The following is a 57,671-nucleotide window of genomic DNA, read 5'->3' as shown; positions in this document are numbered from 1 at the left end:
ATGCAAAAACCGCATAATTTATCATGTCTTGATAATTGGCATCAACCCCTTCGCTTACTTGAGTATTTCCTTCGTTATTTTCAATGGATTTAACGCGCAACAGTTTTTGCAAAATCAAATCGGTTAAACTGCTCACGCGCATATCGCGCCACGCTTCGCCGTAATCGTGGTTTTTGTCCTCCATGAGTTTTTTGGTAATGGTTGCTTGTTTGGTGTATAGTTTTGTAGCTTCTTCAGTCGTCATGTCGGGTTGTTCAACCACGCCTTTTTCCAACTGAATTAATGCCATAATACAGTAATTTATAATACCTATAAATTCGCTTACCTCGCCCTCATCAACCTTTCTTATAGCGTTTTGCTGCAAGCTTCTTATGCGCTGAGCTTTTATAAAAATCTGGTCGGTTAACGATGGTAAACGCAGTATTCTCCAAGCACTTCCGTAATCGCCCATTTTTTTAACAAATAAACTTTTACAGGTATCTATTACCGCATCGTATTGTTTTGAGGTATCTTGCATCAATAAAATGAATTTTGCGTAAATTTCGCTTAAATTGTTTAAAGTTCAAAAGTTTAGTGTTTAAAGTTTTGGAGTTTATATTTCTACTTTCAAGTTTAAAGTTTTAGGTTTGGAATTTGATATTTTAAATATTGGGATTTTTAAGATTATGACTATAAATTGCAAAGGCCAACTCATCGATTTATCATCGCCAAAAGTGATGGGTATTTTAAATATTACACCCGATTCTTTTTACGATGGCGGTAGTTATAAAAATGAAAAAGATATTTTAAATCGAGTTGAAAAAATGCTGAATGAAGGTGCCACATTTATTGATGTTGGCGCATACAGCTCGCGACCAAATGCAGATCATGTTAGCGAGACCAATGAGTTAAAACGCATATTGCCCATTGTTAACTTGATTTTAAAGGAATTCCCAAAAGCACTACTTTCTATCGATACCTTTAGAAGCACCGTTGCAAAACCCTGTATTGAAGCTGGTGCTTGTTTGGTTAACGATATATCGGCAGGGAAATTAGACGATAATATGCTGCCAACCATTGCCCATTTAAAAGTGCCATATATTATGATGCATACTCGCGGAACACCACAAAATATGCAGCAGTACACCCATTACGATAATTTGATAAAAGACATATTATTTTATTTTTCTGAACGTATTGCAGCAGCAAAACAATTGGGAATTATTGATATGATTATTGACCCTGGTTTTGGTTTTGCAAAAACTTTAGAGCAAAATTTTGAAGTTTTAAACCAATTGGAATTATTTAAAATATTAGATAAACCATTACTTGCGGGAATTTCAAGAAAATCGATGATTTACAAAACTTTAGAAACCTCAGCAAAAGATGCTTTGAACGGCACCACGGTTTTAAATACGGTGGCGCTGCAAAAAGGCGCATCAATTTTACGTGTGCACGATGTTAAAGAAGCTGTGGAGTGTGTTAAATTAGTTGAGAAGTTAGAAGTTAGAAGTTAGAAGTTATGAAACCTATTTTTTTATTAATTACAGTTCTTTTTGTTTTTTCCTGCGGAAAAGAAAAAGTGGTTTTATTGCCAGAAATTAGTCATTCAGAAATTACAGAAATTTTCGATGTTTCGCCGGCTTACCTATTTTACGATGAAACACAAAAAGACAGTGTTGAACTTAACAGAAAAAACCTGATAAGCACCACTAATTGGTTGGTAAATGTTGATAAACGCTTAACGCTGAAACAGGCCATTCCGCTTATTAAATTCATTCAAGAGAAAAAACAAAATTCCAGCCATAAAAACGAAAAGGCTAAAAACTATTTTACCTGTAACGATACGAGTAGAAAAAATTTAGGCTTTATAGAATTTACAAATGTGGTTTATTATCTGGGATCTTCTAATGATTATTTTAAAACACAATCAAAATCAACCCCTAAAGCGCCTTCAATTGGAATAAATATCGATCTTAATAACAACATTACCATCATAAACCCAGATTCTGATCATTTTATAATTCAAACAAATAAAGAAAATGTAATCAATCATTTAAAAAAGATGACTCTCGATGCAAAAACGGTGTATTTAAATTTCAATAAGGCACTGAGTTTTCAAGATTATATTTCGTTTAAATCATTAGTTTTATCTATTAACAAAGATTCAATTTACATTTCAAACAACGAATTTATTTATTAACGCTTTTTTATTAAATTTACCAAAACCCACTGCCTTTGGAAATTTTTAAAGACCTTTTAAAATTTACGGTTGTCGATCTTATCGATGTGTTTCTAGTAGCCATTCTACTCTACTATATTTACAAACTTGTAAAAGGTACGGTTGCCATAAACATACTTATTGGCATTATCATTATTTATTTGGTTTGGCGATTAACCGATTTTCTTGAAATGCAACTTTTAACCAGTATTTTTGGCGGTTTTATTAAAGTGGGTATTATTGCGTTAATTGTGGTGTTTCAACCCGAAATAAGGAAGTTTCTGCTTATGGTGGGCTCTACAAATTTTAGCAGGCGGCGCAAGTTTTTAAAACAGTTTAAATTTATAAAAACCGAGAACGAAAACACAACCAATGTAGATGCCATAGTTTCGGCCTGTGTTAAAATGGGCGCAACGAAAACGGGTGCCCTAATTGTTTTTGAACGGAACAACAATCTTGATTTTTTACTGTCTTCTGGCGATCAAATGAACATTAAAGTTACGCAACCCATTATTGAAAGTATATTTTTTAAAAACAGCCCATTGCACGATGGTGCGATTATAGTAAGTAACAATATTGTTAAAGCAACGCGTGTTATTCTTCCTGTAAACAACGAAAAAAACATTCCAAAACGTTTTGGTTTACGGCATAGGGCCGCTATTGGTATTACCGAAAAAACCGATGCACTCGCCTTGGTGGTTAGCGAGGAAACCGGACATGTTTCTTATTTTAAAGACGGGGAATTTGTGGTTTTTGAGAACACCAACGAGCTAAACGACATAATTAAAAAAGATTTGGCCTAAATGAACTGTAAAAATTGTAATACCGCATTATATAAAAACAGCAGCTACTGCTACATGTGTGGCGGCAAAGTGATACGCAACAGGCTCACGCTTAAAAATCTTTTTGAAAGTTTTAGCGAACAGTTTTTTAATTACGACAACAAATTCCTTCAAACCTTTATCAATCTTTTTAAAAAACCTGAAGATGTTATTGAAAGCTACATTAATGTCACCCGAAAAAAATATGTAAACGTAATTAGCTATTTTGCAATTGCGATAACCATTACAGGGCTCTACATTTTTATTTTAAAGAAATATTTTCCTGATAGTATTGATTACTCCATACTATCTCCAGAAGGACAAGAAGAATTTCAAGAACGAAATGTAAACTTCGTCCAAGAGAACATGTCGCTTTTTATGATGCTTTACGTTCCGCTTTATGCGCTAATAGCACGCATTTCGTTTGTTGGATTTAATAAATTTAATTATACCGAGCTGCTTGTGGTTTTTTTGTATCTGCAAGCCCAAATGTCTATTGTTACGGCTATAGCTAGCATCTTGTTTTCTTTGTTTAATGTTCACCAAGGCGTTTTGAGTTTGGTTTTTACGCCCCTAATGGTTTTATACACCGCTATATGCCTAAAACGTTTATATAGCTTAAACACCAAACAAATTATTTTAAGGACACTTTTGTTTGTGGCAGTCTTGCTGGTGGTTTTTGTAATAATTTCGGTAGTTATGGGAATATACATGTTTTTAAATGGCGATTTTCAGCAAATTATAGATACCCAAAAAGCCGCTAAAGGTAGTTAAGCCACTTCCTCTTTTAAAAACTGTACTTCGTAAAGGTTTCTGTTATACCCGTTTTCTTTTTTGAGTAGTCCGCAGCACATAATTTTTACTGTAATTTTGCATATTTATAATTAAAAGTTATAGCCTATCCTGAAAGTCAATTCAGCTGTGGTGTCCCAATTGTCACTTGGAATATTCAGAGATTTTCCAATTCCAAAACCAGATTCAAAACTCAAATGATTATTCCATACTTTTCTATAACCAATTTTAGGTATAAAATCTATACTCTCAACTATCGATACACTATCATCGCTTGAAATAACAAACCAATCTGGGTAATACCTTGACTTTATTCCTAAAAAGAACCCTGAATTATGAGCAATGCTCTTCCCTTTACGAATGCGTCTTTCTAAACTATAATACCATCGAGATTCAACAACTAAATTTGGAATTAAGGCAAATACCATTTCATCATTAGTAAATACCCCTTTCCTTAAACCTAAATCCAACCCAAATTCTCCTCGTAACGATATTGATGAAGTAATTTTGGTTTCATAATGTCCCCAAAATCCAAAAAGCCCTGTTTGTAAGCCAATTATTTTGTCCTCTATCGTTGGTAAATCATTATCCGTTTGAGCTTGCAAACTAAACAACGAAAGGGTTGCTATTAAAAAGAAAAGAATACTTTTTATACTTATAAATCTTTTGATCATTATTTCTTAAGTTTTTTTAATATTTTCTTTAAGCTTTTAACTATCATACCGTTAACATCTTTGACAAAATAAAAATTATCGTCTTCATCTTCTGTCATTTTTACTTTTGCTATAACTCTCCTTGAGTAAATAGTTTCTAAACTATTCAAATCGTAAATTTGCAATATAGTCTCGGTTATGTTCATATTATTAATATCTGCATTTTCAATTGCAAATGACAACATTTCATTCTTAACAACTCGCCCTCTTATGTTTATAAAATAGTGGTGTTTTACCGTATTTTTTAAGCGGTTTAGCATTAAGGTGTCTGGGTTTATAGGAACATAAGGCAATGCAATATTTTTTATACCTCTTGGAGTTAGCAAAGAATCTTTTAAATGCTTTGACAATTCTTTTCTTACTAATTTGGTTAATTTATCTTTTAAGGTAAATGGCACGTCCAAATCATTTAACACCCAAGTACCATGACCAAAATCTACACCATAAGGAGTGGAATCTATATCATGTACATAAGACGCAGATAAAACGCAAGAGCATAGCATAGACGAACAAATTACCAATATACTATATCGCCTAATTATTCTTCTTAATTTATAAACTACAGACATGTGTTTCATCTCCAATTATATCCTCTAGATCATCAATATCATCAATAATATTATCTGCATTGGATGATGTTTTATTAATAGACTGTTTTGATTTTAAGTAATTTCTATTAGGTTTATAAATCTCTTATATTCTATTAAAAATTATCTCTTCATTTTCCTCTGTAACTGGAGGTCTCAATGATAAAAATCCTTTTTCATAATATGGCTCAAGAAGCTTAAATAAAACCTCATTAGATGCACTAGCATTTTTATTAAACAACTCAGTAAGTTGCTGTTTACTGGTAAAACTAAGACGATTTTCAACTAATAAAACTTCTTCATTTTCATTAAGTGAATTCAATGACGAAGATATATTGTCATCTTTATGACAGGAGACAAGAATAATTACAGTAAGTAAGTTTAAAATTTTTCATAAAAGATAGTTTAAAGTTGTATTCTTAAAAAGACACTAAATATATTTAAACAAATCTAAGGTTATATTTACAAAACTAAATGAGGGAAAGCCACAAGCTAATTACGGTTTTTCCTTAAAACACTCTGTATCAAAGCAATAAATAAGTGTTTTTTTAATAAAAATAACTAATTCAAAGCTATCAATACACTTCCTCTTTTAAAAACTGCACTTCGTACAAATTTCTATAATACCCGTTTTCTTTTTTAAGCAACTGGTGGTGGGTGCCTTGTTCAACAATTTCACCGGCATCCATCACTAAAATTTTATCGGCTTTTTTTATGGTTGCCAATCGGTGTGCAATAACAATGGAGGTACGCCCTTTGGTAATTTTATCGGTGGCGTTTTGAATGAGTTGTTCTGAATAGGAATCGACCGACGAAGTTGCTTCATCCAACACCAAAATACTCGGGTTGGTAACATAAGCACGTAAAAACGAAATAAGTTGGCGCTGGCCCGAAGATAGCATCACACCGCGTTCCTTTACGTTATAATGATAGCCGTTTGGTAGGCTCATAATAAAATCGTGAATACCAATATCTTTTGCGGCTTGTTGCACATTGGCCTCGGTAATTTCTGGGTTATTTAACGTTATGTTGTTTAAAATAGTATCGGCAAATAAAAACACATCTTGTAAAACAACGGCTATTTGGGTGCGTAAAGAATTTAAAGTTACTTCTTTAATATCTATACCATCAACAGCAATAACACCATTTTTTATTTCGTAAAAACGATTCAGTAAATTTATAATGGTAGATTTTCCAGCGCCAGTGGCCCCAACAATGGCTATGGTTTCGCCAGCTTTCACATTAAATGAAATGCCTTTCAAAACGGCTTCGTCTTCAACATAACTAAAATGCACATTTTTAAATTCAATATCGCCTTTAAAATGCTCAGCAATATGGGTTCCGGTATCGTCAATCTGCGAGGTGGTATCTATTACCTTAAACACTCTATTGGCAGCTACCATTCCCATTTGCAGGGTATTAAATTTATCGGCCATTTGCCTAAGCGGCCTAAACAACATGGGAATAAACATAATAAAAGCTATTAATGTACCTTTGGTTACGCTGCCTTCCAGCACCACGTTTAAGCCACCGTACCAAGCCACCAAACCAATGGTAATCGAGCCCGATAAATCTGCTAACGGAAAAAAGATAGAGTTGTACCAAACGGTTTTTAACCAGCCTTTTTTATGGCGTTGGTTTATGGCTTTAAATCTTTTATACTCTGTGGTTTCACGGGTAAATAATTGCAAGATTTTCATGCCTGTTAAACGCTCTTGCACAAAGGAATTTAAATTAGAGACTTCGTTCCTCACTTCCTCAAAGGCTTTTTTCATGTATTTCTGAAAAACACGAGTTGCATACAACAGCAAAGGCAGCATAACAAATACGATTAAACTCAGCTTTAAATTGGTGTAAACCATAAATCCGAAAACGACAAGCATGGTAAGCAGGTCTCTAAAAATCATAAACAAGCCTTGGCCAAAAATATCGGCAATACGCTCCATATCGGTTACGGTTCTTGTAATAAGCAGGCCAACAGAAGAATTATCGTAATACTTCATTTTAAAGCGCAACAGATGATTGAAGAGTTTAACACGAACGTCCATAACCAGGTTTTGCCCTAACCAAGCCGCATAATAAATAAAGGTTAATTGAAATAGGGTTTGAAAAATTAAAACCACCAACATAACGGTTATGTAAAACAGGAATTCATCTGGGTTTGAGCCGGCAATACTATCGTCTATTGCAAACTGGGTGATCTTGGGTGTTGCGGCTCCAAAAACCGCCAATAATATAACCAATAACAACAGTCCAAAAAACACTGTTTTATAGGGTTTTATATATTGAAAAAGACGCGCAAACAATTTAACGTCGAAAATATGTTCTTTGTTTTTAGCCATTTACAATTTTATATGGTCTGGATATTCAATTTTAGTTAAATACAAGCCCTGTGCGGGTACCGAAAATCCGGCTTCACTCCTATTTTTAGATGCTATAATTTGCTGTAAATCTTCAACTGTTGTTTTTCCTAAACCAATGTTTACCATAGTTCCTACAATGGCACGCACCATATTGCGCAAAAACCTATCGGCTTGAACCGTAAATTGGAGTTCGGAATTTACTAAAACCCATTCAGCCTTCATTATTTTACAATAATACGTTTTTACATCGGTATTGCTTTTAGAGAAGCATTGAAAATCTTTATAATTACATAAAATTTTTGAAGCTTCATTCATTTTTTCAACATCTAAAATCTGCCTTACATAAAAGGTCTGGTTGAAGGTAAATACATTTTTTTTTGTACTTATTCTGTACAAATAAGTTCTGCTCAATGCATTAAAACGCGCATGGGCATCTGCCTTAACTTTAAAGATATTATGTACCGCAATATCTTTTGGTAAAAACGAATTGAGTTTAAATATTACATTATCCACATCCAAATCTTTATTAAAATCAAAATGCGCAAACATTTGCGAGGCATGCACTCCGGTATCGGTTCGCCCTGCGCCCATTACAGAAATAGGTATTCGCAACAATGTAGATAAAGCGCTTTCTAAAACCTCTTGAACCGTAAGGGCTTTAGGCTGAATTTGCCAACCGTGGTAGGCACTACCATTATAAGAAAATTCTATAAAATATCGCAATTTGTGTTTATACTTTGGTATGCTGGCAAAGATAGACAGATTTGTTACTTTATTTAAAACAGTTGTCTTAATTAAATACTAAAAGATTATTTAGTGCTACTTTGCCTGCTAAACCCACAAGTTTAACTTAATAACAGCTAAAAACTATACTTGTCTTAAAATTGATGTATTGGTGCTTCAATTAGATTAACAATACCTGTTTTATATTTTTCGTGCTCATATTCTAAGGTTTCTAAAATAATAATTTACTTTTGCAGCATTAATACACTATTATGAGTCAAGAAGTTTCAAAGCGTTATGCGCAACGTGGTGTTTCGGCATCAAAAGAAGATGTTCACAATGCCATTAAAAACATTGATAAAGGATTATTTCCAAAGGCATTCTGCAAAATTGTTCCAGATTATTTAACAAATGATAAAAACTATTGTTTGATTATGCATGCCGATGGCGCGGGAACAAAATCGTCTTTGGCCTACATGTATTGGAAAGAAACAGGCGATATTTCGGTTTGGAAAGGCATTGCCCAAGATGCATTGATAATGAACATAGACGATTTATTATGTGTTGGAGCTACAGACCATATCATGCTGTCATCAACCATTGGGCGTAACAAAAACCTAATTCCCGGTGAGGTTATTTCGGCCATTATAAACGGCACCGAAGAACTACTTGAAGATTTAAAATCGTTTGGTGTTACCATACATTCCACGGGTGGCGAAACTGCCGATGTGGGCGACTTGGTACGCACCATTATTGTGGACTCTACCGTTACCGCAAGAATGAAACGCAGCAATGTAATTGACAATGCCAATATTAAAGCGGGCGATGTTATTGTAGGCTTAGAAAGCTTTGGGCAAGCCACTTACGAGAAAGCCTATAACGGCGGCATGGGAAGCAACGGGCTAACATCGGCAAGACACGATGTGTTTAGCAAATATTTGGCTAAAAAATACCCTGAAAGTTTTGATGCCTCGGTACCAGAAGAGCTAGTGTATTCTGGCGGTGTTAAATTAACCGATGTTGTAGATAATTCGCCCATTGACGCTGGAAAATTAGTATTATCACCAACACGCACATACGCACCAATAATAAAAGAAATACTATCGCATTACAATGCCGAAACCATTCACGGCATGGTACATTGCTCTGGTGGTGCACAAACAAAAATACTCCATTTTGTAGATGAGTTCCATATTGTAAAAGATAATATGTTTGCCATCCCGCCACTGTTTAAATTAATACAAGAGCAAAGCAAAACCGATTGGAAAGAAATGTACCAAGTATTTAATTGCGGGCACAGAATGGAACTTTACATAAGTCCAGAAATTGCAGATCATATTATATCCATATCAAAATCCTTTAATGTCGATGCCAAAATAATTGGACGGGTTGAAGCATCAAAAACTAAAAAACTTACAATAAAATCTGAGTTTGGGGAGTTTAATTATTGATTTTAATCCTTTTTATTACATTGGAATGGTTTTTGATAAAAAATCGTAATTCAATTATATCCAACCTAATCATGAAAAAATCGCTTTTAGCTTTAGTTTGTTTATGTGTGCAATTTGCATTTTCACAACCAGATTCGTTATTTATTAAGCCTGATGCTCCACAAAAAGAACCTAATTACATAAGACCGGAGTGGACCCAAAAAAACAAAGCAACCTTCGATTTAAACGAAGTTGCTTTTGTTAACTGGAATGCTGGTGGTAGCAATTCTATATCTGGCTTGGTCGGTATTAGATCCGAAGCAAACTACAAAGACAAATATTTTTTCTGGAACAACAATATCTCCTCACGCTACGGCATAAATAAGCAACAAGGTAAGGAAGTTAGAAAAACAGACGATTTATTCGAAATTAATTCTAACATTGGCTACAAGCCAAACGAAAAATCCAATTGGTTCTATTCTGCACGACTAAATTTTAAAACACAGCTTGCCAACGGTTATAAGTACCCCAACACAGACGCCCCTATCTCTAGGCTAATGGCCCCCGGATACCTGTTTTTTGGTGGCGGTATGGAGTACGGCAAAGATATAGAAGAGCTGTCTTTTTACTTCTCGCCAATAACCTTAAAAGCTACTTTTGTTTTAGACGAAGCCCTCGCAAACGCAGGTGCTTTTGGTGTAACCCCTGCGGTTTTAGACGAAAACGGAAATGTAATTATAGAAGGAGAACGCTCAAGAAAAGAAGTTGGTATTTTACTAACAAACAGCTACAAAATGCAAGTAGCCGAAAACATAACCATGGTGCACCAAGTAAATTTATATACCGATTATATAAACAACTTTGGCAATGTTGATATGGATTGGAAAGTAGATTTCGATTTTAAAGTAAATAGTTTCATGAGAGCTACTTTTGGTTCGCATTTGAAATACGACGACGACATTAAAACTTCGGTACCCTCTGAAATTGAAGGCGAGTTCGATGAAGCGGGCGCCAAAATACAATGGAAACAGTTTTTAGGCATTGGATTTGCCGTAGATTTTTAAAAACCAAAATACAAAATCTATTTTAAAAACTTGTTAACTTTTTAATGTTGATAAATTATCAACAACCTGAAAACCAGATACTTAACCTGTTTTACTTGTAAACTTCCTGATTTTTATCATGCTCTAAGTTGAAAATTTTTAGTTAATTTATGGTCTGAAAAAAATAATCTGTACTGAACTAAAAACTTAAATCAACTTATGAAAGCAAACCTCACCAAAAAACCACCAAAAACCTATACACAAGACGATGCTTTTAATGCTGCATTAAAATACTTCAAAAACGATGATTTGGCAGCACGCGTATGGCTTAACAAATATGCCCTAAAAGATTCCGAAGGCAATATCTACGAGTTAACACCAAACGACATGCATCGCAGAATAGCAAAAGAAATTGCTAGGGTAGAAACCAAATACGCCAATCCGCTGAATGAAGACGAGATCTTCAACCTTATTAAAGATTTTAAATACATCGTGCCACAGGGCAGCCCCATGGCAGGCATAGGCAACCCCTATCAAATCGCCTCGCTTTCAAACTGCTTTGTAATAGGAAACTCTGGCGACTCAGATTCTTATGGCGGCATCATGAAAATAGACCAAGAGCAAGTACAGCTCATGAAACGTCGTGGTGGTGTTGGCCACGATTTATCGCACATTCGCCCTAAAGGCTCTGGTGTAAAAAATTCCGCTTTAACATCAACAGGTATAGTGCCATTCATGGAGCGTTATTCAAACTCTACAAGAGAAGTAGCACAAGATGGCAGACGTGGAGCACTTATGCTATCGGTTTCTATTAACCACCCAGATTCTGAAGATTTTATTGATGCAAAACTAGAACAAGGTAAGGTTACCGGTGCAAACGTATCGGTTAGAATTGACGATGAGTTTATGAAAGCCGTAAAAAACGGAACTCAGTACACCCAAAAATACCCAATATTTTCCAACAACCCCAAAGTATCAAAAACCATTGATGCCAATGCCATTTGGAAAAAAATAGTACACAATGCATGGAAATCTGCCGAACCCGGTATTTTATTTTGGGATACCATAATCAATGAGTCGGTACCGGATTGTTACGCCGATTTAGGCTATAAAACCGTATCAACAAACCCTTGTGGCGAAATTCCATTATGCCCTTATGATTCGTGCAGATTATTGGCCATCAACCTGTTCTCGTACGTAGATAACCCATTTACAGAAAAGGCTTCGTTTAATTTTGAATTGTTTAAAAAACACGTCGCTTTCTCACAGCGTATAATGGACGACATTATAGATTTAGAGCTTGAAAAAATCGATAACATTTTAAAGAAAATTGATGACGACCCAGAATTAGATGAAGTAAAAGCCACCGAGCGCAACCTATGGATTAACATAAAGAAAAAAGCCCAAGAAGGCAGAAGAACCGGTGTTGGCATAACCGCAGAAGGCGATATGCTAGCCGCTTTAGGGATTAAATACGGCAGCAAAAAAGGCAACGCGTTTTCTTTAGAAGTACATAAAACCATTGCTATCGAGGCTTACCGAGCATCGGTACACTTAGCCAAAGAACGTGGTGCATTTTCAATTTTTGATGCCAATCGCGAAAAAGACAATCCGTTTATCCAACGCCTAAAAGAAGCCGACAGCAAATTATATTATGAAATGCTGGAATATGGCAGACGAAATATTGCGTTATTAACCATTGCGCCAACAGGCACCACGAGTTTAATGACACAAACCACCTCGGGTATCGAGCCCGTTTTTATGCCCGTTTACAAACGCAGAAGAAAAGTAAACCCGAACGATAAAGATGTACGTGTAGATTTTGTTGATGAGGTTGGCGATTCCTGGGAAGAATACGTGGTATTCCACCATCGTTTTAAGCAATGGATGGAAGTGAACAATATAGATACATCTAAAAACTTTTCACAAAGTGAAATAGATGAACTTGTTAAAAAATCACCTTACTATAAAGCCACATCAAACGATGTGGATTGGTTGAGCAAAGTGAGCATGCAAGGCGCCATACAAAAATGGGTGGACCACTCCATTAGCGTAACCATTAATTTACCAAACGATGTAAGCGAAGATTTGGTAGGCGATTTATACCTAAAAGCCTGGGAAGCAGGCTGTAAAGGCGTTACCGTTTACAGAGACGGATCGCGCTCAGGTGTTTTAATTTCTAACGAAGAAAAGAAAGAAGAAACCGACGATAAGCTAACCGCTTTCCCAACAAAACGCCCTCAAATTTTAGAGGCCGATGTGGTTCGTTTTCAAAATAACAAAGAAAAATGGATTGCTTTTATTGGTTTGATAGACGATAAACCTTACGAAGTATTTACCGGTCTTGTTGATGACGAAGATGGCATATTAATACCGCGTTGGGTTAACCAAGGTTTGATTATTAAAAACAGAAATGAAGATGGCACGTCGCGTTACGATTTTCAGTACAAAAACAAAAGAGGCTATAAAACTACTATTGAAGGCTTATCGCATAAATTCAACCCAGAGTTTTGGAACTATGCGAAACTGATTTCCAGCACACTGCGCCACGGTATGCCCATCGATAAAATTGTCGACTTAATTAATAGTTTACAATTAGACAGCGAATCCATTAACACCTGGAAAAACGGTGTGGTTCGTGCGTTAAAGCGCTATGTTGAAGATGGTACACAGGCCAAAGGGCAAAAGTGCGATAACTGTAAATCGCAAAACTTAATTTACCAAGAAGGCTGCTTAACCTGTAAAGATTGCGGCTCTTCTAAATGTGGATAGCCGTTACATTTTAACTATAAAAAGGTTTTCTAAAAGTATAAAAAAACCATTTTTTTGTCATATTGGTTGCAGTCGAAATGCTAAAGCATAATGTTTTCGACTGCGCTCAATGTGACATTTGGGATTACTTTTTAGATAACCTTTTTTATTATAAAGCGCCTAAACTTAAATATTTATAATCTTCAAGCTCTGTTATATTATTAATAAGTTTTGTATGGCCGCCTTTAATGAGATAAATATCATCTGAAACATCAATAATATGCCGATACATATGGTCTGTGATTATAATCGTTTTATGTTGTTTTTCATCAGAAATTAACGCTTTTACTTTATCAATATGCAAAGGTGCCAAATGTGAAAAAGGTTCGTCTAATAAAACAATTTTTCTATCACTTTTAAGAATGACATAGGTTTCAATTACCCGACGTTCTCCACCCGATAATTTGTTGAAATTCGTGTTTTTGAAAATTGAAAACGATTCGAAATTTGTAATAAATTTTTCCCAAGACACTTTGAAAAGTTTAAAGGCGGTTTTAACTTTTATTCTATTGGGAATAAAATGATGCTGAGGCAAATAAGCAACTGTTTTTGTTCGGTAAAGCGGTTTTAAAATAGGCTTGTTATTTATTCTTATAAGCTTGTATTTTGGTTTTAAGTTCCCGAAAATGATGTTTAGCAAACAACTTTTTCCGCATCCGTTGCTTCCTAAAATCCCAGTGGTTTTCCCAGTTTCAGCTTTTAAATAAATACCATTTAGAATACGCTTTTCTTTAAAATAAAGTTCAACATTATCTATTTCCAAAATCATAAAAACTCTTTAAAAATTAAAAGAAACGGGATACTAAAAAACAAGTCAATAAGGTATAAAAAAGCAAAGAGTTTTAATGTAGAAATGCCTAAATTTTTATAAAAGACAAGCATTCTTTTTGAAGTTGTTTCTTTAATAAGATACCATAAAAAGAACACTAAAATTAACTTTATAATCAAAACTAAAAGTATGTCGCTTTTGCACCACCAAAGTAGTAGTGGATTTAGTATAAACGATAGTAACATGAAGCGTTTATAAAAAACAAATATGGAAAATAATTGCTGCATAAGTACTTAAATAACGCACATAGCAAAAAAATATTCTAATAATTAAGTTATATGAACCGTTGGATAATACTAAAAATTCATAAATTATCGTATTTTTGGCATCAATAAAATAGGCAGATGTTAGAGAAATTACAAATAGTAAAACAACGTTTTGATGAGGTTAGCGATTTAATTATCCAACCCGATATTATTACCGACCAAAAGCGTTATGTCGAGCTAAATAGAGAGTACAAAGACTTGCGGATTCTTATGGATAAGCGCGAGCAGTATATAGAATTTACCAATAATTTAGCTGAAGCTGAAGAGATTATTTCTGATGGAAGCGATGCAGAAATGGTCGAAATGGCCAAAATGCAATACGACGAAGCCAAGGAAGGTATCGCGAGGTTAGAAGAAGAAATTAAAGTCCTTTTAATACCCAAAGACCCCGAAGACGCTAAAAATGCGGTAGTAGAATTACGCGCAGGAACGGGTGGTGACGAAGCCAGTATTTTTGCGGGCGATTTGTTTAGAATGTACAACAAATATTGCGAAAGTAAAGGTTGGCGAGTTGATACCGTAGATTTTAGCGAAGGCACCAACGGTGGTTTTAAGGAAATCCAGTTTGAGGTTTCTGGCGATGATGTTTACGGCACGTTAAAGTTTGAAGCCGGCGTACACCGTGTACAACGTGTACCACAAACCGAAACCCAAGGGCGCGTGCATACCAGTGCCGCTACCGTAATGGTGTTTCCTGAGGCCGAGGAGTTTGATGTGGAGATTGATCCAAAAGATGTGCGCATCGATTTTTTCTGTTCGTCCGGTCCAGGTGGGCAATCGGTAAACACAACCTATTCTGCGGTACGTTTAACGCACGAACCTACAGGATTGGTGGCCCAATGCCAAGACCAAAAATCGCAGCATAAAAACAAGGAGAAAGCATTTAAAGTGTTGCGTTCGCGTTTATACGAAATGGAGTTGGCAAAAAAGAATGCTGAAGATGCAGAGAAGCGAGGAAGCATGGTGTCTTCGGGCGATAGATCGGCCAAAATCAGAACCTATAATTATTCACAGGGGCGTGTTACCGACCACAGAATTGGTTTAACACTTTACGATTTAAGCAATATTATGAATGGCGATATTCAAAAAATAATAGACGAACTCATGTTAGCCGAAAATACAGAAAAATTGAAGGCTAATGATGATGTGATTTAGAATCGTAACAATCCCGAGAGTTATCGGACACAAATTTTTAGTTTGTCATTCCTGCGTAGGCAAGAATCTAAAAAATGAAAAAATATTTAATTTTTATAATTTTAATTTCATCTTTTGGTTTTAAAACTCAACATAATCAAGAGGAGTTAGGTTTCAGACAAGAACTAAAAAAAACATTCATTGAAGGTCCAAGTCGTGAAGACTGTTTAGAAGAAATATCGAAGCTAGAAGACAGATATTTAAAGCATGTTAAAAATTTAAAAGGTATACTTGGAATGAAGATGTGTTTATAGCTTCTGTTGAAATATCTGATGTTAAAAAACTTAAAATATCTCTTATTCCTTCTGGAAAAGGGTGTGATTTCAGGATAGGTTTAATTAAGTTTACCGTTTCAAAAGAATTTTCATATCACGAAAATAAAACCGAAATTATTGATGATTTTATTTGGGTATCGAAATTACTTCGCAATAAAAAGGAGTTCAGAACGGTAGAGAAAATTCTAAATGAAAAAAAAGACGCACTTATTGGAAGTTATCAAGATGATAAATTTATTTCTCTGTTTCCAGAAATTGATGAAGATGGAATAGAAAAAGATAACGAATATTTACAAACTTTTATGGCTTACTTCGAAAAGGAATTGAATACAAGTAAGTATACAATATTATACTTTTTTAAATGACAACAAATCAACTCGTTCAGCAAATCAAAAAAAAGCAATCCTTTCTTTGTATTGGATTGGATGTCGATTTAAATAAAATCCCGCCGCATCTTTTAAAAGAAGACGATCCCATATTTGCATTTAATAAAGCCATTATCGATGCAACACATCATTTATGTGTAGCTTATAAACCCAACACCGCTTTTTATGAAGCATACGGTTTAAAAGGCTGGAAATCTTTAGAGAAGACCATTCGTTATTTAAACGAAAAACACCCCGAAATTTTTACCATTGCCGATGCCAAACGCGGCGATATCGGAAACACAAGCACCATGTACGCCAAAGCTTTTTTAGAGGATTTAGCCTTCGATTCTGTTACGGTTGCGCCTTATATGGGTAAAGATTCTGTGGAACCCTTTTTAGCTTTTAAGGACAAACATACCATTCTTTTAGCTTTAACCTCAAATCAAGGGGCGTTCGATTTTCAAACCAAATCAATTGATGGAAAGGAGTTGTACAAACAGGTTTTAGAAACCTCGAAAACTTGGGAGAATTCTCAGAATTTAATGTATGTTGTTGGTGCTACAAAAGCAGAATTTCTAGCAGATATTAGGCAGATTATTCCAGATAGTTTTTTGCTGGTTCCAGGTGTTGGTGCACAAGGCGGTAGTCTTAAAGAAGTTTGTAAATACGGTATGAACACTCAAGTAGGATTACTTATTAACTCTTCTCGTGGAATTATTTACGCTTCTAAAGAAACCGATTTTGCACAAGCTGCCGCACTAAAAGCAGAGGCACTTAAAAAAGAAATGGAAACAGAGATAAAACGTTATTTATCTATCGATTAATTTTTTAACACTGCATGTATTTCAACCCCTCGTAAACCACAACACTCACGGCATTTGCTAAATTTAAGCTTCTAACATGGGTACTATACAATGGTATTTTATACAGTTTATCTGGATGCGTTTCGGTTAGCCATTTGGGTAAACCAACCGATTCTTTTCCAAATATTAAGAACATATTATCTTTAAAAGGAATATCCCAATGGTTTTTAGTGCCATGGCTGGACAAGAACGCAAAATTTTCATCTTTATTTATTTCGAAAAATTGCGCGATATTATCATAATAGGTGACCGACAAATGTTGCCAATAATCTAAACCAGCACGTTTTAACCTGGCATCGTCAATTTTAAAGCCAAAGGGTCTAACCAAGTGTAATTTTGAGCCCGATGCCAAGGCCAATCTACCAATATTACCCGTGTTATTTGGTATTTCGGGCTCTATTAAAACGATATTTAAAGCCATTAGTTTAAAATTGTTTCAACAAATTTATCAATACTATCAATGCCTTCTTTGGTAACATGCTTTACAAAAGCACTGCCAATAATAGCTCCTTTGGCGTATTGCGTAGCTTGTGTAAACGTATCGTTGTTACTTATTCCAAAACCTATAATTTGAGGGTTTTTCAAATTCATTTCAGCAATACGTTTAAAATACTGTGTTTGTTCTTCACCAAAACCAGCTTGTGCGCCTGTGGTACTGGCACTGCTTACCATATAAATAAATCCGTTTGAAACCGAATCTATATATCTTATACGCTCTTCGGTGGTTTGTGGTGTTATTAAAAATACATTAATCAACCCGTATTTCTTGAAAACAGCTTGATACTTTTCATGGTAAACATCAACAGGTAAATCTGGAATTATTAAACCATCAATTCCGGTTTCTTGGCACTTTTTACAAAACGCTTCCACACCGTATTGAAGCATAGGGTTAAAATACCCCATAATGATTAAAGGGATACTCACCGTTTTTCGAATGTCTTTTAATTGATTAAAAAGCAGCTCACTGGTCATACCGTCTTTTAAAGCCTGTGTAGAGCTGGCTTGAATAGTGGGGCCATCGGCCAACGGGTCGCTAAAAGGCAAGCCTATTTCTATCATGTCAACGCCGTTTTTCTCCAAATTCTGGATAATGGGAACCGTGTCGTTGGTGTTTGGATATCCTGCTGTAAAGTATATGGATAATAACTTTTTATCTTCTTGTAGCTTCTTTTTAATGCGATTCATTTTTATTTTTATTTTGGGCGTTACCGCAAGGGTCGGGCTTTCACTACTCGCTCCCTCCTGCGTCGGGGAGCTCAAACATGCCGTTCAATCCCTAACGCATGAGTAACATTAATAATTTGTTTTGTCATCTTGAACTTGATTCAAGATATTATTATATTTTTCTCTATTCATTTTTTCCTTGATGAAAAAACGAACCAAAAAAATCATATCAATCTGAGGAAATTCCTGTGGAACATTCGCTTTAAAAACGCCATGCTTGAAGCTGCGCTTCGCAGTTGCGTTTTTCGCTCATTATTTCTGCATATTGATGATTCCGACCATGTCGGAAAAAAGGACTTTCCTTTTTGTTAATTTTCTTCTAATTCTAAATTTATAGTTTTCTTAATTCTTAATTCTTAATTCATTAGTTCTGGTTTTGCGTTAGGGATTGCAATGAAAATCCCACAGCGAGGTACGAGCGAGGAATTGCAATGAAAAGCCCGACCCTTGCGGTAACGCCAATAATTTATATGTTAAAATACTCAATATAATTCTCTAAATCTTTATCGCCGCGACCCGATAAACTCACCACTACAATATCGTCTGGTTTAAAGGTTTTATGCTCGAAAATAGCCAAAGCGTGCGAACTTTCAATAGCTGGGATAATGCCTTCTAGTTTGCATAAATCCAGACCAGCCGTCATGGCATCATCGTCTGTAATAGCTATAAATTCGGCACGTCCAGTTTGGCATAAATGGGCATGCATGGGACCAACTCCAGGATAATCTAATCCTGCCGAAATGGAATAAGGCTCGGTTATTTGTCCGTCGTTAGTCTGCATCAGTAAGGTTTTACAACCGTGAATAATGCCTTCTTTGCCTAAAACCGATGTGGCTGCACTTTCGCCAGAATCGACACCTAAACCTGCGGCCTCCACAGCGATAATATTCACGTCTTTTTCGTGTAAATAGTGGTAAAAGGTACCAGCAGCGTTACTGCCACCGCCAATACAGGCCACAACATAATCTGGGTTTTCTCGACCTTCGTGTGCGTTTAATTGCCATTTAATTTCTTCTGAGATTACCGCTTGAAAGCGCGTTACCATATCTGGATAAGGGTGCGGACCAATGGCTGAGCCAATAATGTAATGCGTGTTTACAGGGTTGTTTATCCAATCGCGAATGGCTTCGTTAGTGGCGTCTTTTAAGGTGCGACTTCCAGACATGGCAGGCACTACTTTTGCGCCTAACATTTTCATTCTAGCCACGTTTGGCGCTTGTCGTGCAATATCGATTTCACCCATATAAACAATGCATTCAAGACCCATTAAGGCACAGACCGTAGCCGTTGCCACACCGTGTTGTCCAGCGCCGGTTTCGGCAATAATTCGGGTTTTACCCAAACGTTTTGCCATAAGGATTTGACCAATGGTGTTATTTATTTTGTGCGCCCCTGTATGGTTTAAATCTTCACGTTTTAAATAAATCTTGGTGTTGTATTTTTCTGAAAGACGTTTTGCAAAATAGAGCGGTGAAGGCCTGCCCACATAGTCTTTTAGAAGTTTATCGAACTCTGCCTTAAAATCTGGTTCGGCCATGATTTTTAGATAGTTTTGGCGTAATTCTTCTACGTTTGGGTACAGCATTTCTGGTATGTATGCACCTCCAAATTCGCCGTAATAGCCTTTTTCGTTTACGTTATAATTCATTTTTTTTATTTTTTATTTATGTTCATTTTGCCTTGATGCAAAAAGAACCAAAAAATCATATCAATCTGAGGGAATTCCTGCGGAACATTCGCTCTCGGAAATTCGTGCTTAAAGCTTCGCTTTGCATCTTCATTCCTTTGCTCACTATTCCTTCAGATTGATGATTCCGACGGTGTCGAAACTTGGGTATTGATTTTTTTGTTAAATTTATTTTTTATTTATGAGTTCTTTTACTTTTCTAAAATCTAAACTTGTTTGTTGTTTTTAAATGCGCTTAATTTCTCAATATCTTTTAATCCTGGTTCTATTTCAAATTTACTGTTTATATCGATAGCGTAACAATATTTTGAGGCTTTGCTTTGCCGAAAGGTCTTTAGATTTTCAATTTCTTCCAATCCTATACCACCGCTTAAAAAATAGGGTTTTGTGGATGGGTAATTGTTTAAAACATTCCAATTGAAGGTGTAACCGTTGCCTCCTGGTAATTTTCCTTTGGTATCGAATAAAAAGTAATCGCAAACGTCTTCAAAAGGTTTTAAAACATCAAAATTGAATTCGTCTTTAATTGAGAATACTTTGATGATTTCCAAATTTTCGTCATGGTGAGACTTTTTATGTAAGTCGTGTACATCTGGTTTTTGCGATGAGATGACGTCGTTGCTTTGCTCCTTGTAATGGCGTTTCAAGCTGTTACAATATTCTGGTGATTCATTGCCATGTAATTGAATGGCTTGTAACTGGTGCGTCTTTATTTTTTTTAAAACAATATCTAATTCTGCATCAACAAAAACACCTGTTTTTTTTATGGATTTTGGTATTTCTGGAATCTGATTTTTATCGAAATGCCTTGCCGATTTTTCGTAAAAAATAAAACCGAGATAATCGGGTTGCAATGCCGCAACTTGTTTAATATTATCTTGGTATTTCATGCCACAAATTTTAAGCCGGACCCTAGCCCTCTCCAAAGAAGCGGGAATTGATTGCGTTATATGTTGTTTCTTTTTATTCATCAGAGTAAAAGTTTACCACCTTTGGAGGAGTTAGAGGAGGCTTTTAATAAATTCTGTTGCGCTCGCTCCAGGGTTATCTGTTTTCATAAAATTTTCACCGATTAAAAAACCTTGATAGCCGTAGGGCTTTAATTCTTTTATAGCTTCAATACTGCTAATCCCGCTCTCTGATACTTTTACAAAATCGTCTGGAATAAGTTTGCTTAAGCTTTTGCTTGTTTCTAGACTCACCTCAAACGTTTTTAAATTTCTGTTGTTTACGCCCAACAGATCTAAACTTGGCATGATGGATTTTTGTAATTCTGCTTCGTTATGCACTTCTAAAAGCACATCGAGTTTTAAGCTTTTTGCTAATTCTGAAAATTGTTTTATTTCAGCCCTAGTTAAAATGGCAGCGATTAAAAGAATGGCATCTGCACCAAACGCTTTGGCTTCAAGTATTTGATACTCGTCGATAATAAATTCTTTTCGCAGCAATGGTAAGTTGCAATGTTCGCGAGCGGTAATCAAATCGTCTAAGGTGCCTCCAAAATAGATTTCATCGGTTAAAACAGACATCCCACACACGCCGGCAAGCTCGTAACCTATAGCAACATCTTTAACACTAGCCGTATTGTTAATTACTGATTTTGAAGGTGATTTTCTTTTAAATTCTGCAATAATACCGGTATTACTAGACCTTAATTTTTTTGATAATGAAATGGTTTTATGATTAAAAAAAGGTGTGTTTTCAAATACCTCGATAGGGATTAATTGTTTTTTTAAATCCACTTCTTTGCGCTTATCGATTACTATTTTATCTAATATATTCATGGGTTTTAGTATTTAATTTTTAGTCATCAACAATCTAAAATGACTGTTTTTTGACAACCAAAACGTTTAACGGCTTAACGCTATGAGTTTATCTAAACTGTTTTTTGCTTTTCCAGAAAGCAGCGATTCTTTTGCCAGCTCGAACCCTTCTTTATGACTTATTTGTTTTGTGGTGGCGATCGCTAAACCGGCATTGGCAAAAACAACATTGTTTTGTGCTTCAGTGCCTTTGCCGCTAATTATGTTTATAAATATTTTTGCAGCATCATCAATGGTGTTTCCTCCAAATATAGCGTCTTCTTGTATGGTTGCTACACCTAACTCTTCCGGTGCAAATAAGGTTTCCGATTGGTTAGAGATCACTTTGGTTTTTCCGGTGAGCGATATTTCATCATAGCCATCTAGAGCGTGTACAATGCTGTAGTTTTTATCTGTTTGCTGGTATAAATAGCCATATAAACGTTGTAACTCCAAATTAAAAACACCGACTACTTGGTTTTTAGGAAACGACGGATTTACCATAGGGCCCAACATATTAAAAAATGTTTTTACCCCTAATTCACGACGTATTGGCGCTACGTTTTTCATGGCTGGATGAAATAAAGGCGCATGCAAAACGCAAATACCTGCTTTATCGATAGTCTGTTTTAAGAAATCTTCGTCGCTAGAGAATTTAATGCCCAAATGTTCCATAACGTTTGATGAGCCGCAAGCAGAAGACACACCATAATTGCCGTGTTTTGCTACTTTAATACCTGCTCCCGCAGCTACAAAAGAAGATAGTGTTGAGATGTTAAAGGTGTCTTTGCCATCGCCACCTGTACCGCATAAATCGATGGTGTTAAAATCGTTTAAATTTATTGGAATACATAATTCTAAAAGGGCCGCTCTAAAACCTTGAAGCTCTTCAAGTGTGATACTTCGCATCATGAAAACAGTAAGAAATGAAGCGATTTGGCTTTGGTTATACAAACCGTTAGATATGTTTACCAAAACTTGTTTAGCTTCTTCGCTAGAGATGTTTTCGTGGTTTATTAATCTATTTAGTAGTTGTTTCATAAATAAAACTATATTTTCATTGCCTCGAAGGAGGGAATCTTAATATTTTTAGATTCAATTTGTAATAGATTCCCATCTTAATGGGAATAAAAATTAATTGTCTATCCAGTTTTTAAGCATTTGTTTTCCGTTTGGCGTCAATACCGATTCTGGATGGTATTGCACGCCTTTTACATCGAATATTCTGTGTCTTAACGACATGATTTGTCCGTTTTCATCAAAAGAAGTGGCTTCTAAACTATCTGGTAAGTTGGGGTGGACCACCCATGAGTGGTAACGGCCAACTTCTATATTTTTCTCTAAACCATCGAATAGAGATTCATCATCTACAGTAATGGTTGTTTTTGTGGAAACACCGTGATATACATCGTCTAAATTAATAAGCGCACCTCCAAATACTTCGGCAATGGCTTGTTGCCCTAAACACACGCCCAAGATGCTTTTAGTTGGGGCGTATTTTTCTATAATCGGTTTTAGTAAACCAGCCTCGTCTGGAATGCCTGGACCTGGTGATAGCAGTATTTTGTGAAAAGGTTCAACCTCTTCTAGGGTTAATTTGTCGTTTCTAATTACGGTAACATCACAATTTAAATCTTCTAAGTAATGAACAAGATTGTATGTAAAACTATCGTAATTATCTATTACTAATACTCTCATAAAGTTTTATTTTTTGTTTCCGCGAATGCGGAAATCTTTTTAAATCATTCTTTTATTTCAAAAACAGCTTCAACTTTCTAACTCTATATGTCTTCAGCCAATTTAATAGCATGCGTTAGCGCGCCTAGTTTATTATATACTTCTTGTAATTCGTTTTCTGGATTCGATTTAGAGACTACTCCCGCACCGGCCTGCCAATGCAGATGGTGGTTTTTACTTAAAAAGGTTCGAATCATTATGGCGTGATTAAAATTGCCGTTAAAATCCATGAAACCAATAGCACCGCCATAAAAACCTCGACTTGTTTTTTCGTATTGCTCAATAAGTTGCATGGCACGATGTTTTGGCGCTCCGCTTAACGTACCTGCAGGAAAGGTATCTGCAACAACCTGCATGGTTGAGGTGTCTTTATGTTTTTGCCCTGTAACCTTACTTACCAAATGGATCACGTGCGAAAAAAACTGAACTTCGCGGTAAGTGTCTACGGTGACTTGACTTCCGTTCCGGCTTAAGTCGTTTCTTGCTAAATCTACTAGCATAACGTGTTCGGCATTTTCTTTATCGTCTTTGGCCAATTGCTTGGCTAATTCGGCATCTTTTAAATCGTTTCCTGTGCGTTTAAAGGTGCCCGCAATGGGATGTATTTCGGCTTTGCCGTCACTTACAATAAGTTGGGCTTCGGGCGAGCTACCAAATATTTTAAAGTTGCCGTAATCGAAATAAAACAGATAAGGCGAGGGGTTTATGCTGCGTAAAGCACGATATACATTAAACTCGTCGCCTTTAAAGGCTTGAGTGAAGCTTTTTGAAAGAACCAATTGAAACACATCACCTCGGGCACAATGTTTTTTGGCTAATTCCACATGGTTTTTATATTCGGTATCTGTTAAATTGGATGTTATTTCTCCGTTGGACGCAAAATTATAAGACGCAAAATTTTTGGCTTTTATTAAATGAAGAATAGCATCAATATTACTTTCACTATTAAAACAATGTGCAAAAATATAAGCTTCGTTTTTAAAGTGATTTATAGCAATAATATTTTGATAAACTGCGTAATAAACATCTGGAATGTTTAATGACTTTACTTTTTTTGAAATTTCTACATCTTCAAAATACCTAACCGCATCATAAGCGATGTAACCAAAAATCCCATTATTTATAAACTTGAAATTTTTATCTGAATCTGCTTTAAATCGTTTTGTGAATTGATGGATTTCTTCGGATACATTTGTCGTTTCATCGATATTTTTTGAAACCGAGCTACCATCGGGGAATGTTTGCGAAATCGTCTCATTTTCTACCTTAATAGAGGCTATAGGGTTAAAGCAGATATACGAGAAACTGTTGTCGTTGGCATGATAATCGCTACTTTCCAACAAAATACTGTTGGGATATTTATCCCTTATTTTTAGATAAATACTTACAGGCGTAATGGTGTCTGCAAGAATTTTTTTGTAGTGTGTGGTGAGTTGATACATATTTTTAATTAAAAAAAGGCTTGTCGTGAATGACAAGCCTTTTTTTTTGATATTTTTAAATTTTAAATATACTAAGGGTTTACTTCACGAACGTAAGTTTGTAAGGCTCCACCACCAAGTATGATTTAAAATTGAGTTCATTATTTTTTGTTTTTACTTTGCCAAATATAGAAATGAAAATAATATTACACAAAACTTTAGTCTGTTTTTTAATTAAATGTTTGTTAAACTAGAATATTTTAAACTAACTATTATTTAATTTTATACTTATGAAATTTAAACTGCTAATTATTGCGATATTAATAACGTTTAGTTGCGCCAATAAAAATAAGAAAACCGAAACTGCTGTTGAAATTAGTAAAAAGGAAGTAACAACTACTTATAAAGCTGATGAAAACATAGATTTAGAAATTTACAATTATGCAAGTTTCGAGAAATTCTTAAATAAAAAAGACGGCAAAATTTATGTAATTAATTTCTGGGCAACGTGGTGTGCACCTTGCGTTAAAGAATTGCCATATTTTGAAAAACTAAATGCCGAATACAAAAACAAAAATGTTGAAGTTATTTTGGTAAGTTTAGATTTTCCGCATTTATACGAAAAAAAACTAAAGCCTTTTATAAAGGAAAAACAATTAAAAGCAAAAGTGATTGCTCTCGATGATGCCGATATGAATTCGTGGATTCCTAAAATAGACAAAAACTGGTCTGGCTCTATTCCGGCAACGGTTATTTATAAAAATGACAAGCGTAAATTTTTCGAAAAATCTTTTAACTATGAAGAGCTTGAAAGTGAAGTCAATAAATTTTTTAAATAAAAAACATTATGAAAAAGACAATTAAATTAATTTCTGCATTAGTAATTGCACTCTCATTAAGTGCTTTTTCAATAATTAAACCAAACAGTGGCGAAGGCTACAAAATAGGCGATATTGCCGAAGATTTTTCGCTAAAAAATATTGACGGGAACATGGTATCGCTATCAGATTATAAATACGCCAAAGGTTTCATTATCACATTTACTTGCAACACTTGCCCCTACTCCGTAATGTACGAAGACCGTATTATAGCATTAAACAACACCTACGCCAGCGAAGGCTACCCCGTAATTGCCATTATGCCCAATAACACCAAAATAAAACCTGGCGATAGTTTTGATGCTATGAAACAGCGCGCCCAAGAAAAAGGCTTTACATTTCCGTATTTAATTGATGCGCAACAAACGGTTTACCCCAAATTTGGAGCTACAAAAACACCGCACATATTTATATTGCAAAAAACAGATAAAGGCAATATGGTTAAGTACATTGGAGCCATAGACAATAATTACAAAGACGCTTCGGCAGTAACCGAAAAATACGTAGAAAATGCTATTGACGCGATACTGAATGGCAAAGCCTTTTCGCCAACCGAAACCAAGGCCATTGGCTGCTCGATTAAGGCTTAAAAGTGAAATTTTTTATTTCCGCGAAAGCGAAATTACAAATCTAAAATATAGGAATCCGAGGTTTTATACTTCGGATTGTTTTTTAACCATTATTTAATAAGATGTATTAAATTTGCAGAAATTAAATATAAAAAACATGGAACATTTAAGTCAAGACGAATGGGTTTCGCAGTTAGAAAATGACGATAACGCCGTAATTATTGATGTAAGAACAGATAATGAGGTTGCCGACGGGATTATTGCAAACGCTATTCATATAGATATATATAAAGGTCAAGAATTCGTTAATGAATTAGAAGCATTAGACAAAGACAAAAACTACTATGTATATTGCAGATCTGGTAACCGAAGCGGACAAGCCTGTAATATTATGGATCAACTAGGTTTCGAGAACGCCTACAATCTTGAAGGCGGTATTTTAGAGTGGGAAGGCGATCTTGTAGATTTAGATTAATAGCATTAAATGAAAAGATTATCGATTCTTATAGCGATTTTTATAGCGGCAACCACTTTTTACAACTGCAACAAATCGTTAAAAAGTAATACCCATATTATATCGCCAAAAGAAACACAAACCCTTTTGCAAAACCATAACGTGCAATTAATTGACATAAGAACACCAAAAGAATTTAAAACAGGTCATATAGAAAATGCACAAAACATAGATTTTTTATCTCTTGATTTTTCTGAAGAAATAAAAAAACTAAACAAAAAACAACCGGTAATTATTTACTGCCGTTCCGGGCGAAGAAGTGCCCTAAGTACAACAAAATTCCTTGATGCCGGTTTTACCGAAATATACGATTTACAAGGCGGTATAATTAAATGGAAAAAGCAAGGATTTAAAATACAGAACCACCCGAAAAGCTCTCGAAAATGAGAGCTTTATTTTTATAGGCCTATTTTGCAAGCAAATATTTAGTATATTTGAAATACTCCAAATGGCGAGCCTTCATCTTAAATGATTGCAAAATCATTTACTATAAAAAAAAACAATTTCTCCCCTATTATTTTTTATTAGCAGCCTGTATAATAGTTATACAGTTAATATACCAACCAATAATTTTAATGATGATAAAAAAAACAATTTCAGTGATGGCTGTTATTGCTATGGTTTTTAGTGCCACGGTAACAGCAAACGCCCAAGAAGACAAAACCTACACCATGTGGGAAAACATTATGTTAACTCCAGACAACACCAAATTAAAAGTGTTATCAGAAAACATGAGAAAACACAATGCCAAATACCATAACAAAGCACCTTACAATGCAACCGTTTATAATATCGTTTCTGGACCTAATTCTGGAAAGATTATATGGCAAATGGGACCCATGCATTATAAACATAACGATTCGCGCCCAAGTGAAGGCGGACACGACGAAGATTGGAGAGACAACGTAATGCCGTTTATAAAAAAAATAAATACCATCGAGTATTGGACCCAAGACGATAAATTATCTAATACCAGTATGTTACAAGGAGATGGTATAAATTATCCGCTTTTATTTGTAAGAGTTGGAGAGATTGAAAAGGACCAAGTATCATCCATAAGTCTGTTTTATAAATATGTAAGTAAAACGGTTAAAGCTATGGATGGTGTTAATCCTTGGGGATTGTATTATAATGAATTTAGGCAAGGCAACTTAGGGCGGCATGTGGCTTCGGTAAGTTTTTATAAAAATTGGACCGAGTTTGATGAGGAAGAAAATAATTTTAAAAAAACCTTTGAAAAAGTTCACGGCGAAGAAAATTGGCAAATGTTTATAGATATGGCCAACCGAACGTTCTCGAATTCCTGGGATGAAATATGGTCTTACAACAAACACATGAGCGGACACTAAGCAACTGCTTTAAGAAGGCTCTAACCTGCTTAAAAAACCTTTGGTGCTTTATGCATTTCAAAGGTTTTTTTGCTAAATATTTCTTTTAACTTCTTTTTGAGCACTTTAACTTTTTTATTTTTCGATACATTCCTTTTTTTCTATTTTTATTAAATAAACTGAAAATAGCACTTTAATAAACAACCTAAGAAAAGTAAGTTATGGAAAATGGCTTTGTAATTTTGGCAATAATAGCACTATTATTTTTAAGTATATATGGTTATACTTATGGTACTATTGCTCTAGAAAAAATTAAAGAAAAGAAAAATGAAAAGCAAAATATGCGGCTTGAAGAAATCCGGCTTGAAGAAAGACAAAGAAGGCAGGCCATAAGGGATGAAAAGCTAAGAAAACAAAATAAAAGACGCGAAGAAATTAAACGTGAGCTTAAGTTACTTGAAGAAAAAAAACTTAACAACGACCACCAGCTAAACACCTTGCGCGTTGAAAAAATGAAACAGAAAAAAGTGAGTTAATTACCCAACCTATTTGCAAATGCAATATATACGGTAGAAAACTCACTACATTCCGGCAAAATCTTATAAAGATTAAAAATTAATCTCACGGCTTAAAGGTTAACGGCCTATATTTATTAACCAATATGCCAGTTCATTAAAAAAAATTAAAAGAGTTTTACCATTTTCGGTAAGCAGGTTCTGCATCTTTAACCATGCTGTTAACCAAATGGTTCTTTTCTAATTCTTGGTGGTTTTTAGAGAACATTTTACTACCACTTTTACAGACTTCCCGTTACAAATACTTAAAACCAATGTATTGCCTTCTATTAGTTGCCCATTATACCAAAATTCTATTTTGCAGTTAAAACACGTATTGTATCGCTAATGGCCAACCTACTAAATTTACAAAAAAGCGAATCGTTTATTGCGGCTTTCTTTTCGTAAATTTTTATAAACTCATCTTTAAAACCTTCAGCGTTGTTTCCTATTTTTAAACTACTTACCAAAAAAAATTCATATTAAAAATACATTTAATTCAACTTATATTTGTATTACAAACACAGTACACTAACTTGCAATAGTTAAAACCAAGCTTACCATAATATCAAGGTCTTAAATAAGCCCTAAATTTGGCAAGCTATAATAAAAAAAACATGGCTAACAAAACTTCAAATACCAATCCGCTTTTATGCGACCCAGAAACGGGAATATGTGAAATTAAAGGTAATAACCCCAGCAATTCAACAGCAAAAATTGTTCAATCCGAATCGAACAAAGTAAAACTGATTTATTTTACAGACCCCATTTGTTCGTCTTGTTGGGGTATTGAGCCGCAATTAAGAAAGCTTAAATTAGAATATGGCAACCACATTGAGATAGAATACCGAATGGGCGGCTTATTACCCGATTGGAATTACAATAGTGGCGGTATTAGTAAACCATCTGATGTTGCTGAACATTGGGATGAAGTAAGCCTGCATTACGATATGCCCATAGATGGCGATTTATGGTTAGAAGATCCGCTTAGCTCGTCTTACCCGCCTTCTATCGCTTTTAAGGCAGCTCAGATTCAAAATCTAGACCAAGCTGTTTTGTTTTTAAGAGCCATGCGCGAAATGCTATTTTTAAAGAAGAAAAACCTAGCTAAATGGGAACATATAGCAACTGCAGCTAAAACCGTAGGGCTAAATGTTGAACAATTAAAAACTGATTTTGAGGGTAAAGCAAAATTATTATTTCAAGAAGATTTAAATGTGGCCAGAGCATTTGGCGTAAGAGGTTTTCCAACTATTTTCTTTTTAGATAAAGCTGGCAATAAAGAAAGGGTTTACGGCTCCAGACCTTATGCGCTTTACGAAGCAGCCATTCTAAAATTTAACCCTACAATTATAAAGAGTGAATACAGCAAAAACTGGGAAGCTCTTTTTTTTAAATATCATACTCTTACCGCAAAAGAATTTTCTGTGCTTTCGGGCACCCCAAGAAAGGAAAGTGAAGATGTTTTGAACAAACTATCTGACAATGAAACATTAGAAAAATTAAGTACAAAAAACGGATCGTTATGGATTATTAAAAATCAATAATATTTAACACATATTAAATCCTTGAGACTAATATTTCATTTATATTTATGAAAGCACTTTTATTAACACTATTTATATCTCTATCTTTCAAGGTATCAGCCCAATCGCTATATGCGCCACGAACAAATACTAAAATAAGTCAAACCACTTCTGAAACTTTTAGCGTTACTTTTAAAAAGTCTATGTATGGTATTGCCTTTAAAACCAACGATAGATTGCTTACCAATAGCTTGAAAACAAAAATAGAGCAATTTATGATCAACACTAACTGCTCTAAATTTAAAGGTTTAGGTGTATTTACCTTAAATATTATTAAACGCAAGGGCAGTTATTTTGTAGTAGAGCAAAAAAAACCAGAAAAACTAATCGAAATCTAGTTAATATCTATTGCCTGTTTACCTGCTCATCGCATTGGCTGCTTTAGCAACTTTAGGGCTATCGGTTAGAAAAACCGTACTAATGCATACACTTAAAGTTAACTACGTCTAAATTTTCAACGTCTATTTATTGCAAAGCAATTTTGATTTTATTGATGTTGTATATAAAAAAAAAGGTTTTCGCTTAGGGCATCGAACAGCTTAAAACCCTAGTTTATTTTTCAGGATTTAAAGCCTCCCCAAACTTATAAAAATTCTTGATCGGGGTTTTGTTGAAGTTCTTCAGCTTACTTTCCATTTTATTTGGTGGCTGTATTTAGTTTTTACTGCGCTTGGTTTGCTTGTTATTAAACAGCTTATCGACAAGCTCTAGCACCAACTCAAATTTGATTTATTACCCAAATCGTTATTTTTTTATCTTTGTTAAAAGCATTAACCCGAAACGCTCACTGTTTAACAAAGCGTTTTACCGTTGGGGTTAATCTTTTAAAAAAGGTTATCATGTGGTGGGTAATGATTTTTGAAACCAAGGATTTTAAAAGTTATTGTCGGTTGCACCGAACCCACCGTAACCTTTTGCTTTTTATTTTTAGTCGTTTTCTGTATGATGCTCATTCCCAAATTTGTTGCATTATTTATAGCATCTGTTGTCGGAAAATTTTGAATAAATGTATATGAACCAAAATTAATAGTAAGTAAAACTACTGCATAACCACATTGCTGTACTTTGCATTAACCACAATGGTTTTGTTGGTTTCGGTGGTATTGGTTGTAAACGAAGATATATTATTACCAGTAGGCTTTTCGGGGTGCTTAAAGCGTGTTCGCGTTCCTTTGTACTGCAAATTATGCTTTACTTTTGGAAGCATTATAACGGCATCGCTGTTTTGAAGAATAACATTTAAGTTGGTAAAAGCATCATCAATTTTTAAAATTTTCAGGTCGCCAATGCTACCATCGATAATGGCACTACCCAATAAGTTTTGTATTTCGATGTTTGAAGAATTAGAGGTTAATACCAATTGCTTTACATGATTTAACTGGGCATTTTCAACGTATTTTAAATTGAGCTCTCCCAAATTCCAATGTGTAACGTAAACCGGAGAATAAGAAGCATTAATAGAAGTAGAACTTCCATTAATACTGTGTGCTGTAAATTTGGTATGTGATAAGTTTGCCTTTAAATTATCGATATTAGCCGCGAATTCTATTTCGCCATGCCTCACATTAACTTTTAATTTAGCGTCTTTTGGCATTTTAATCTTAATGGTTTTTTTGACTTTAGAATTTGATTTTTTGTTAACCATTTTTTCGATTAAAACACGTCGTTCGTCAGATAATTTTTTGCGCTCTTTAGCATTTCTTTTGTGCGCTTCTGCCCTTTCTTTGTGCGCTTTGGCTTGTTCTTTTGTGCGTGCTTTATGGGCTTCAACGCGGGCGGTTTGCACTTTCATGCGTTCGGTAAAGCTTTTGCCCCAGGCTTCCATTTTTTTAGCGTATGCCTCATTGTCCCATTTGCCTTCAAACTTTTCAGCCCATTCTTCCATTTGTTCGGCGTATTTTTCGCTCCATTGCTTCCCGAATTTTTCGCCCCAAGCTTTCATTTTCTCCTCGTAATCCTTACCAAACTTTTTTTCAAAATTTTTGGTGTATTCTTCCATATATTTTTCGCCATCCTTTTTATAGGCTTTATAATCAAAATGGAATTGGTTAACGCCTTCGGGTAATTCAGGCAGCTGCGGCAGTTTGGGCAACTCAGGCAGTTCTGGTAATTCGGGTAGTTCTGGGAAATTAGGCATCTCAAAATGGAAAACCATTTCTGGCATATCTGCCAATTCATATTTCAATTCTCTCAAAACGGCATAGGGTTCATCATTTTCTTTATCAATTTTATATGCCCAAACAAATGGTTCTGAATTGTTTTTTGTGGCTATTGAAACCTGCCCTGGCGAACCTTCAACATTTACGACCCAGTCTTTTAAAACGGCCTGTAATTCTTCTTTGCTTAAATCGTCGCTTTCAATATAGGCTTCAATTTCCACGGTGCCTTTGTTCCAAGTATCGAATACAATATTGCAATGGCTTGTGTTTAAATCGATGGTAACATTTTTATCGACTTTAATAGATTGCGATACTTTAGTTAGTTTTTGCTGAGCCAATAAACCGCTCGAAATAAAAAACACTAAAGCAAATTGTTTTATTTTTATGATTGTTCTGTTCATTTTTTTGATTTTTTAGATAGTGTCTGTTTTCCAATGAGCCACTATACAGATAGTTTTTCTTCTTCAAGATTATTATCAGAAGTTTGTAATTCGTTTAATTGCGATCGTAAACGATGTAAAAGATTTAAACGGAATTTTAAATTATCGATCAATGCATTTACCGTTAACTCGCTGGGACCGGACTCGGTCAATTCTATTGATAGGCGTTGGTATTCTTTATCCAATTCATCCAACTGCAATAAATACCCATCAAAAATGGCTTTGGTATCTGGCGTATATTTCATTTTAGAGAGCTCTAAATTTATGCTTGCCAAGTAGTAATCTTCAACCTTTTTTAAACCTGGAGACACATCACCCAATGTTTTAATTTCAGCAGGATTAGTGGTTGCTACTTCAATAGGTTTTTCTGGCTGCAAATGGTGGTACGTACCAAAACCCAACCCTAAAAGCAGCACAACACCAGCGGCTATTTGAACCCAATTAAAACGAGGCTTTCGTTTTTTGGGCAATGCTTTATCCAACTTTTTAAGAAATCTAGTTTGATGATTCTCAGGCATCTTTTCATTCAAAGCCTTATCATCTTTAAACAACTCTCTAATATCTCGTGCCATTTTTTTTAAGTGTTAACAGTTCTTGTAATTTTGCTTTACCTCTAAATAACTGTGTACGCGATGCCACTTCGGTAATATTTAAAATCTCCGAAATTTCCTGATGGTCGTAACCCTCAATCAAATACAGCATTACCACATATTGGTATTTATCGGGTAAATTATTAATAGCCTTTTTTACATCGTTTAATGTAATGGCATCTTCAACCAACCATTTGTCATCATAATCAGCTTCTACAACTTTTAGGTGCACCTCGTCTAATTTCACAAGTTTTTGCTTTTTAGACTTTAAGAAATCAATGCTTTTATTAACAACAATACGTTTTAACCACGCGCCAAAAGTAACCTCGGCCTTGTATTGGTGCAGTTTAGAAAACGCTTTAATAAAAGCTTCCTGCACCACATCTTCGGCATCATTAGCATCCTTTAAAAACCGGTTAGCAACAATATACATACCGTCGCAGTACTGGTTGTATAACTGCAATTGCGCTTTCCTGTTGTTTTGTTTACATTGTTCAATAATGTCAACTTTAAACATGCTAATTGTACTTTTGGTTCCATCCCACATAATATATTAGAAAATCTATTACGTTTTAAAATTACTTTAAAACATAGCACTTCAGTACTTTTTATTGCAATTTCAAACTTTATCACGACATACTAATACATCATGTGGTTTCAGTTAGTTCATTTTAAAAGACGACAAAAAAAGTAAGCTGTTGCAAAAAACATACATTCTTTCAAAAAAAAAAAAAAAAGACCTAAAAGCAGAAACTAATCCATTATAGATTCATTTTTTTTCAATTAAACTACAGCTTTAAAATCAATCTATTTACATTTTATATTATTATTTTAGTACAAAATTTTAAACTATGACAAAAAAGAGCATTCTTAATAAAAAATCTATGGATTTTTTAGAGAAATATTTAAACAACGCCGCTCCAACAGGTTACGAGTGGACCGGACAAAAAATTTGGATGGATTACCTAAAACCGTATGTAGATGAATTTATTACAGATACCTATGGGACTGCAGTTGGGGTAATAAACCCCGAAGCTAAATACAAGGTAGTTATAGAAGGGCATGCCGATGAAATTTCGTGGTATGTTAACTACATTAGCGACAACGGCTTAATTTATGTCATTAGAAATGGCGGAAGCGACCATCAAATTGCACCGAGTAAAGTGGTTAATATCCATACTAAAAGCGGAATTGTAAAAGGCGTTTTTGGCTGGCCAGCGATACACACGCGCGACAAATCTAAAGAGGAAGCGCCAAAACCAGAAAATATTTTTATTGATTGCGGTTGCAAAACTAAAGAAGAAGTCGAGAAATTAGGGGTTCATGTAGGTTGTGTGATTACTTACCCAGATGAATTTCACATTTTAAACAAAGACAATTTTGTGTGTCGTGCTTTAGACAACAGAATGGGTGGTTTTATGATTGCCGAAGTAGCGCGATTACTTAAAGAAAACAAAAAAGAACTGCCTTTTGGATTGTACATCACCAACTCCGTTCAAGAGGAGATTGGCTTACGCGGTGCAGAAATGATTACCCACACCATTAAACCAAACGTGGCTATTGTTACCGATGTAACCCACGATACCACAACCCCAATGATTGAAATGAAAAAAGAAGGGCATTTGGAATTAGGCAAAGGGCCTGTAATCGCTTATGCCCCGGCGGTACAACAAAAATTACGCGATTTAATTACAGATACTGCTGAAGCTAAAAAGATTCCCTTCCAACGTTCGGCCCTATCGAGAGCGACAGGAACAGATACCGATGCCTTTGCTTATAGTAATGGCGGTGTAGCCTCGGCTTTAATCTCATTGCCATTACGCTACATGCATACCACGGTTGAAATGGTGCATAAAGAAGATGTTGAAAACGTTATTAAACTCATTTACGAAACCTTACTTAATATAAAGAGCGGCGAAACGTTTAGCTATTTTGAATAAAACCAATACAGAAAGCACCATTTAAACGTGGTGCTTTTTTATTATCATTAGGGCGTTACCACAAGGGTCGGGCTTTCCGCTATATCTTTTTTTTACGTCATAGCGAGGAGCAAGCGACTTAACTATCTTTTAAATTTTAGTTCTAAGCTAGGTATGGTTTTAGCTTTAAAAAAAGGATGAGCCTGTCCTGAGCGGAGTCGAAGGGCATCAATCCCTAACGCAACCCAGCATACCCATTAAAACATGCTCAATAAAAACCAACAACATGGACGAAATTATTGATATTGTAACTTCCAACGGTAACCCAACGGGCAAATCTGCACCCAAATCAATTGTCCACCAAAAAGGCTATTACCATAACACGGCACATGTGTGGTTCTACACAACAAATGGCAAAATTTTACTATCGCAACGCTCGTCTAAAAAAATACTTTACCCCTTACTTTGGGATGTTTCTGTAGCCGGCCATATAGATGCCGGCGAAACCATTAAACAAGGCGCTATTAGAGAAATTAAAGAAGAAATAGGTTTAGAGGTTTCTGAAGATGATTTGAATAAAATTGGGATTTTTAATTGTTTTAAATCCTACGATAATGGTATTTTAGATAACGAATTTCATCATACCTTTATTTCCAATTTAAAAGTCTCACTATCTCAATTAACCATTCAAGCTGAAGAAGTTGAAGCCCTAAAACTAGTCTCAACAAACAACTTCAAACAGCTTTTAAATACTATTGGTAACAACAACAATCATTTTGTAGCTTCAAATAAATCGTATTACGAAACTGTGCTTCACCATATTGAGCAGGCCATGACAAGAAAATAAAAAAAACAATAAGCCAGTCCGTCTCATAGACTCAAACATTCATAAAAAATCACTAGTGTCCGTTTAAAATATTATAATGCTATCAATTCTTTTAAAATTAAGAACTTTGCACGTTTTTTAAAATGTCACCTTACTTATTTGAAATAATTATTAAGATTTAAAGGAACTATTTTGTTAATTTAAAGTACTTCTGTTTATCAGTTAGTTAGAATCAAGTCTTGGTTCTTATGTCTATTAGCGAAGCGGTCTTATGTCTTTTGTCGAACATTAATGATAGAAAATAATAAAGCGTTTTATAATGCTTATATTTACATGAAAACAATTTCATAAACTTATGAGTCAAACTTTCAAAACCAACGTTAATGCTACTTTCGATTTTGAAATTAATAAAGATGCTGTTTCCAATCTTGACGTCATTCAAATTTCAGACTCCAAACAACATGTTATTCATCAAAATACTTCCTATCATATAGAAATTCTGGAGTCAGATTTCAATAACAAATTCTACCAAATAAAAGTAAATAACACGCTTTATGAGGTTTCTATTTTTAATGATTTGGATATTTTAATAAACGACATGGGGTTTTCTGTAAGCGCCTCTAAACAAGTAAATTTTATAAAAGCTCCAATGCCTGGCTTGATTTTAGACTTACGTGCTCAAGTAAATCAAGAAGTCAAAGAAAATGACACTTTAATCATTCTTGAAGCCATGAAAATGGAGAATATGATCACTTCACCACGAGATGGTATTATCAAATCTATTGCCGTGAAACAGGGTGATGCCGTAGAAAAAAATCAATTATTAATTGAGTTTGAATAGCCAAGAAAATAATTTGAAAATATTCTAAATAAACCTTAAAAATTATGGGGAGATTTCGGCCTTCGAGGAAATGAAAAAAACACATTCTAAATGAAAAAAATACTAGTAGCAAACCGTGGCGAAATTGCCATGAGGGTAATGAAAACAGCTCAAAAAATGGGTATAAGAACTGTTGGGGTTTATTCTTCGGCCGACAGAAATGCCCCTCATGTTAAGTTTGCCGATCAAGCAGTTTGGATTGGCGAATCGCCCTCCAATCAATCGTATCTAAGAGCTGATAAAATTATAGAAGTCGCCAAACAATTCGGCGTAGATGCCATACACCCAGGCTATGGTTTTTTAAGTGAAAATGCCGATTTTGCTGAATTATGTGAAAAAAACAACATTATTTTCATTGGGCCCAAATCAAAAGCCATAAAAATCATGGGCAGTAAATTAGCGGCCAAAGAAACCGTAAAACATTACAATATTCCCATGGTTCCTGGTATTGACGAAGCCATTACCGATGTTAAAAAGGCCAAAAGCATTGCCAAAGAAATAGGCTATCCCATTTTAATAAAGGCCTCTGCTGGTGGCGGCGGAAAAGGCATGCGTGTGGTAGAAAAAGAAAGCGATATAGAATCGCAAATGCGTCGCGCTATAAGCGAGGCGACATCGGCCTTTGGCGATGGTGCTGTTTTTATAGAAAAGTACATTGCTTCTCCGAGACACATAGAAATTCAGGTCGTGGCCGATAGCCATGGTAAGGTTTTACATTTTTTCGAGCGGGAATGCAGCATCCAAAGACGGCACCAAAAAGTGGTGGAAGAAGCACCTTCGTCAATTTTAACCCCGCAATTGAGAGCAGAAATGGGCGAAGCAGCCGTTAAAGTAGCGCAATCTTGTGCGTATTTAAACGCTGGAACAGTCGAGTTTTTATTAGATGAACATGGTAATTTCTATTTCCTTGAAATGAATACTAGACTGCAAGTAGAACATCCTATAACCGAATTAATTTGTGGTGTAGATTTGGTCGAACTTCAAATTAAAGTTGCTCGTGGCGAAGCGCTTAAACTAAATCAAGAAGATTTAAAAATTAACGGTCACGCGATAGAATTACGTGTTTATGCTGAAGATCCTTTAAACGATTTTTTACCAAGTGTAGGCACTCTAGAAACATATCAGTTACCTTTCGGGCAACATATTCGTGTGGATAACGGTTTTGAAGAAGGTATGAAAGTCCCAATATATTACGATCCCATGCTTGCCAAACTAATTACGTATGGAAAAACCCGGGAAGAAGCGATTCAACTCATGATACATGCCATTGAAAATTTCCATGTTGAAGGCGTAAAAACAACCCTTCCATTTGGTAAATATGTTTGTGAACACGAGGCCTTTCGTTCGGGGAATTTCGACACGCATTTTGTGAAAAATTATTATGCTCCTGAAGCTTTACGAAATAAAACCAAAAATGAAGCTAAAATAGCTTCTACCTTAGCACTCAAACAATATTTAAAAGATCAAAAACAACTTCGTTTACCACATAATTAGAAATTAATTGACATTTCTGCTAAAACGGAAATCCATCGTAAAAACCTTGCATACAGATGAAATCTAAAATAGACATCTTAAACGAAAAACTAAATTTAGCACATTTAGGAGGTGGCCAAAAACGTATTGATAAACAGCACGCCAAAAAAAAATTAACCGCTAGAGAACGGGTAAACTATTTAATGGATGAAGGCTCTTTTGAAGAAATTGGAGCCTTAGTAACCCATAGAACTACCGATTTTGGAATGGAAAACGAAGTCTATTATGGCGATGGCGTAGTAACAGGTTACGGCACTGTAAATGGCAGACTAATATATATTTATGCCCAAGACTTTACCGTGTTTGGTGGCGCATTATCTGAAACACACGCCGAAAAAATTTGTAAAATCATGGATTTAGCTGTTAAAGTTGGTGCGCCTATTATTGGTCTTAACGATTCTGGTGGCGCTCGTATTCAAGAAGGTGTACGTTCTTTAGGGGGTTATGCCGATATTTTTTTTAGAAATGTACAAACCTCTGGAGTGGTTCCGCAAATTTCTGCCATTATGGGCCCCTGTGCAGGCGGTGCTGTGTATTCTCCAGCCATGACAGATTTTACACTTATGGTAGAAGACACTAGTTACATGTTTGTAACTGGCCCAAATGTTGTAAAAACAGTAACTAATGAAACCGTAACGAGCGAAGAGTTAGGTGGCGCACATACCCACGCTTCTAAATCTGGCGTGGCTCATAAAACGTCGGCCAATGATATTGAATGTTTAGAAGACATTAAAAAACTACTAAGCTATTTACCACAAAACAATACCGCTAAACCAAATGCATTAGAGTTTAAATTGGGTGAAGAAACACGAGAAGTCTTATCGAATATCGTACCAGACAACCCCAACAAACCATACGACATGCAGGCTGTGATTTCAGGTATTATTGATGACCATTCCTTTTACGAGATCCATAAAGATTATGCCGAAAATATTATTGTTGGTTTTGCTCGTTTAGCCGGAAGAAGTATTGGTATCGTAGCCAATCAACCTCAATTTTTAGCAGGCGTTTTAGATGTAAAAAGCTCTAAAAAAGCAGCCCGTTTTACTCGTTTTTGCGATTGTTTTAATATTCCTTTACTCGTTTTAGTTGATGTTCCTGGGTTTTTACCGGGTACAGACCAAGAATGGAATGGTATTATTGTACACGGCGCAAAATTACTATATGCGTTAAGTGAAGCTACCGTACCAAGAGTAACGGTTATTACGAGAAAAGCTTACGGTGGTGCGTATGATGTTATGAACTCCAAACACATTGGCGCCGATTTTAATTTCGCATGGCCAGGTGCAGAAATTGCAGTTATGGGAGCGAAAGGCGCAAGTGAAATTATTTTTAAAAAGGAAATCGCTAATGCCGATAATCCTATTAAAAAGCTTGCTGAAAAAGAAGCCGAATATGCCGAGAAATTTGCAAACCCCTACCGCGCTGCACAACGTGGTTTTATTGATGAAGTTATTTTGCCCAAAAACACCAGACGCAAATTAATAAAAGCCTTCGCGATGTTAGAAAACAAAAAAGTGGAAACGCCTAAACGAAAACATGGCAACATTCCGCTTTAAAACAATACCTAAAAGTCTAAGCAAATTCTATACGATTCTAAAATATAATGAATGGCAATAATTATCAACGCTATAGTTTCTGCCCAAAATAATGAAATGAGACTGCCGTTGCTAAAAAAAGCTATGCCCAATACAATAATAGATATTAGGGCTAAAATTCTACTTTTCCATGTGTCTTCAGGGTCATGTAAAAAAAAGATAACAACGGCACTACCAACAAAAAACAGTAGTGCAAAAGCTAAATGAAAGTACTGAGAAATGGGTTTATCGTAATGAAATATAGCGATGCCAAAAAGTGAAATTCCAAAAACAATATTGTACCATTTCCCCATCTGTTTTTTATTGTAAACCGAATCGCTTAAAGTGGGTAACGATTTAAGTTGCGGCATTCGTTTTTCGTCGTTTTCAACTTTAAAATACAGAGCGCCATTAAGTAGGAATGTCATGCCTGCTATCCCAAATAAGAGTCCGTAAACATGGCTGTTTTCCATATCAACATAAGCACTAATACTAGGTTTAATCTCGCCATCCACTAAAAACAGGATCAAGGGAATAAACATGCATATAAAAGTGATGATGATTTCTACGATTAAAAACATCCTATCATCGGCAGTATATCGTTCTTGAATTCTAAAGCGCATATTTTTCTATTTATAGCACAACTAAAATTAAGCAATTAAATTTTAAAAGAAATGATTTGTACCCAGTATCTTTAGTGAACACGAATTAAAAATATTGTATAACCGCAATTAGTAATAATATAGCATAAGGTAATGCTGAACGCGTTTCAGCATCTCATTATTATTTAACATACAGTTACTCGCTTTATGTGGCCCTGCAAAAAGTTTTGGTTGACAAACCAATTTAAGTTACATTACAGACAATCATTAAAAAATAATTTTGATGAAAAAAAGATAAGAAGTCTTAATTAAAATAGTTTCCCGTTTTCAGTTTAAATCTTGCAGGCTTTTTTTTTAATGCCTTAATATGGCATCATAAAACCCAAATCATTTTAAAAACAAACTTGCATTCAATGTTCTAACGCAACAAAGCCTGGTTAAATTTTACAACTTGTGCGTTGTACATAAAGGCAGCTTGCCAACGCTTAAAACGTGCATCAAAGGTATCGGTAAAGACAAGATATTGACATTTTCCTATACTTTCGGGGGTACGTGTTACTTGGGCAAAATTACTATTTCTAAATAAAAAATCGGCATCTTCAACAATACACATTTGCAACTTGTTTAAATTAATTCCGTTAAGATAAAATAGTTTATTCAAGCGTTTTGGTGTGGCTATTACAATATCTGTGCCTTCATAAATATTGTCTCGTTGTATATCGATATCATGTTCGTCGTAAGCACAAAATACCCTTAAATCGGTTCCGCGCTTAAAGGCGTTAAACTCTAACTCTAAATTTAAAGCGGCTTGTTTATCTTTCACAAAAATTAAAGCTCTTGGTGCATCTTCTTTGGCGTATTTCAATTTCTGAATCACACTAATAATCAGGCTTGTGGTTTTACCGCTGCTTTCTGGCGCAATTACAAATAAACTTGCACCACTTTTTATTTTAGATAAAATTTGTTTTTGGAGAGGCAAAGGTTCTTTAAATCCTTTGTGATTAATGGCATCTGCTAAAGGTTCAATTAATTTTTTAAAAGACATAAACGGTTTTCTTTAAGCCACAAAGGTAAGTTTTTAAATACCTATGGGTATTAGCACATAATTGATTTTTAGAAAATAATTAGTTTACTTTTGCCCCATGCTAAACAATAACGCTTTTAAGTTTGAATTTGTGGCTTTAATGGCATCGTTAATGTCTATTGTAGCACTATCTATTGATGCCTTATTGCCTGCATTATCTGAAATTGGAAAAGATTTGGGTGTTAAAAATCCTGCAGACAATCAATTACTTATTACTATGATTTTTTTGGGGTTGGGTTTTGGACAGCTTCTTTTTGGACCATTATCTGACAGCTTTGGGAGAAAACCCATAGTTTTTATTGGATTTATAGTATTTATTATAGCAAGCATTATTTGCGTAACCACCAATAGTTTTGAAATGATGATAATAGGGCGCATACTACAGGGCGTGGGGTTATCGTCTCCAAGAAGTTTAACTATGTCTATGATAAGAGATTCTTACAGCGGTAATTATATGGCAAAAATAATATCGATTGTAGTGATGTTTTTTATACTGGTTCCTGTGGTTGCCCCAACTTTGGGTCAGTTTTTAATCGGGCTTTACAACTGGGAATCGGTGTTTTATTTCAACTTACTATTTGGTGTTTTAATAATGATTTGGTTTTGGCTGCGGCAACCCGAAACATTAGCAAAACAAAAACGCATAAAATTTACAAGTCACCTTTTTATTGACGGTACAAAAGAATTTTTTAAGCATAAAGATGCCGTTGCGTTTACCCTTATATCTGGTTTTATAACAGGCTCTTTTATGGTGTATTTAAGTACATCGCAACAAATTTTCCAAGAGCAATATAATTTAGCGGAAATGTTTCCTTATATTTTTGCAAGTTTAGCGATTTCTGTAGGTTTAGCAACGTTTTTAAACAGCCGTTTTGTAGTTAAATTTGGCATGATGAAAATTGCTTACGTAGCGTGTATTGCTTATGCTATTATTTCGGTTTTATATGTGGTTTTGTTTTCGTCTGGTGAAAATCCCGGTATTGTCGTTTTGCTTAGCTTTTTTGCTTTGCAGTTTTTTGCAGTTGGCTTTTTATTCGGAAATTTAAGAGCCTTAGCCATGCAACCTCTTGGGCATATTGCCGGAATTGGCGCTGCAATTAACGGTTTTATTTCTACAGTAATGGCTGTACCTATTGCAAACTATATTGGTAATTTTGTATCTAACTCGGTACTGCCTTTGTTTATTGGTTTTTCGGTTTTTGGAATTTTATCGGTTTTGGTTTTTATAATTGTAAAAAGAAAAATAAGTTTCGCAAATGCTTGAATAAAAAATTTGTTTTAAACATATTTGATAAATTTGATCGCCAAAAATATGAAGCTCCTTATATTGGCATAAAAAACAACACACATTAGTTTAAAATGAAAAATTCTATAGCAGAACGTGTTCGCGATTTTTTAAAGATTTATCCGCCCTTCGATTTATTGAATGCAAAAAAACTTCTTGATATTGCCAAAGAAGTAGTTATTATTTATCTGGAAAAAGGCGATGTGCTATTTAAAGAAGGTGCCAATTTCAACAATCATTTTTATATGGTTAGAGACGGTGCCATAAGTTTAACCAATGCCAATAAGAACGATCAAGAAATTGTATCAATAAGTGATACAGGAGATATATTTGGAGTAAGGCCATTGGTTGCCCAAGAAAACTATAAACTTACCGCTTCTGCTCACGAAGAATCTATTGTATATGGCATACCCATAGGCAGTTTTCAACAAGCAGCCGAAAACAACTCTAAAGTTTATAAATATTTAATAACCGCCTTTGCCACCAATGCTTACGATGCTTATACCACCAAAGAAACTCAGCAAATTTTTATAGATTACCTACCTAATAATTCGCAGGACATTGCTAATTTTCAAACTGCCAATTACACAAAAAAACCCATAACCTGTTCTACCAGTTCATCCTTAAAAAATGCCGCTTTAAAAATGAGCAAAAACAAAATCGGGTATATTATTGTTATTGACGACACCAAAAAACCAGTTGGCATCATTACAAATAGCGATATAAAAAACAAAATTGCAACAGGATTATTTCCTATTGATACGGCTGTAACCCATATTATGACTTCGCCAGTAATAACAAGTAAAAAAGACTTAACCGTTGCCGATGCGCAGTTACAAATGATAAAGCATAATGTTGCCCATTTATGCATTACCAAAGACGGCACGGTAAATTCCAGACTTGTTGGAGTATTAACAAATCACGATATATTGGTATCATTAGGCAACAACCCTTCGGCTATTTTAAAAGAAATAATTAGGGCAAAACGTACTAAGAAATTACGTAGCATACGATTAAAAGCAAATACTTTACTAAAAAACTATTTAGAGCAAAACATCCCCATTTCACATATTATAACGGTAATCTCAAAAATTAACGATGCCATTACGGTTAGGGCTATAGAAATTGCTTTGCCAAAAATGCCAACGCCTCCGCCAGTTAAATTTTCTTGGTTAGCCACAGGAAGTCAAGGCAGAAAAGAACAACTGCTTTTTACAGATCAAGACAATGCTTTGGTTTTTGAAGATGTGCCCAAAGCGCAATACAAGGAAACCCAAGCTTACTTTTTAGAGCTATCAAAACACATTACAAAATCTTTGAACAAAATAGGATTTGAGTACTGCGAAGCAGATATGATGGCAAGCAATGAAGCGTGGTGCAAATCTATTTCTGAATGGAAAAACCAATTTAAAGATTGGATTTTAAAACCCGATGAAAAAGCCGTTTTACTATCCTCTATCTTTTTTGATTATAATTTGGTTTATGGCAGCCAAAAACTAATAGACCAATTAACAAACACCATTTACAATACCCTGGAAAACAGTGTATCGTTTAACAAGTTATTAGCACAAGATGCAGTAAAAAGCCCTTCCCCTTTAGGGTTTTTCAAACAATTTTTGGTAGAAAAAAATGGCGACCAAAAAGACCTGTTCAATATAAAAAACAGAGGGCTTATGCCTTTAATTGATGCCGCTAGGGTACTTGCTTTAAGCAAACAAATTAAGGGCATTAACAACACCTTTGAGCGTTACGAAAAGTTAGCCGAAATAGAACCCAACAACAAAGAGCTTTACGAATCTTGCTCGTACGCCTTTAAAGCGCTTACAAAGTTTAAAACAAAACAAGGGCTGCGACATAATACCTCTGGGAAATTTATTGATTTGGAAACACTAACCAAAGAAGAAAAACTTAAACTAAAACGTTGCTTTAAACCTATTGATGAAATTCAAAAAACACTGATTCTTAGGTTCGATTTAAAAACCTTACCAATATGAAACTGCAATGGTTTAAACGCAAAAAAAGAAACTATCCCGATTTTTGGTTGCGCTACCTAGAGGCCTTCAACAGCAATAAAAAAGAAACCATAGAAACCACCAGATTTGTAGCCTTTGATACCGAAACTACAGGGTTTGACAGGAAAAAAGACAGAATTCTATCTATTGGAGCGGTTTCTATTTTAAATAAGTCTATTAAAGTAAAAAAAAGCTACGAAGTGTATTTAAAGCAAGATGTTTTTAGTCGAAAAACCGTTGAAATACACGGCATATTAAAAACAGGAGCACTAGAAAAAATTGACGAACTGGAGGCCATTACCTCTTTCTTAGATTATATTAAAGATGCGGTTTTAGTTGCGCACCATGCCAATTTTGATAAAAACATGGTAAACGAGATGCTGTTAAGACATGGTTTGGGGAAATTAAAAAACCAATTTATAGATACGGGGTATTTATTCAGTAAATCGAAGCATATTATATATCGAGAAAATCTAAAAGACCACTACACACTTGACGATTTGTGCACAGAACTAAATGTACCTATAACAGACAGGCATACCGCTAGTGGCGACGCCCTTATAACCGCCGTTGTCTTTTTAAAGATATTAGCGCGTTTAAACAAAAGAAAGCAGCTAAATTGGGATTATCTTTTAAATAACCGATAATCAATAATACCATAACCCTTCCTTTAGTGTTTAAATTAGTAATAACAGCATGCTTTTTCATTTAAATAAACCCATAAATTAATTGTTATTTATAGTTTATTGGTTTTTAATCGGGCTTTATATGCCGCCAATTCTTTTATCACTTTTGGAGCGAGTATTATAGTCGATAACATAGTAGGTATGGCCATTAAAGCGAATACGCCATCAATTAGGTTAATCATCATATCCAAAGTTGTTGTTGCCCCCAAAATAATACTGGCGATATAAAAATAATTGTAATAATGTTTTTTATCGGCACCAATTAAAAACGATAAACATTTAGATCCGTAATATGAAAAAGAAAACAACGAAGAGATACTAAACACCGCAATACAAACCAATAACAAATACTTACCAAATCCGGGTATGGCTTTGCCAAAGGCAGAGGCTGTTAAACTCACCCCATTATTGGCTGTGGTTTCCCAAACGCCTGTAACCAAAATGGCTAGAGCGGTAAGCGTACAAACAATTAAGGTGTCTATTGCCGGCCCCAACATAGCAACTAAACCTTCGCGCACAGGCTCATCGGTTTTTGCGGCACCGTGCGCTAAAGGCGCTGTACCAATACCAGCTTCGTTTGAAAAAGCACCACGTTTAATTCCCAATAAAATCAATCCGCCAACAACACCACCAAAAAAAGCATCGCCTTTAAAGTTATTGGCCGCAAAAGCATCGGTAAAAATCATGGCAAAATATTTTGGAACCTCTTCAATATTTACAACCAAAATAATCATAACAGAAACAAAATAAAGCAATACCATAGATGGCACGAGTTTAGCTGCTGTTTTACTAATACGCCCAATGCCACCAAGAATAACAACGGCTGTAATGCTAACCAGCACCAAGCCAATAATTAGGTTAGAGGCAAATCCAACTTCAACTCCGTTGGGCTTGAGCAAGATATCGTTTATAGCTTGCGTAAGCTGGTTTACATTAAAAACTGGTAAAGCACCAACTAAACCACAAACGCTAAACATAATAGCTAAAGGTTTCCAAGATTTACCCAAGCCTTCCATAATAAAATACATGGGGCCACCTTGTAGCTCGCCATTACTATCTTTCCCTCTAAACATAATGGCCAATGTAGAAGTGAAAAATTTAGTGGACATACCCACAACGGCACTTACCCACATCCAAAAAACAGCTCCGGGACCACCAATTGAAATAGCCACGGCAACACCAGCAATATTGCCCATACCTATAGTTGAAGAAAGCGCCGTAGTTAATGCTTGAAAATGGCTTATTTGCCCCGGATCGTTCGGGTCGTCGTACCTACCGCGAAGCACTTGTACCGCATGCCCAATTAAACGAAATGTTGCAAACCTAGACCGAATTAACAAGTATAATCCGCCACCAATAAGAAGCACGAGCAAGGGCAACCCCCACATGGCACTAGAAAAATCGGCAGTAAACTGTTTAAGTTGTTCCATAAAAATGAGTTAGTTTATGTTATAAATGTATTAAAGATGCGTGAAACTATTAAAATTGTTTATACTTTAATAACAATATGCCATAAAATCAATTGAAATAAAATTACTTTAATACAAATTACCAACCATTAGTACAACGTTTTAATGGCTTTAAATGAATTTTTAGCAGACAGAATCAGGCTATCTTTAAAAAAAAACAAGTGGTTTTTCAGAAATAAAATTAATGGGCGGTCTGTGCATTAAAACCCATAACAAAAGCAAGCAAGAAGAAAAAGCAATTCAATTTTTAAGTTTTATATTTGCTAAAAAAATTGCTACCAACCAGATTATGCACAAAAACCTTACTGTAATTTTACTCATCTTAGTTGCATGCCCATTTGTTTTGGCTCAAAACCCTCAAATTCTAATTACCGGAAAAGTTTTAGAAAGCAACAACAACCTTCCTATAGAATACGCCACCATAGCCGTATTAGACAACAGTACCAAAACCCCTTTAACTGGCGCCATAACATCGCTAGACGGTACATTTGCCTTTTATACCAAGGATACCGATTTTTATATTGAAGTTAGTTTTATGGGTTTTAAAACAAGGACTTTCAAAGATTTTGAAATTAAAGAAAACACTATTAATCTAAAAACCATTGTATTAACCGAAGACAATTTAGCTTTAGGCGAAGTTGTGGTTCGTGCCGAAAAATCACAAATGGAATTTAAATTAGATAAGCGTGTGTTTAATGTAGGTACAGATTTAAGTTCTACAGGAGCTAGCTCTTTAGAAGTTTTAAATAACATACCCTCTGTAAATGTGAATATTGAGGGCGAAATAAGTTTAAGAGGCAGCCAAGGTGTGCAAATACTTATTAACGGCAAACCCTCTGTTCTTGCTAGTGCAGATGGTAATGCCTTAGGGAGTATTACCGCAGATATGATTGATAAAATAGAGGTTATTACCAACCCTTCTGCAAAATACGATGCCGAGGGTACTTCGGGTATTATAAACATAATATTAAAAAAATCTGAAAAACGCGGCATAAATGGGTCGGCGACTTTAAATATTGGGGTTCCTAATAGCAATAGCTTTGGTTTGAGCGTAAACAAGCGTACCGAAAAATTCAATCTGTTTAGCCAATTAGGGTTTGGCATTCGTACCTATCCAGATGAGCGTAAATCCATCAATCAAGATTTAATAAACAACACGACCATAAATAGCTTTGGCGAAAGTGAATTTGATGAAAAATTTGCAAACATCCTTATTGGTGCCGATTATCATATAAACAGCAACAACGTTTTAACGCTCTCGGGCTCTTATGCTTACGAGGTTGAAGACCAATGGTCTGAAACCAATTTCAATCAAACAAACGCCTCAAATACCACGACCAACAGTTGGCTTCGCGATGAAAAAACAGAAGCAGACAACCCAAAACTTCGTTACGAATTACAATACAAAAAAGACTTTAAAAGGCACAAAGAACAAAGTTTATTGTTTAGTGCTTTAGGAAGTTCTTTTAGAAAAGATCAATTTTCAGATTTCGATAACACTTTTATTTTAGGTAGTAATGAAGATTTTAAACAAAAAACAAGAACCGATTATGCTTTAGAAGATTACACCTTCAAGTTAGATTATACCCATCCTTTTTTAGATAAATACACCATAGAAACAGGCTCGCAATATGTTATTAATAGCGTATCAAACGATTTTGCAGTAAGCAATTTATTTAATAATGAATGGGTTAACAACCCAGATTTAACCAATGTATTCGATTTTAACCAAAAGGTTTTAGGCCTTTACACTACGGCCGCTTACGAAGGCGATATTTGGGGACTTAAAATTGGGGTAAGGTTAGAGCACACCAACCTTAACACTTTACTGAGAACCACCAACGAAAGCAACCAAAACAACTATGCTAACCTGTTTCCAAGCATTCATACATCATTTAAGTTAAACGCTAGTTTTTCGTTACAGGCCGGATATTCAAAAAGAATCAGGCGACCCGGGCTCAGGGAGCTAAATCCGTTTTCAAACATCCGAAACAACTTTAGCATCTCTAAAGGCAATCCAGATTTAAAACCAGAATACACAGATTCTTACGAGATTACAAGCATACATAAAATTGGCAAGGCCTCATTAAATTTTAGTTTGTATAACCGCTATACCGTTGATGTTGTTGAGCGTATTTCAACATTTAATAATAACATAAGCACCTCAAGACCAGAAAATGTGGGCACAAATACAACCACAGGTTTTGAAGCCAACGGAAAATACGCACCATCAAATTGGTTTTCTGTACAAGGCGATTTTAATATCAACTATTTTTCCAGAAATGGTTTTTTTGAAACTACCTCATTCAATTTTAAAGGTAATCAATGGGCCAGCAGCTTAACCACTAAATTTAAACTTCCTGCCGATTTTGATATAGAAATATCTGCAGATTATAGGTCCAAATACAAAACCGTGCAAACTGTAATTGCAGATAACCTATTTGCAGATTTAGGTTTAAGAAAAAAAATCCTTAAAGGAAAAGTTATTTTAAATTTAAGTATTCGCGATGTTTTTGCTTCCAGAATAAACCAAACCACCACCACACAACCAGACTTTTATTTGTTTAATAGCAGAAAACGCGGGCGCTTTGTAAACTTTGGTATTAGTTATGGTTTTGGCAAAGGAGAAGCCATGGAGTTTTCTGGCCAAAGAAGACGTTAAACCAACCTAAAAAAACCCAAACAATTAAATTACCTTTGCATCCCGTCGCAATAATTACCGGGAGACATCGGGACTTAAACAAAACTGCATGCGTATAGATATTATAACCGTTTTACCAGAATTACTTAAAAGTCCGTTTGAAGCTTCTATTTTAAAACGCGCTATTAATGCGGGCTTGGTTGAAGTTCATTTTCATAACCTACGCGATTATACCACAGATAATTATAAAACCATCGACGACACCCAATTTGGTGGTGGCGCAGGTATGGTAATGATGATAGAACCCATCGACAAATGCATTGCCGCCTTAAAAAAAGAACGCAAATACGACGAGGTTATTTACATGACACCCGATGGCGAAACCCTAAAACAAGGCATTGCCAACCAACTCTCGCTAAAAGAAAACATTATTATTTTATGCGGCCATTATAAAGGTGTGGACCAACGGGTGCGCGACCATTTTATAACCCGCGAAATATCCATTGGCGACTATGTGCTTTCTGGTGGCGAATTGGGTGCCGCTGTACTTTGCGATGCTGTAATTAGGTTAATCCCTGGGGTTTTGGGCAATGAGACTTCTGCCCTAACCGATTCGTTTCAAGACAATTTATTAGCGCCGCCCATTTATACAAAACCACGAGACTATAAAGGATGGAAAGTTCCAGAATTACTCTTCGGCGGCAATTTACCAGAAATTGAAAAATGGCGCGAAGAACAAGCCTATTTACGCACCAAAGAACGCCGACCCGACTTATTAAATGATTAAACAATTATGGAAAACGTAGATGCTTTACAAATGCAATTTGCTATAACTGGTTTAATTAATGGTTTAATCCATTTAATTATTCTAATAGCTTCAATACTTATAGTTGTAAAAAACAAATCGGTAGCAGCAATACTTTTACTTATTGGCAGCCTATTAGTTAGCATGGGGTTTGCAGGTGGTTTTATTTATAACGTTTTGGCAGCACAAAAAGGACCTGAAGCTATAGTAAACGCACAAGTAACGCTTAGTTTTTTTAATGCGTTTTCTTTTTTGGTTTTTGGTATTGGGTTGTTTTTATTGGCTTTAAATTATTATAAGAAAAAGTAATTATTTTTACGTGATAACAGTAACAAAAAAGGTACTATATCCTGATTTATTTATAAGATATCGGCAGTAAAAGTTACGATATAAGAAATTAAACAACATTTGAAAAAAACATTCGGAATATTATTTACAATTTCCCTTTTGTTGTTTAGTTGCACTAAATCAACAGTTAATTCTGATCGAAAAAGTGACCTAACAAACTATAACTTTAATAGTAAAATACAGTCTGTAAAATCTGATCTTTTTAATCTAATTGTTGAAAAAGACACTTTTAAAATTGGAGAAAAAATAAATTCACTCGCACTTGACCGTAATTCACTAATTGAATTTAATAGGCTTGGAAATCTGAATTCAACAAAAGAGTTTCTTTATAACGGAAAAGTAATCGAAGAAAATATTTACACATACGATAAAAATGACCTTTTAGTTAAAAGAAAAGAAATTGACAATTATGGAAAAGGCTCTTTTTTAAATTACGAGTTTAATTACGATTCCAAAGATAGTATCACTAAAATTATAATATCCAACGATGAATTTAAGCGAATTGATAAAATTGAGCGAGACGAAAAAAATCGACCAATTAAAAGAGAAATTATTCAAAATGACACTATTCATTTGACTTACAGTTTCGAATATGACAAAAACAACAATCTGATTTCAGAAAGCGAATTTAAATACGGAAACGTTCCTGTAAAATTAATAGAGAGAAGTTTTAATAATCAAAACCTTAAAGAAAAAGAAAAGGTTATCGAGTATAGAACTTGGGACACAATCAGAATAGAAAACAAATACTTTTACGATAAGAACCATAAATTAATTGTTGAGAAATTCAACATAGAAAATGACTCAATCTTCGACGAAATAATAAATGAGTATCACGAAAATGGAAAACTAAAACAATCTACTTCTAATCTTGGAGGAAATAAATTCGCTCTTATTGAGAAAACAATATTTAATGAAAAAGGAGATTTGATTCAAAAAACAGTCAAGACAAGTGATGGAAAAACCGATGACGTTTGGAGTTATAAATTTAAATACGATTCTAATAATAATTGGATCGAAAAGACTGAATTTAAAAACAATAAACCATTAAAAATAGTAAAACGAAAAATTGAATATTATGAATAAATACATTGCCTAACGTATATAACAAATATAATAACACTTAATTTTTTACGAAAAGCTTTTTAGAATTACTGAAGCCGTGTTAAGGATTGAACGGCATGTTTGAAATCCTTTTTGCATTTTTCAGCAAAAAGATTGAGTAGTGAAAGCCTGACTTTTTGCTTTTACAAAACATAAAATGATTACTAAATTTTAAGCAAAAAGGAACACCCCAAAAAAAGCAATTATTAATTGTGCATTGTTAATTATTAATTATCTTTGCACCCAATTTCGGGTTAACCTCTGGCGAAAATCGTGAATGTTGTTCTGAATTAACTATAATTAAATTTAAAGATATGGAATCTTTATTAAAATTTGTTCAAGACGAGTTTGTAACAAAAAAGAACTTTCCAGAGTTTTCAGCTGGAGATACAATTACAGTATTTTATGAAATTAGAGAGGGCGAAAAAGTTCGTACCCAGTTTTTTAGAGGTGTTGTAATTCAAAGAAGAGGTTCTGGTACTTCAGAAACTTTTACAATCAGAAAAATGTCTGGCACTATTGGTGTAGAGCGTATCTTCCCAATTAATTTACCAGCATTGCAAAAAATTGAAGTTAACAAACGTGGTGCTGTTCGCAGAGCAAGAATCTACTACTTTAGAGGGCTTACAGGTAAGAAAGCCAGAATTAAAGAACGTAGAAACTAATACTACCTGCTTCGTAAATTCTATTAAAGCTCTAACAATATGTTGGGGCTTTTTATTGTACTTATTTTTGGTTGCTTGTTTAAAACTAAGTTGTTAAGCGCTTCCGCGCATTGTTGTTATCATAGCAGGCTGCTTATTAAACAAGATTTTATCAACAAATGTTAATAAGTGCGGTTTATAAATGGTTGATATCTAATTGCTTAAAAAAATTGTTTTTTTATAATCTAGTTGTATATTAGCAACAGACAATAATAACGACCTTGGTTTGGTTTCGTAATTAAAAACGAATTTATATTTAAGTCTATAACAAAAACGTTCTTAAACATATAATTGTTTTTTTAGGTTTGTATGTACCGCGCCCAAGCGTTTGTGAGCAACAAACCCTGACGCTGTAAAAAGTCCCAGATGCTCAAGCAGATGGAATCTAGTACAGCCGAAAGCTTGAAAAAGTAGCCGTTAACGAAAGTTAAGGCTATAAATAAGGCAATGTCTAGGTTTTACCAAACATGAAAATGAATGGCTAAACGCAAGGCATCACGAAAAAACAATTTAACCGAAACATTTTGGTAATAGGTCAATACATTTTGAAAATTACCATACAAAATGTTTCATTTGAAATATCAATACTTGAATTGAAAAGGTTTTTTGAAAATTAAAACCCCTTTAACAGCAATGCTAAATAGGTCATGTAAGGTTATTTCAAAGAAAGCCATGTCAAAGTAGATTAAATTCTACAGTGATATGGCTTTTATTTTTTATAATTTCTGCACTTCTTTTTTATCAATTTCTTACAAGCGCATTGCTTTTTTGCCATTCTAACAAATTCGTTTCAAAACGCTTTACTTCGCAAGTCTTTAAAACTTTTATAAAAGTCTATTTTTGTATATTCGTTTCGCAAAAAAAGCCAGCAGTAGTTCTGCGCTTGTTTTTTAGTTACAAACCTATAAAAAAACCAAGGTAAATGTCTAAAATTATTTATACCAAAACCGATGAAGCACCAGCTTTAGCAACTCGTTCCTTTTTACCCATTGTTGAGGCTTTTGTGAAGTCTTCCGGAATTCATATCGAAACTAAAGATATTTCGTTGGCAGCAAGAATACTAGCTGCTTTTCCAGATTTTTTAAACGCAGATCAACGTGTTTCAGACGATTTAGCCTTTCTTGGCGAATTAGCAAAAAAACCCGAAGCCAATATTATAAAGTTACCAAACATTAGTGCTTCAATACCGCAATTAACCTCAGCGATAACAGAGTTGCAATCACAAGGTTTTGGCATTCCTAATTACCCCGATGAGCCTAAAACCAATGTAGAACAAGATATAAAATCGCGTTACGATAAAATTAAAGGCAGTGCAGTAAACCCAGTTTTACGCGAAGGAAACTCAGACAGACGCGCTCCTAAAGCCGTAAAGAATTATGCAAAAAAGAACCCACATTCTATGGGCGCATGGTCTAGCGATTCTAAAACACATGTGGCAACCATGAGCCATGGCGATTTTGCGCATAACGAAAAATCTGTAACTTTAGAAAATGCTACAACTGTAAAAATAAAACATATTGATGCTAACGGAAACAATACCATTTTAAAAGACAACTTAGCATTATTACAAGGCGAAATTATTGATGCCACAGTATTAAGCAAAAAAGCTTTATTACTTTTTTTAGAAGAACAAATTGCAGATGCCAAAACAAAAAACGTGTTGTTTTCACTACACATGAAAGCAACTATGATGAAGGTTTCAGACCCTATTATATTCGGCCATACCGTTCGTTCTTTTTTTAAAGATGTATTTACAAAACACCAAAAAACATTTGAAGAAATTGGTGTTGATGTTAATAATGGCTTTGGAAATTTACTAAGTAACATACAAACATTACCAGAAGCTAAGCGCAGCGAAATAGAAGCTGATATTAAAACTGCCTTTAAAAACGGCCCAGATTTAGCCATGGTAAATTCAGATAAAGGTATTACCAATTTACATGTTCCAAGCGATGTAATTATTGATGCATCCATGCCAGCCATGATTCGTACCTCGGGACAAATGTGGAATGCCGAAGGCAAACAACAAGATACCAAAGCTGTAATTCCAGATAGTAGCTATGCCGGAATTTATGCTGCAACCATAGATTTTTGCAAAAAACATGGTGCATTCAATCCTACAACCATGGGCACGGTACCTAATGTTGGATTAATGGCACAGAAAGCCGAAGAATACGGATCGCACGACAAAACCTTTGAAATCCCTTCAAACGGTACGGTACGGGTTATTGATGCTTCGGGCAAAACTATAATCGAACATACAGTTGAAACAGGAGATATTTGGCGCATGTGTCAAGTTAAAGATGCGCCTATTCAAGACTGGGTAAAACTAGCCGTTACTCGCGCCAAAGCATCGCAAACTCCAGCCGTTTTTTGGCTAGATAATAACAGAGCGCACGATGCAGAACTTATTAAAAAAGTAAATACTTACTTAAAAGACCACGATACAGATGGTTTGGATTTAAGAATCTTATCTCCAGTCGATGCCACAAAATTTACCTGCCAAAGATTAAAAGATGGTAAAGACACCATTTCTGTTACAGGTAATGTGCTACGCGATTATTTAACAGACCTGTTCCCTATTCTAGAAGTAGGTACAAGTGCAAAAATGCTGTCCATTGTACCTTTAATGAATGGCGGCGGGCTGTTTGAAACGGGCGCTGGCGGATCGGCACCAAAACACGTACAACAATTGTTAGAAGAAAACCACTTGCGCTGGGATTCTTTAGGTGAATTTTTAGCACTTGCCGTTTCATTAGAACATTTTAGCGAAGTGAATAATAATACAAAAGCCAAAATATTGGGCGAAACCCTAGATGATGCCACCGATAAGTTATTGGAAAACAAAAAAGGCCCATCGCGTAAAGCCGGCGAACTGGACAATAGAGGCAGCCATTTTTATTTAGCCATGTATTGGGCCCAAGAATTGGCAAATCAAAATACAGATGCAGCTTTAAAAAAGGAGTTCTCAGTATTAGCAAAACAATTAGCAGATAATGAAACTGCTATTATAAAAGAATTGACAGAAATTCAAGGAAAGCCAACAAATATTGGCGGCTACTACAAACCAAACGAAACTTTAACAAACCAAACCATGCGACCAAGCAAAACGCTTAATAGCATATTATAGTACCTAATCTATATATTTTGTTAAAAGCCTCTAAAATTAGGGGCTTTTTTTTATTTTTATAAAAAAAACTGCATGAAAAATTTTATGCTATGGTTTACTATGGCCATATCGTTTTATAGCCTCTCTCTAAATGCTCAAGAAAAATTTACGCTAAGCGGAATTATTTCAGAACAAAAAAGCAACGAAACACTTATAGGTGTTAACATTATTTTCCCAGAAACCGGAACAGGAACCACAACCAACGAATATGGTTTTTATTCCATCACATTACCAAAAGGTACTTACTCTGTAATTATTAGTTACCTTGGTTACAAAACCATAACACAAACCATTGAATTAAATAACGATATTTCCAAAAACATAAGTTTAGTTGAATCTCTAGAAAGCTTAAACGAAGTTATAATAACAAAGAATGTTGAAAAACTAAGCATTAAAAACCCGCAAATGAGTGTTAATACTTTAACCTCAAACACCATAAAAAACATTCCCGTTGTGTTGGGCGAAGCCGATATTGTTAAAGCCATTACCCTTTTACCAGGTGTTACCAATGCAGGCGAAGCCTCTTCTGGCTTTAATGTTAGGGGCGGTTCGGCAGATCAAAATTTAATCCTTTTAGACGAAGCTGTTATTTACAACTCTTCGCATTTGTTTGGTTTCTTTTCGGTTTTTAATCCAGATGCCATTAAAGATCTGCGCTTGTATAAAGGCGGAATTCCAGCACGTTACGGTGGTCGTGTATCTTCGGTTTTAGACATTTACCAAAAAGAGGGCAACAGTAAAACCTTTGGGCTTAACGGTGGTATTGGTATTGTAGCTAGCCGATTACTTGCCGAAGGCCCTATTAAAAAAGATAAAGGTGCTTTTCTTTTTGGCGGAAGGTCCAGTTATGCCCATTTATTTTTACCACTTTTCGACATTGATAACATTGCCTATTTTTACGATTTAAACACCAAACTGAATTATAAGATAAACGACAGAAACAACATCTATTTATCGGGCTATTTTGGTAGAGATGTTTTTAGAATACAGGATGCTTTTGAAAATACCTATGGCAATTCGGTATTGAATTTTAGATGGAACCATTTATTTTCTGCTAAACTGTTTTCTAACCTATCACTAATTTATTCAGATTATTATTATGGCTTAAAACTCAATTTTGTAGAATTCGATTGGGTTTCTGGCATCCAAAACTTTAATATTAAATACGATTTTAAACATTATTTAAACGATAAACTAAAATTGCAATACGGCCTTAATGGCATTTATTACAAATTTAATCCCGGGGAAATAAACCCAACT

Annotated in this window: 55 protein-coding genes (2 of these 55 cut by a window edge); 34 read left to right on the top strand and 21 right to left on the bottom strand. The window is 35.0% G+C overall.

Going from position 1 to position 57,671, the window contains the following annotated elements; translation table 11 throughout:
- Positions 1 to 517: the 5' portion of a DUF1599 domain-containing protein gene (locus ACFSQS_RS00535; RefSeq protein ID WP_388012442.1), read on the bottom strand. The gene continues 32 nt to the left of window position 1, outside the view; 517 of the gene's 549 nt are visible here — the first part of the coding sequence; its start codon is at positions 515 to 517; its stop codon lies off the left edge, out of view.
- Between the two features lie 148 nt (positions 518 to 665).
- Between ACFSQS_RS00535 and folP the strand changes: the two genes are divergently transcribed.
- Genes folP through ACFSQS_RS00515 form a run of 4 tightly spaced genes read left to right on the top strand, consistent with a single transcriptional unit; the run spans position 666 to position 3,795 of the window.
- Positions 666 to 1,496: a dihydropteroate synthase gene (folP, locus tag ACFSQS_RS00530; RefSeq protein ID WP_388012439.1), complete on the top strand. Its 831-nt coding sequence runs from the start codon at positions 666 to 668 to the stop codon at positions 1,494 to 1,496.
- Positions 1,497 to 1,501: 5 nt separating this feature from the next.
- Positions 1,502 to 2,182: a hypothetical protein gene (locus ACFSQS_RS00525; RefSeq protein ID WP_388012436.1), complete on the top strand. Its 681-nt coding sequence runs from the start codon at positions 1,502 to 1,504 to the stop codon at positions 2,180 to 2,182.
- 35 nt (positions 2,183 to 2,217) lie between these two features.
- Entirely contained in the window at positions 2,218 to 3,003 is a 786-nt protein-coding gene (gene cdaA / locus ACFSQS_RS00520; RefSeq protein ID WP_388012433.1) for a diadenylate cyclase CdaA, read from the top strand.
- Positions 3,004 to 3,795, top strand: a complete 792-nt coding sequence (locus tag ACFSQS_RS00515; protein ID WP_388012430.1) for a DUF3667 domain-containing protein — start codon at positions 3,004 to 3,006, stop codon at positions 3,793 to 3,795.
- 110 nt (positions 3,796 to 3,905) lie between these two features.
- Here ACFSQS_RS00515 and ACFSQS_RS00510 read toward each other — a convergent pair whose 3' ends face one another.
- From ACFSQS_RS00510 to truA, 5 genes are all read right to left on the bottom strand, one after another.
- The gene (locus ACFSQS_RS00510) at positions 3,906 to 4,487 is read right to left on the bottom strand and encodes a hypothetical protein (RefSeq protein WP_388012427.1); all 582 of its coding nucleotides are present in this window, start codon (positions 4,485 to 4,487) and stop codon (positions 3,906 to 3,908) included.
- Positions 4,487 to 5,095 (bottom strand): hypothetical protein, encoded by a 609-nt coding sequence (locus ACFSQS_RS00505; protein ID WP_388012424.1) that lies wholly within the window; start codon positions 5,093 to 5,095, stop codon positions 4,487 to 4,489. The genes ACFSQS_RS00510 and ACFSQS_RS00505 overlap by 1 nt, the downstream gene beginning before the upstream one ends.
- A 124-nt stretch (positions 5,096 to 5,219) precedes the next feature.
- Positions 5,220 to 5,435 carry a hypothetical protein gene (locus ACFSQS_RS00500; RefSeq protein WP_388012421.1) on the bottom strand — a complete coding sequence of 72 codons (216 nt, stop codon included), beginning with the start codon at positions 5,433 to 5,435 and terminating at the stop codon, positions 5,220 to 5,222.
- Positions 5,436 to 5,688: 253 nt separating this feature from the next.
- Positions 5,689 to 7,455 carry an ABC transporter ATP-binding protein gene (locus ACFSQS_RS00495; protein ID WP_388012418.1) on the bottom strand — a complete coding sequence of 589 codons (1,767 nt, stop codon included), beginning with the start codon at positions 7,453 to 7,455 and terminating at the stop codon, positions 5,689 to 5,691.
- Positions 7,456 to 8,199 (bottom strand): tRNA pseudouridine(38-40) synthase TruA, encoded by a 744-nt coding sequence (gene truA / locus ACFSQS_RS00490; RefSeq protein ID WP_388012415.1) that lies wholly within the window; start codon positions 8,197 to 8,199, stop codon positions 7,456 to 7,458.
- Positions 8,200 to 8,471: 272 nt separating this feature from the next.
- Here truA and ACFSQS_RS00485 point away from each other — a divergent pair, with 272 nt between their 5' ends.
- The 3 genes from ACFSQS_RS00485 (at position 8,472) to ACFSQS_RS00475 (ending at position 13,444) form a co-directional block, all read left to right on the top strand.
- Entirely contained in the window at positions 8,472 to 9,650 is a 1,179-nt protein-coding gene (locus ACFSQS_RS00485) for an AIR synthase related protein (protein WP_388012412.1), read from the top strand.
- Positions 9,651 to 9,721: 71 nt separating this feature from the next.
- Positions 9,722 to 10,693 carry a DUF3078 domain-containing protein gene (locus ACFSQS_RS00480; RefSeq protein ID WP_388012409.1) on the top strand — a complete coding sequence of 324 codons (972 nt, stop codon included), beginning with the start codon at positions 9,722 to 9,724 and terminating at the stop codon, positions 10,691 to 10,693.
- 198 nt (positions 10,694 to 10,891) lie between these two features.
- Complete coding sequence (locus ACFSQS_RS00475) at positions 10,892 to 13,444, top strand: adenosylcobalamin-dependent ribonucleoside-diphosphate reductase (RefSeq protein WP_388012406.1); 2,553 nt, start codon at positions 10,892 to 10,894, stop codon at positions 13,442 to 13,444.
- 148 nt (positions 13,445 to 13,592) lie between these two features.
- On the opposite strand, the gene ACFSQS_RS00470 is transcribed toward ACFSQS_RS00475, so the two are convergent.
- Positions 13,593 to 14,252 carry an ATP-binding cassette domain-containing protein gene (locus ACFSQS_RS00470; RefSeq protein ID WP_388012403.1) on the bottom strand — a complete coding sequence of 220 codons (660 nt, stop codon included), beginning with the start codon at positions 14,250 to 14,252 and terminating at the stop codon, positions 13,593 to 13,595.
- Positions 14,253 to 14,656: 404 nt separating this feature from the next.
- Here ACFSQS_RS00470 and prfA point away from each other — a divergent pair, with 404 nt between their 5' ends.
- The 4 genes from prfA to pyrF all read left to right on the top strand — a co-directional run bounded on the left by prfA (position 14,657) and on the right by pyrF (position 17,239).
- Positions 14,657 to 15,733, top strand: a complete 1,077-nt coding sequence (gene prfA / locus ACFSQS_RS00465) for a peptide chain release factor 1 (RefSeq protein WP_388012400.1) — start codon at positions 14,657 to 14,659, stop codon at positions 15,731 to 15,733.
- 74 nt (positions 15,734 to 15,807) lie between these two features.
- Positions 15,808 to 16,026 (top strand): hypothetical protein, encoded by a 219-nt coding sequence (locus tag ACFSQS_RS00460; protein ID WP_388012397.1) that lies wholly within the window; start codon positions 15,808 to 15,810, stop codon positions 16,024 to 16,026.
- A complete protein-coding gene (locus ACFSQS_RS00455) occupies positions 16,017 to 16,412 on the top strand; it encodes a hypothetical protein (RefSeq protein ID WP_388012394.1) in 396 nt (131 codons plus the stop codon). The genes ACFSQS_RS00460 and ACFSQS_RS00455 overlap by 10 nt, the downstream gene beginning before the upstream one ends.
- Positions 16,409 to 17,239 carry an orotidine-5'-phosphate decarboxylase gene (gene pyrF, locus ACFSQS_RS00450; RefSeq protein ID WP_388012391.1) on the top strand — a complete coding sequence of 277 codons (831 nt, stop codon included), beginning with the start codon at positions 16,409 to 16,411 and terminating at the stop codon, positions 17,237 to 17,239. The genes ACFSQS_RS00455 and pyrF overlap by 4 nt, the downstream gene beginning before the upstream one ends.
- A gap of 4 nt (positions 17,240 to 17,243) precedes the next feature.
- On the opposite strand, the gene ACFSQS_RS00445 is transcribed toward pyrF, so the two are convergent.
- The 8 genes from ACFSQS_RS00445 to ACFSQS_RS00410 all read right to left on the bottom strand — a co-directional run bounded on the left by ACFSQS_RS00445 (position 17,244) and on the right by ACFSQS_RS00410 (position 25,170).
- Complete coding sequence (locus tag ACFSQS_RS00445; protein ID WP_388012388.1) at positions 17,244 to 17,699, bottom strand: tRNA (cytidine(34)-2'-O)-methyltransferase; 456 nt, start codon at positions 17,697 to 17,699, stop codon at positions 17,244 to 17,246.
- Positions 17,699 to 18,463, bottom strand: a complete 765-nt coding sequence (gene trpA, locus ACFSQS_RS00440) for a tryptophan synthase subunit alpha (protein ID WP_388012385.1) — start codon at positions 18,461 to 18,463, stop codon at positions 17,699 to 17,701. Before trpA ends, ACFSQS_RS00445 begins: the two co-directional genes overlap by 1 nt.
- A 505-nt stretch (positions 18,464 to 18,968) precedes the next feature.
- A complete protein-coding gene (gene trpB / locus ACFSQS_RS00435; RefSeq protein WP_153268235.1) occupies positions 18,969 to 20,150 on the bottom strand; it encodes a tryptophan synthase subunit beta in 1,182 nt (393 codons plus the stop codon).
- 245 nt (positions 20,151 to 20,395) lie between these two features.
- Entirely contained in the window at positions 20,396 to 21,079 is a 684-nt protein-coding gene (locus ACFSQS_RS00430) for a phosphoribosylanthranilate isomerase (protein WP_388012381.1), read from the bottom strand.
- 111 nt (positions 21,080 to 21,190) lie between these two features.
- Positions 21,191 to 21,973, bottom strand: coding sequence for an indole-3-glycerol phosphate synthase TrpC (trpC, locus tag ACFSQS_RS00425; RefSeq protein WP_388012378.1), 783 nt, complete (start codon positions 21,971 to 21,973; stop codon positions 21,191 to 21,193).
- A gap of 66 nt (positions 21,974 to 22,039) precedes the next feature.
- On the bottom strand, positions 22,040 to 23,032 hold the full coding sequence (gene trpD, locus ACFSQS_RS00420; protein ID WP_388012375.1) for an anthranilate phosphoribosyltransferase: 993 nt from the start codon (positions 23,030 to 23,032) through the stop codon (positions 22,040 to 22,042).
- A 93-nt stretch (positions 23,033 to 23,125) separates the two neighbouring features.
- Entirely contained in the window at positions 23,126 to 23,689 is a 564-nt protein-coding gene (locus ACFSQS_RS00415) for an anthranilate synthase component II (RefSeq protein WP_153268239.1), read from the bottom strand.
- Between the two features lie 83 nt (positions 23,690 to 23,772).
- Positions 23,773 to 25,170 (bottom strand): anthranilate synthase component I family protein, encoded by a 1,398-nt coding sequence (locus ACFSQS_RS00410; RefSeq protein ID WP_388012371.1) that lies wholly within the window; start codon positions 25,168 to 25,170, stop codon positions 23,773 to 23,775.
- 269 nt (positions 25,171 to 25,439) lie between these two features.
- Between ACFSQS_RS00410 and ACFSQS_RS00405 the strand changes: the two genes are divergently transcribed.
- From ACFSQS_RS00405 to ACFSQS_RS00370, 8 genes are all read left to right on the top strand, one after another.
- Positions 25,440 to 25,988 (top strand): TlpA family protein disulfide reductase, encoded by a 549-nt coding sequence (locus tag ACFSQS_RS00405; protein ID WP_388012368.1) that lies wholly within the window; start codon positions 25,440 to 25,442, stop codon positions 25,986 to 25,988.
- 8 nt (positions 25,989 to 25,996) lie between these two features.
- Positions 25,997 to 26,617 carry a thioredoxin family protein gene (locus ACFSQS_RS00400; protein WP_388012365.1) on the top strand — a complete coding sequence of 207 codons (621 nt, stop codon included), beginning with the start codon at positions 25,997 to 25,999 and terminating at the stop codon, positions 26,615 to 26,617.
- 136 nt (positions 26,618 to 26,753) lie between these two features.
- Positions 26,754 to 27,071, top strand: coding sequence for a rhodanese-like domain-containing protein (locus tag ACFSQS_RS00395; protein WP_388012362.1), 318 nt, complete (start codon positions 26,754 to 26,756; stop codon positions 27,069 to 27,071).
- A 9-nt stretch (positions 27,072 to 27,080) separates the two neighbouring features.
- Complete coding sequence (locus ACFSQS_RS00390; RefSeq protein WP_388012359.1) at positions 27,081 to 27,497, top strand: rhodanese-like domain-containing protein; 417 nt, start codon at positions 27,081 to 27,083, stop codon at positions 27,495 to 27,497.
- Positions 27,498 to 27,685: 188 nt separating this feature from the next.
- On the top strand, positions 27,686 to 28,459 hold the full coding sequence (locus ACFSQS_RS00385) for a hypothetical protein (RefSeq protein WP_388012356.1): 774 nt from the start codon (positions 27,686 to 27,688) through the stop codon (positions 28,457 to 28,459).
- A 200-nt stretch (positions 28,460 to 28,659) separates the two neighbouring features.
- On the top strand, positions 28,660 to 28,974 hold the full coding sequence (locus ACFSQS_RS00380; protein WP_388012353.1) for a hypothetical protein: 315 nt from the start codon (positions 28,660 to 28,662) through the stop codon (positions 28,972 to 28,974).
- A 635-nt stretch (positions 28,975 to 29,609) separates the two neighbouring features.
- Complete coding sequence (locus ACFSQS_RS00375) at positions 29,610 to 30,539, top strand: ClpXP adapter SpxH family protein (protein WP_388012350.1); 930 nt, start codon at positions 29,610 to 29,612, stop codon at positions 30,537 to 30,539.
- A 47-nt stretch (positions 30,540 to 30,586) separates the two neighbouring features.
- Positions 30,587 to 30,916 (top strand): hypothetical protein, encoded by a 330-nt coding sequence (locus tag ACFSQS_RS00370; protein WP_388012347.1) that lies wholly within the window; start codon positions 30,587 to 30,589, stop codon positions 30,914 to 30,916.
- 701 nt (positions 30,917 to 31,617) lie between these two features.
- Here ACFSQS_RS00370 and ACFSQS_RS00365 read toward each other — a convergent pair.
- Genes ACFSQS_RS00365 through ACFSQS_RS00355 form a run of 3 tightly spaced genes read right to left on the bottom strand, consistent with a single transcriptional unit; the run spans position 31,618 to position 34,284 of the window.
- Entirely contained in the window at positions 31,618 to 33,138 is a 1,521-nt protein-coding gene (locus ACFSQS_RS00365) for a hypothetical protein (protein ID WP_388012344.1), read from the bottom strand.
- A gap of 41 nt (positions 33,139 to 33,179) precedes the next feature.
- Positions 33,180 to 33,749, bottom strand: coding sequence for a hypothetical protein (locus ACFSQS_RS00360; protein ID WP_388012341.1), 570 nt, complete (start codon positions 33,747 to 33,749; stop codon positions 33,180 to 33,182).
- On the bottom strand, positions 33,733 to 34,284 hold the full coding sequence (locus ACFSQS_RS00355) for an RNA polymerase sigma factor (protein ID WP_388012338.1): 552 nt from the start codon (positions 34,282 to 34,284) through the stop codon (positions 33,733 to 33,735). Before ACFSQS_RS00355 ends, ACFSQS_RS00360 begins: the two co-directional genes overlap by 17 nt.
- Positions 34,285 to 34,618: 334 nt before the next feature.
- Between ACFSQS_RS00355 and ACFSQS_RS00350 the strand changes: the two genes are divergently transcribed.
- From ACFSQS_RS00350 to ACFSQS_RS00330, 5 genes are all read left to right on the top strand, one after another.
- Positions 34,619 to 35,707 (top strand): M42 family metallopeptidase, encoded by a 1,089-nt coding sequence (locus ACFSQS_RS00350; protein WP_388012335.1) that lies wholly within the window; start codon positions 34,619 to 34,621, stop codon positions 35,705 to 35,707.
- A 265-nt stretch (positions 35,708 to 35,972) separates the two neighbouring features.
- Entirely contained in the window at positions 35,973 to 36,533 is a 561-nt protein-coding gene (locus tag ACFSQS_RS00345) for an NUDIX hydrolase (RefSeq protein ID WP_388012332.1), read from the top strand.
- 334 nt (positions 36,534 to 36,867) lie between these two features.
- The gene (locus ACFSQS_RS00340; protein ID WP_388012329.1) at positions 36,868 to 37,353 is read left to right on the top strand and encodes an acetyl-CoA carboxylase biotin carboxyl carrier protein subunit; all 486 of its coding nucleotides are present in this window, start codon (positions 36,868 to 36,870) and stop codon (positions 37,351 to 37,353) included.
- Positions 37,354 to 37,443: 90 nt separating this feature from the next.
- Positions 37,444 to 38,886, top strand: a complete 1,443-nt coding sequence (gene accC, locus ACFSQS_RS00335) for an acetyl-CoA carboxylase biotin carboxylase subunit (RefSeq protein WP_388012326.1) — start codon at positions 37,444 to 37,446, stop codon at positions 38,884 to 38,886.
- Positions 38,887 to 38,942: 56 nt separating this feature from the next.
- Entirely contained in the window at positions 38,943 to 40,484 is a 1,542-nt protein-coding gene (locus tag ACFSQS_RS00330; protein WP_388012323.1) for an acyl-CoA carboxylase subunit beta, read from the top strand.
- An 8-nt stretch (positions 40,485 to 40,492) separates the two neighbouring features.
- Here the strand turns inward: ACFSQS_RS00330 and ACFSQS_RS00325 are convergent, their stop codons facing one another.
- Both ACFSQS_RS00325 and ACFSQS_RS00320 read right to left on the bottom strand, forming a co-directional pair.
- Positions 40,493 to 41,125, bottom strand: a complete 633-nt coding sequence (locus tag ACFSQS_RS00325) for a DUF7103 family protein (RefSeq protein ID WP_388012320.1) — start codon at positions 41,123 to 41,125, stop codon at positions 40,493 to 40,495.
- Between the two features lie 397 nt (positions 41,126 to 41,522).
- Positions 41,523 to 42,149 (bottom strand): DEAD/DEAH box helicase, encoded by a 627-nt coding sequence (locus ACFSQS_RS00320; protein ID WP_388012317.1) that lies wholly within the window; start codon positions 42,147 to 42,149, stop codon positions 41,523 to 41,525.
- Between the two features lie 97 nt (positions 42,150 to 42,246).
- Here ACFSQS_RS00320 and ACFSQS_RS00315 point away from each other — a divergent pair, with 97 nt between their 5' ends.
- The 3 genes from ACFSQS_RS00315 to ACFSQS_RS00305 all read left to right on the top strand — a co-directional run bounded on the left by ACFSQS_RS00315 (position 42,247) and on the right by ACFSQS_RS00305 (position 46,132).
- The gene (locus ACFSQS_RS00315; protein ID WP_388012314.1) at positions 42,247 to 43,452 is read left to right on the top strand and encodes a multidrug effflux MFS transporter; all 1,206 of its coding nucleotides are present in this window, start codon (positions 42,247 to 42,249) and stop codon (positions 43,450 to 43,452) included.
- 95 nt (positions 43,453 to 43,547) lie between these two features.
- On the top strand, positions 43,548 to 45,467 hold the full coding sequence (locus ACFSQS_RS00310) for a DUF294 nucleotidyltransferase-like domain-containing protein (RefSeq protein ID WP_388012311.1): 1,920 nt from the start codon (positions 43,548 to 43,550) through the stop codon (positions 45,465 to 45,467).
- Positions 45,464 to 46,132, top strand: coding sequence for a 3'-5' exonuclease (locus tag ACFSQS_RS00305; RefSeq protein ID WP_388012308.1), 669 nt, complete (start codon positions 45,464 to 45,466; stop codon positions 46,130 to 46,132). The genes ACFSQS_RS00310 and ACFSQS_RS00305 overlap by 4 nt, the downstream gene beginning before the upstream one ends.
- 89 nt (positions 46,133 to 46,221) lie before the next feature.
- Here the strand turns inward: ACFSQS_RS00305 and ACFSQS_RS00300 are convergent, their stop codons facing one another.
- Positions 46,222 to 47,601 (bottom strand): alanine/glycine:cation symporter family protein, encoded by a 1,380-nt coding sequence (locus ACFSQS_RS00300; protein WP_388012305.1) that lies wholly within the window; start codon positions 47,599 to 47,601, stop codon positions 46,222 to 46,224.
- A 223-nt stretch (positions 47,602 to 47,824) separates the two neighbouring features.
- Between ACFSQS_RS00300 and ACFSQS_RS00295 the strand changes: the two genes are divergently transcribed.
- From ACFSQS_RS00295 to ACFSQS_RS00265, 7 genes are all read left to right on the top strand, one after another.
- Positions 47,825 to 50,302: a TonB-dependent receptor domain-containing protein gene (locus ACFSQS_RS00295; RefSeq protein WP_388012302.1), complete on the top strand. Its 2,478-nt coding sequence runs from the start codon at positions 47,825 to 47,827 to the stop codon at positions 50,300 to 50,302.
- Between the two features lie 88 nt (positions 50,303 to 50,390).
- On the top strand, positions 50,391 to 51,068 hold the full coding sequence (gene trmD / locus ACFSQS_RS00290) for a tRNA (guanosine(37)-N1)-methyltransferase TrmD (protein ID WP_388012299.1): 678 nt from the start codon (positions 50,391 to 50,393) through the stop codon (positions 51,066 to 51,068).
- Positions 51,069 to 51,074: 6 nt separating this feature from the next.
- Positions 51,075 to 51,395 (top strand): hypothetical protein, encoded by a 321-nt coding sequence (locus ACFSQS_RS00285; RefSeq protein ID WP_388012295.1) that lies wholly within the window; start codon positions 51,075 to 51,077, stop codon positions 51,393 to 51,395.
- A 99-nt stretch (positions 51,396 to 51,494) separates the two neighbouring features.
- Entirely contained in the window at positions 51,495 to 52,520 is a 1,026-nt protein-coding gene (locus ACFSQS_RS00280; RefSeq protein WP_388012292.1) for a hypothetical protein, read from the top strand.
- Between the two features lie 332 nt (positions 52,521 to 52,852).
- Positions 52,853 to 53,203, top strand: coding sequence for a 50S ribosomal protein L19 (gene rplS / locus ACFSQS_RS00275; protein WP_388012289.1), 351 nt, complete (start codon positions 52,853 to 52,855; stop codon positions 53,201 to 53,203).
- Between the two features lie 961 nt (positions 53,204 to 54,164).
- Positions 54,165 to 56,372, top strand: a complete 2,208-nt coding sequence (locus tag ACFSQS_RS00270; protein WP_388012285.1) for an NADP-dependent isocitrate dehydrogenase — start codon at positions 54,165 to 54,167, stop codon at positions 56,370 to 56,372.
- Positions 56,373 to 56,444: 72 nt separating this feature from the next.
- Positions 56,445 to 57,671, top strand: partial view of a TonB-dependent receptor gene (locus tag ACFSQS_RS00265; protein WP_388012282.1) — the 5' portion only. Its footprint extends 1,149 nt past the window's final position; 1,227 of the gene's 2,376 nt are visible here — the first part of the coding sequence; its start codon is at positions 56,445 to 56,447; its stop codon lies off the right edge, out of view.

This window comes from Gelatiniphilus marinus (genome assembly GCF_042684345.1).
In the GTDB taxonomy this organism is placed as follows: domain Bacteria; phylum Bacteroidota; class Bacteroidia; order Flavobacteriales; family Flavobacteriaceae; genus Gelatiniphilus; species Gelatiniphilus marinus.
Note: the sequence above shows the minus strand (reverse complement) of the source record. Positions and strands in the feature narration are given on the sequence as shown.

What these genes read in the sequence shown, in the direction of transcription:
- folP (WP_388012439.1), top strand. Translation starts at nt 666, where the DNA reads ATGACTATAAATTGCAAAGGCCAACTCATCGATTTATCATCGCCAAAA.
- ACFSQS_RS00525 (WP_388012436.1), top strand. Translation starts at nt 1,502, where the DNA reads ATGAAACCTATTTTTTTATTAATTACAGTTCTTTTTGTTTTTTCCTGC.
- ACFSQS_RS00515 (WP_388012430.1), top strand. Translation starts at nt 3,004, where the DNA reads ATGAACTGTAAAAATTGTAATACCGCATTATATAAAAACAGCAGCTAC.
- ACFSQS_RS00510 (WP_388012427.1), bottom strand. Translation starts at nt 4,487, where the DNA reads ATGATCAAAAGATTTATAAGTATAAAAAGTATTCTTTTCTTTTTAATA.
- ACFSQS_RS00505 (WP_388012424.1), bottom strand. Translation starts at nt 5,095, where the DNA reads ATGTCTGTAGTTTATAAATTAAGAAGAATAATTAGGCGATATAGTATA.
- ACFSQS_RS00495 (WP_388012418.1), bottom strand. Translation starts at nt 7,455, where the DNA reads ATGGCTAAAAACAAAGAACATATTTTCGACGTTAAATTGTTTGCGCGT.
- ACFSQS_RS00485 (WP_388012412.1), top strand. Translation starts at nt 8,472, where the DNA reads ATGAGTCAAGAAGTTTCAAAGCGTTATGCGCAACGTGGTGTTTCGGCA.
- ACFSQS_RS00480 (WP_388012409.1), top strand. Translation starts at nt 9,722, where the DNA reads ATGAAAAAATCGCTTTTAGCTTTAGTTTGTTTATGTGTGCAATTTGCA.
- ACFSQS_RS00475 (WP_388012406.1), top strand. Translation starts at nt 10,892, where the DNA reads ATGAAAGCAAACCTCACCAAAAAACCACCAAAAACCTATACACAAGAC.
- ACFSQS_RS00470 (WP_388012403.1), bottom strand. Translation starts at nt 14,252, where the DNA reads ATGATTTTGGAAATAGATAATGTTGAACTTTATTTTAAAGAAAAGCGT.
- prfA (WP_388012400.1), top strand. Translation starts at nt 14,657, where the DNA reads ATGTTAGAGAAATTACAAATAGTAAAACAACGTTTTGATGAGGTTAGC.
- ACFSQS_RS00460 (WP_388012397.1), top strand. Translation starts at nt 15,808, where the DNA reads ATGAAAAAATATTTAATTTTTATAATTTTAATTTCATCTTTTGGTTTT.
- pyrF (WP_388012391.1), top strand. Translation starts at nt 16,409, where the DNA reads ATGACAACAAATCAACTCGTTCAGCAAATCAAAAAAAAGCAATCCTTT.
- ACFSQS_RS00445 (WP_388012388.1), bottom strand. Translation starts at nt 17,699, where the DNA reads ATGGCTTTAAATATCGTTTTAATAGAGCCCGAAATACCAAATAACACG.
- trpA (WP_388012385.1), bottom strand. Translation starts at nt 18,463, where the DNA reads ATGAATCGCATTAAAAAGAAGCTACAAGAAGATAAAAAGTTATTATCC.
- trpB (WP_153268235.1), bottom strand. Translation starts at nt 20,150, where the DNA reads ATGAATTATAACGTAAACGAAAAAGGCTATTACGGCGAATTTGGAGGT.
- ACFSQS_RS00430 (WP_388012381.1), bottom strand. Translation starts at nt 21,079, where the DNA reads ATGAAATACCAAGATAATATTAAACAAGTTGCGGCATTGCAACCCGAT.
- trpC (WP_388012378.1), bottom strand. Translation starts at nt 21,973, where the DNA reads ATGAATATATTAGATAAAATAGTAATCGATAAGCGCAAAGAAGTGGAT.
- trpD (WP_388012375.1), bottom strand. Translation starts at nt 23,032, where the DNA reads ATGAAACAACTACTAAATAGATTAATAAACCACGAAAACATCTCTAGC.
- ACFSQS_RS00415 (WP_153268239.1), bottom strand. Translation starts at nt 23,689, where the DNA reads ATGAGAGTATTAGTAATAGATAATTACGATAGTTTTACATACAATCTT.
- ACFSQS_RS00410 (WP_388012371.1), bottom strand. Translation starts at nt 25,170, where the DNA reads ATGTATCAACTCACCACACACTACAAAAAAATTCTTGCAGACACCATT.
- ACFSQS_RS00405 (WP_388012368.1), top strand. Translation starts at nt 25,440, where the DNA reads ATGAAATTTAAACTGCTAATTATTGCGATATTAATAACGTTTAGTTGC.
- ACFSQS_RS00400 (WP_388012365.1), top strand. Translation starts at nt 25,997, where the DNA reads ATGAAAAAGACAATTAAATTAATTTCTGCATTAGTAATTGCACTCTCA.
- ACFSQS_RS00395 (WP_388012362.1), top strand. Translation starts at nt 26,754, where the DNA reads ATGGAACATTTAAGTCAAGACGAATGGGTTTCGCAGTTAGAAAATGAC.
- ACFSQS_RS00390 (WP_388012359.1), top strand. Translation starts at nt 27,081, where the DNA reads ATGAAAAGATTATCGATTCTTATAGCGATTTTTATAGCGGCAACCACT.
- ACFSQS_RS00385 (WP_388012356.1), top strand. Translation starts at nt 27,686, where the DNA reads ATGATGATAAAAAAAACAATTTCAGTGATGGCTGTTATTGCTATGGTT.
- ACFSQS_RS00380 (WP_388012353.1), top strand. Translation starts at nt 28,660, where the DNA reads ATGGAAAATGGCTTTGTAATTTTGGCAATAATAGCACTATTATTTTTA.
- ACFSQS_RS00375 (WP_388012350.1), top strand. Translation starts at nt 29,610, where the DNA reads ATGGCTAACAAAACTTCAAATACCAATCCGCTTTTATGCGACCCAGAA.
- ACFSQS_RS00370 (WP_388012347.1), top strand. Translation starts at nt 30,587, where the DNA reads ATGAAAGCACTTTTATTAACACTATTTATATCTCTATCTTTCAAGGTA.
- ACFSQS_RS00365 (WP_388012344.1), bottom strand. Translation starts at nt 33,138, where the DNA reads ATGAACAGAACAATCATAAAAATAAAACAATTTGCTTTAGTGTTTTTT.
- ACFSQS_RS00360 (WP_388012341.1), bottom strand. Translation starts at nt 33,749, where the DNA reads ATGGCACGAGATATTAGAGAGTTGTTTAAAGATGATAAGGCTTTGAAT.
- ACFSQS_RS00355 (WP_388012338.1), bottom strand. Translation starts at nt 34,284, where the DNA reads ATGTTTAAAGTTGACATTATTGAACAATGTAAACAAAACAACAGGAAA.
- ACFSQS_RS00350 (WP_388012335.1), top strand. Translation starts at nt 34,619, where the DNA reads ATGACAAAAAAGAGCATTCTTAATAAAAAATCTATGGATTTTTTAGAG.
- ACFSQS_RS00345 (WP_388012332.1), top strand. Translation starts at nt 35,973, where the DNA reads ATGGACGAAATTATTGATATTGTAACTTCCAACGGTAACCCAACGGGC.
- ACFSQS_RS00340 (WP_388012329.1), top strand. Translation starts at nt 36,868, where the DNA reads ATGAGTCAAACTTTCAAAACCAACGTTAATGCTACTTTCGATTTTGAA.
- accC (WP_388012326.1), top strand. Translation starts at nt 37,444, where the DNA reads ATGAAAAAAATACTAGTAGCAAACCGTGGCGAAATTGCCATGAGGGTA.
- ACFSQS_RS00330 (WP_388012323.1), top strand. Translation starts at nt 38,943, where the DNA reads ATGAAATCTAAAATAGACATCTTAAACGAAAAACTAAATTTAGCACAT.
- ACFSQS_RS00325 (WP_388012320.1), bottom strand. Translation starts at nt 41,125, where the DNA reads ATGCGCTTTAGAATTCAAGAACGATATACTGCCGATGATAGGATGTTT.
- ACFSQS_RS00320 (WP_388012317.1), bottom strand. Translation starts at nt 42,149, where the DNA reads ATGTCTTTTAAAAAATTAATTGAACCTTTAGCAGATGCCATTAATCAC.
- ACFSQS_RS00315 (WP_388012314.1), top strand. Translation starts at nt 42,247, where the DNA reads ATGCTAAACAATAACGCTTTTAAGTTTGAATTTGTGGCTTTAATGGCA.
- ACFSQS_RS00310 (WP_388012311.1), top strand. Translation starts at nt 43,548, where the DNA reads ATGAAAAATTCTATAGCAGAACGTGTTCGCGATTTTTTAAAGATTTAT.
- ACFSQS_RS00305 (WP_388012308.1), top strand. Translation starts at nt 45,464, where the DNA reads ATGAAACTGCAATGGTTTAAACGCAAAAAAAGAAACTATCCCGATTTT.
- ACFSQS_RS00300 (WP_388012305.1), bottom strand. Translation starts at nt 47,601, where the DNA reads ATGGAACAACTTAAACAGTTTACTGCCGATTTTTCTAGTGCCATGTGG.
- ACFSQS_RS00295 (WP_388012302.1), top strand. Translation starts at nt 47,825, where the DNA reads ATGGGCGGTCTGTGCATTAAAACCCATAACAAAAGCAAGCAAGAAGAA.
- trmD (WP_388012299.1), top strand. Translation starts at nt 50,391, where the DNA reads ATGCGTATAGATATTATAACCGTTTTACCAGAATTACTTAAAAGTCCG.
- ACFSQS_RS00285 (WP_388012295.1), top strand. Translation starts at nt 51,075, where the DNA reads ATGGAAAACGTAGATGCTTTACAAATGCAATTTGCTATAACTGGTTTA.
- rplS (WP_388012289.1), top strand. Translation starts at nt 52,853, where the DNA reads ATGGAATCTTTATTAAAATTTGTTCAAGACGAGTTTGTAACAAAAAAG.
- ACFSQS_RS00270 (WP_388012285.1), top strand. Translation starts at nt 54,165, where the DNA reads ATGTCTAAAATTATTTATACCAAAACCGATGAAGCACCAGCTTTAGCA.